This window comes from Erysipelothrix anatis, assembly GCF_009828745.1.
Lineage (GTDB): Bacteria > Bacillota_I > Bacilli_A > Erysipelotrichales > Erysipelotrichaceae > Erysipelothrix > Erysipelothrix anatis.
Genome location: NZ_WTSX01000003.1, coordinates 1 through 57331 on the forward strand (window position 1 = coordinate 1; position 57331 = coordinate 57331).

At 38.9% G+C, this 57331-nt stretch carries 62 protein-coding genes and 4 tRNA genes (1 of these 66 cut by a window edge); 17 read left to right on the forward strand and 49 right to left on the reverse strand.

All coding sequences use genetic code 11. The annotated features are described in order from the left end of the window. Window positions 1-151: 151 nt before the first annotated feature. The 16 genes from GVV19_RS02520 to GVV19_RS02595 all read right to left on the reverse strand — a co-directional run bounded on the left by GVV19_RS02520 (window position 152) and on the right by GVV19_RS02595 (window position 14663). Complete coding sequence (locus GVV19_RS02520) at window positions 152-655, reverse strand: hypothetical protein (protein WP_159645269.1); 504 nt, start codon at window positions 653-655, stop codon at window positions 152-154. Between the two features lie 133 nt (window positions 656-788). Next, a complete protein-coding gene (locus tag GVV19_RS02525) occupies window positions 789-1136 on the reverse strand; it encodes a hypothetical protein (RefSeq protein WP_159645272.1) in 348 nt (115 codons plus the stop codon). A gap of 2 nt (window positions 1137-1138) precedes the next feature. After that, a complete protein-coding gene (locus GVV19_RS02530; RefSeq protein WP_159640862.1) occupies window positions 1139-1537 on the reverse strand; it encodes a helix-turn-helix domain-containing protein in 399 nt (132 codons plus the stop codon). Window positions 1538-1654: 117 nt separating this feature from the next. Continuing rightward, window positions 1655-3454, reverse strand: coding sequence for an oligoendopeptidase F (gene pepF / locus GVV19_RS02535; protein WP_159645275.1), 1800 nt, complete (start codon window positions 3452-3454; stop codon window positions 1655-1657). A 136-nt stretch (window positions 3455-3590) separates the two neighbouring features. Then, a tRNA-Glu gene (locus tag GVV19_RS02540) sits at window positions 3591-3666 on the reverse strand. A 116-nt stretch (window positions 3667-3782) separates the two neighbouring features. Continuing rightward, a tRNA-Asn gene (locus GVV19_RS02545) sits at window positions 3783-3858 on the reverse strand. A gap of 268 nt (window positions 3859-4126) precedes the next feature. Continuing rightward, window positions 4127-4202, reverse strand: a tRNA-Glu gene (locus tag GVV19_RS02550). Window positions 4203-4208: 6 nt separating this feature from the next. After that, window positions 4209-4284 (reverse strand) — tRNA-Asn (locus GVV19_RS02555). A gap of 114 nt (window positions 4285-4398) precedes the next feature. Next, window positions 4399-5577 (reverse strand): O-antigen ligase family protein, encoded by a 1179-nt coding sequence (locus GVV19_RS02560; protein WP_159645278.1) that lies wholly within the window; start codon window positions 5575-5577, stop codon window positions 4399-4401. Window positions 5578-5638: 61 nt separating this feature from the next. After that, window positions 5639-6316: a hypothetical protein gene (locus GVV19_RS02565; protein ID WP_159645281.1), complete on the reverse strand. Its 678-nt coding sequence runs from the start codon at window positions 6314-6316 to the stop codon at window positions 5639-5641. 39 nt (window positions 6317-6355) lie between these two features. Then, window positions 6356-7774 carry an Asp-tRNA(Asn)/Glu-tRNA(Gln) amidotransferase subunit GatB gene (gene gatB, locus GVV19_RS02570; protein ID WP_159645284.1) on the reverse strand — a complete coding sequence of 473 codons (1419 nt, stop codon included), beginning with the start codon at window positions 7772-7774 and terminating at the stop codon, window positions 6356-6358. Continuing rightward, window positions 7774-9108, reverse strand: a complete 1335-nt coding sequence (locus GVV19_RS02575; protein ID WP_159645287.1) for an amidase family protein — start codon at window positions 9106-9108, stop codon at window positions 7774-7776. The genes gatB and GVV19_RS02575 overlap by 1 nt, the downstream gene beginning before the upstream one ends. Beyond that, window positions 9108-9404: an Asp-tRNA(Asn)/Glu-tRNA(Gln) amidotransferase subunit GatC gene (locus GVV19_RS02580; RefSeq protein WP_159635647.1), complete on the reverse strand. Its 297-nt coding sequence runs from the start codon at window positions 9402-9404 to the stop codon at window positions 9108-9110. Before GVV19_RS02580 ends, GVV19_RS02575 begins: the two co-directional genes overlap by 1 nt. Before the next feature lie 8 nt (window positions 9405-9412). Beyond that, window positions 9413-10552, reverse strand: coding sequence for a CamS family sex pheromone protein (locus tag GVV19_RS02585; RefSeq protein WP_159645290.1), 1140 nt, complete (start codon window positions 10550-10552; stop codon window positions 9413-9415). Further along, a complete protein-coding gene (gene ligA, locus GVV19_RS02590; RefSeq protein WP_159645293.1) occupies window positions 10549-12531 on the reverse strand; it encodes an NAD-dependent DNA ligase LigA in 1983 nt (660 codons plus the stop codon). The genes GVV19_RS02585 and ligA overlap by 4 nt, the downstream gene beginning before the upstream one ends. After that, a complete protein-coding gene (locus tag GVV19_RS02595; protein WP_159645296.1) occupies window positions 12528-14663 on the reverse strand; it encodes an ATP-dependent helicase in 2136 nt (711 codons plus the stop codon). Before GVV19_RS02595 ends, ligA begins: the two co-directional genes overlap by 4 nt. Before the next feature lie 126 nt (window positions 14664-14789). On the opposite strand from GVV19_RS02595, the gene GVV19_RS02600 reads away from it, so the two are divergent. From GVV19_RS02600 to GVV19_RS02610, 3 genes are read left to right on the forward strand one after another with little or no spacing between them, the layout of a single operon-like run. Next, window positions 14790-15170 (forward strand): hypothetical protein, encoded by a 381-nt coding sequence (locus GVV19_RS02600; RefSeq protein ID WP_159645299.1) that lies wholly within the window; start codon window positions 14790-14792, stop codon window positions 15168-15170. Beyond that, window positions 15157-16017, forward strand: coding sequence for a class I SAM-dependent methyltransferase (locus GVV19_RS02605; protein WP_159645302.1), 861 nt, complete (start codon window positions 15157-15159; stop codon window positions 16015-16017). Before GVV19_RS02600 ends, GVV19_RS02605 begins: the two co-directional genes overlap by 14 nt. After that, a complete protein-coding gene (locus tag GVV19_RS02610; RefSeq protein ID WP_236262314.1) occupies window positions 15998-16657 on the forward strand; it encodes an RluA family pseudouridine synthase in 660 nt (219 codons plus the stop codon). The genes GVV19_RS02605 and GVV19_RS02610 overlap by 20 nt, the downstream gene beginning before the upstream one ends. On the opposite strand, the gene GVV19_RS02615 is transcribed toward GVV19_RS02610, so the two are convergent. Both GVV19_RS02615 and cls read right to left on the reverse strand, forming a co-directional pair. Further along, on the reverse strand, window positions 16639-17505 hold the full coding sequence (locus GVV19_RS02615) for a patatin-like phospholipase family protein (RefSeq protein WP_159635664.1): 867 nt from the start codon (window positions 17503-17505) through the stop codon (window positions 16639-16641). The genes GVV19_RS02610 and GVV19_RS02615 overlap by 19 nt on opposite strands. Before the next feature lie 17 nt (window positions 17506-17522). Then, entirely contained in the window at window positions 17523-19049 is a 1527-nt protein-coding gene (gene cls / locus GVV19_RS02620; protein WP_159645305.1) for a cardiolipin synthase, read from the reverse strand. A 113-nt stretch (window positions 19050-19162) separates the two neighbouring features. Here cls and GVV19_RS02625 point away from each other — a divergent pair, with 113 nt between their 5' ends. After that, window positions 19163-19867: a coenzyme F420-0:L-glutamate ligase gene (locus GVV19_RS02625; protein ID WP_159635670.1), complete on the forward strand. Its 705-nt coding sequence runs from the start codon at window positions 19163-19165 to the stop codon at window positions 19865-19867. Here the strand turns inward: GVV19_RS02625 and GVV19_RS02630 are convergent. From GVV19_RS02630 to GVV19_RS02640, 3 genes are all read right to left on the reverse strand, one after another. Beyond that, complete coding sequence (locus GVV19_RS02630; protein ID WP_159635673.1) at window positions 19857-20267, reverse strand: GNAT family N-acetyltransferase; 411 nt, start codon at window positions 20265-20267, stop codon at window positions 19857-19859. The genes GVV19_RS02625 and GVV19_RS02630 overlap by 11 nt on opposite strands. After that, complete coding sequence (locus GVV19_RS02635) at window positions 20267-21022, reverse strand: hypothetical protein (RefSeq protein ID WP_159645310.1); 756 nt, start codon at window positions 21020-21022, stop codon at window positions 20267-20269. The genes GVV19_RS02630 and GVV19_RS02635 overlap by 1 nt, the downstream gene beginning before the upstream one ends. A gap of 109 nt (window positions 21023-21131) precedes the next feature. Beyond that, complete coding sequence (locus GVV19_RS02640) at window positions 21132-21332, reverse strand: cold-shock protein (protein ID WP_159635679.1); 201 nt, start codon at window positions 21330-21332, stop codon at window positions 21132-21134. A 543-nt stretch (window positions 21333-21875) separates the two neighbouring features. Between GVV19_RS02640 and GVV19_RS02645 the strand changes: the two genes are divergently transcribed. Then, the gene (locus tag GVV19_RS02645; protein WP_159640895.1) at window positions 21876-22751 is read left to right on the forward strand and encodes an RluA family pseudouridine synthase; all 876 of its coding nucleotides are present in this window, start codon (window positions 21876-21878) and stop codon (window positions 22749-22751) included. A 38-nt stretch (window positions 22752-22789) separates the two neighbouring features. Here the strand turns inward: GVV19_RS02645 and GVV19_RS02650 are convergent, their stop codons facing one another. The 5 genes from GVV19_RS02650 to GVV19_RS02670 form a co-directional block, all read right to left on the reverse strand. Beyond that, window positions 22790-23548 (reverse strand): hypothetical protein, encoded by a 759-nt coding sequence (locus tag GVV19_RS02650; protein WP_159645314.1) that lies wholly within the window; start codon window positions 23546-23548, stop codon window positions 22790-22792. 12 nt (window positions 23549-23560) lie between these two features. Next, entirely contained in the window at window positions 23561-24199 is a 639-nt protein-coding gene (locus tag GVV19_RS02655) for a hypothetical protein (RefSeq protein WP_159645317.1), read from the reverse strand. A gap of 62 nt (window positions 24200-24261) precedes the next feature. After that, window positions 24262-24819 (reverse strand): signal peptidase I, encoded by a 558-nt coding sequence (locus GVV19_RS02660; RefSeq protein WP_159645320.1) that lies wholly within the window; start codon window positions 24817-24819, stop codon window positions 24262-24264. Then, the gene (locus tag GVV19_RS02665) at window positions 24797-25663 is read right to left on the reverse strand and encodes a hypothetical protein (RefSeq protein ID WP_159640907.1); all 867 of its coding nucleotides are present in this window, start codon (window positions 25661-25663) and stop codon (window positions 24797-24799) included. The genes GVV19_RS02660 and GVV19_RS02665 overlap by 23 nt, the downstream gene beginning before the upstream one ends. A gap of 10 nt (window positions 25664-25673) precedes the next feature. Continuing rightward, complete coding sequence (locus GVV19_RS02670; RefSeq protein ID WP_159645323.1) at window positions 25674-26264, reverse strand: hypothetical protein; 591 nt, start codon at window positions 26262-26264, stop codon at window positions 25674-25676. Between the two features lie 357 nt (window positions 26265-26621). Between GVV19_RS02670 and GVV19_RS02675 the strand changes: the two genes are divergently transcribed. Beyond that, window positions 26622-27443 carry a purine-nucleoside phosphorylase gene (locus tag GVV19_RS02675; protein ID WP_159640913.1) on the forward strand — a complete coding sequence of 274 codons (822 nt, stop codon included), beginning with the start codon at window positions 26622-26624 and terminating at the stop codon, window positions 27441-27443. Between the two features lie 72 nt (window positions 27444-27515). On the opposite strand, the gene GVV19_RS02680 is transcribed toward GVV19_RS02675, so the two are convergent. Beyond that, window positions 27516-27953: a Dps family protein gene (locus GVV19_RS02680; RefSeq protein ID WP_159635703.1), complete on the reverse strand. Its 438-nt coding sequence runs from the start codon at window positions 27951-27953 to the stop codon at window positions 27516-27518. A gap of 111 nt (window positions 27954-28064) precedes the next feature. On the opposite strand from GVV19_RS02680, the gene GVV19_RS02685 reads away from it, so the two are divergent. The 3 genes from GVV19_RS02685 to GVV19_RS02695 all read left to right on the forward strand — a co-directional run bounded on the left by GVV19_RS02685 (window position 28065) and on the right by GVV19_RS02695 (window position 30048). After that, on the forward strand, window positions 28065-28556 hold the full coding sequence (locus GVV19_RS02685) for a methylated-DNA--[protein]-cysteine S-methyltransferase (RefSeq protein ID WP_159640916.1): 492 nt from the start codon (window positions 28065-28067) through the stop codon (window positions 28554-28556). Next, window positions 28540-28950 (forward strand): peptide-methionine (R)-S-oxide reductase MsrB, encoded by a 411-nt coding sequence (gene msrB, locus GVV19_RS02690; protein ID WP_159635709.1) that lies wholly within the window; start codon window positions 28540-28542, stop codon window positions 28948-28950. Before GVV19_RS02685 ends, msrB begins: the two co-directional genes overlap by 17 nt. 75 nt (window positions 28951-29025) lie before the next feature. Beyond that, entirely contained in the window at window positions 29026-30048 is a 1023-nt protein-coding gene (locus GVV19_RS02695; RefSeq protein WP_159640919.1) for a M42 family metallopeptidase, read from the forward strand. A gap of 22 nt (window positions 30049-30070) precedes the next feature. Here the strand turns inward: GVV19_RS02695 and GVV19_RS02700 are convergent, their stop codons facing one another. The 4 genes from GVV19_RS02700 to GVV19_RS02715 all read right to left on the reverse strand — a co-directional run bounded on the left by GVV19_RS02700 (window position 30071) and on the right by GVV19_RS02715 (window position 32521). Beyond that, window positions 30071-30322 carry a hypothetical protein gene (locus tag GVV19_RS02700; protein ID WP_159640922.1) on the reverse strand — a complete coding sequence of 84 codons (252 nt, stop codon included), beginning with the start codon at window positions 30320-30322 and terminating at the stop codon, window positions 30071-30073. Window positions 30323-30374: 52 nt separating this feature from the next. Continuing rightward, window positions 30375-30728 carry a DUF2752 domain-containing protein gene (locus tag GVV19_RS02705; protein ID WP_159640925.1) on the reverse strand — a complete coding sequence of 118 codons (354 nt, stop codon included), beginning with the start codon at window positions 30726-30728 and terminating at the stop codon, window positions 30375-30377. Window position 30729: 1 nt separating this feature from the next. Next, window positions 30730-31086, reverse strand: a complete 357-nt coding sequence (locus tag GVV19_RS02710) for a TM2 domain-containing protein (RefSeq protein ID WP_159635721.1) — start codon at window positions 31084-31086, stop codon at window positions 30730-30732. Window positions 31087-31159: 73 nt separating this feature from the next. After that, complete coding sequence (locus GVV19_RS02715; RefSeq protein WP_159645326.1) at window positions 31160-32521, reverse strand: FAD-binding oxidoreductase; 1362 nt, start codon at window positions 32519-32521, stop codon at window positions 31160-31162. A gap of 170 nt (window positions 32522-32691) precedes the next feature. Here GVV19_RS02715 and GVV19_RS02720 point away from each other — a divergent pair, with 170 nt between their 5' ends. The 3 genes from GVV19_RS02720 to GVV19_RS02730 all read left to right on the forward strand — a co-directional run bounded on the left by GVV19_RS02720 (window position 32692) and on the right by GVV19_RS02730 (window position 35180). Then, window positions 32692-32934 (forward strand): (4Fe-4S)-binding protein, encoded by a 243-nt coding sequence (locus tag GVV19_RS02720; RefSeq protein ID WP_236262211.1) that lies wholly within the window; start codon window positions 32692-32694, stop codon window positions 32932-32934. Window position 32935: 1 nt separating this feature from the next. Continuing rightward, a complete protein-coding gene (locus GVV19_RS02725; protein WP_159635727.1) occupies window positions 32936-33211 on the forward strand; it encodes a GNAT family N-acetyltransferase in 276 nt (91 codons plus the stop codon). A gap of 79 nt (window positions 33212-33290) precedes the next feature. Further along, window positions 33291-35180, forward strand: a complete 1890-nt coding sequence (locus GVV19_RS02730; RefSeq protein ID WP_159645329.1) for a glycoside hydrolase family 13 protein — start codon at window positions 33291-33293, stop codon at window positions 35178-35180. Window positions 35181-35189: 9 nt separating this feature from the next. On the opposite strand, the gene GVV19_RS02735 is transcribed toward GVV19_RS02730, so the two are convergent. Together GVV19_RS02735 and GVV19_RS02740 are read right to left on the reverse strand one after the other, a co-directional pair. Beyond that, the gene (locus GVV19_RS02735) at window positions 35190-35633 is read right to left on the reverse strand and encodes a GNAT family N-acetyltransferase (RefSeq protein ID WP_159645331.1); all 444 of its coding nucleotides are present in this window, start codon (window positions 35631-35633) and stop codon (window positions 35190-35192) included. A gap of 9 nt (window positions 35634-35642) precedes the next feature. Further along, the gene (locus GVV19_RS02740) at window positions 35643-36338 is read right to left on the reverse strand and encodes an MgtC/SapB family protein (protein ID WP_159639549.1); all 696 of its coding nucleotides are present in this window, start codon (window positions 36336-36338) and stop codon (window positions 35643-35645) included. A gap of 91 nt (window positions 36339-36429) precedes the next feature. Here GVV19_RS02740 and GVV19_RS02745 point away from each other — a divergent pair, with 91 nt between their 5' ends. Together GVV19_RS02745 and GVV19_RS02750 are read left to right on the forward strand one after the other, a co-directional pair. Further along, entirely contained in the window at window positions 36430-37377 is a 948-nt protein-coding gene (locus GVV19_RS02745) for a TIGR01212 family radical SAM protein (protein WP_159645333.1), read from the forward strand. Window position 37378: 1 nt separating this feature from the next. Further along, a complete protein-coding gene (locus tag GVV19_RS02750) occupies window positions 37379-38164 on the forward strand; it encodes a pseudouridine synthase (protein ID WP_159645335.1) in 786 nt (261 codons plus the stop codon). Window positions 38165-38194: 30 nt separating this feature from the next. Here the strand turns inward: GVV19_RS02750 and hflX are convergent, their stop codons facing one another. The 3 genes from hflX to GVV19_RS02765 are packed head-to-tail and all read right to left on the reverse strand — an operon-like array spanning window position 38195 to window position 41610. Beyond that, window positions 38195-39463 carry a GTPase HflX gene (hflX, locus tag GVV19_RS02755; protein ID WP_236262315.1) on the reverse strand — a complete coding sequence of 423 codons (1269 nt, stop codon included), beginning with the start codon at window positions 39461-39463 and terminating at the stop codon, window positions 38195-38197. Further along, window positions 39453-40931 (reverse strand): sensor histidine kinase, encoded by a 1479-nt coding sequence (locus GVV19_RS02760; protein WP_159645337.1) that lies wholly within the window; start codon window positions 40929-40931, stop codon window positions 39453-39455. Before GVV19_RS02760 ends, hflX begins: the two co-directional genes overlap by 11 nt. Next, the gene (locus tag GVV19_RS02765) at window positions 40921-41610 is read right to left on the reverse strand and encodes a response regulator transcription factor (RefSeq protein WP_159645339.1); all 690 of its coding nucleotides are present in this window, start codon (window positions 41608-41610) and stop codon (window positions 40921-40923) included. The genes GVV19_RS02760 and GVV19_RS02765 overlap by 11 nt, the downstream gene beginning before the upstream one ends. A gap of 132 nt (window positions 41611-41742) precedes the next feature. On the opposite strand from GVV19_RS02765, the gene GVV19_RS02770 reads away from it, so the two are divergent. Then, the gene (locus GVV19_RS02770) at window positions 41743-42069 is read left to right on the forward strand and encodes a hypothetical protein (protein WP_159645341.1); all 327 of its coding nucleotides are present in this window, start codon (window positions 41743-41745) and stop codon (window positions 42067-42069) included. A gap of 12 nt (window positions 42070-42081) precedes the next feature. On the opposite strand, the gene GVV19_RS02775 is transcribed toward GVV19_RS02770, so the two are convergent. After that, the gene (locus GVV19_RS02775; RefSeq protein WP_159645344.1) at window positions 42082-43395 is read right to left on the reverse strand and encodes a uracil-xanthine permease family protein; all 1314 of its coding nucleotides are present in this window, start codon (window positions 43393-43395) and stop codon (window positions 42082-42084) included. A 203-nt stretch (window positions 43396-43598) separates the two neighbouring features. Here GVV19_RS02775 and GVV19_RS02780 point away from each other — a divergent pair, with 203 nt between their 5' ends. Then, a complete protein-coding gene (locus GVV19_RS02780; RefSeq protein ID WP_159645346.1) occupies window positions 43599-44159 on the forward strand; it encodes a CueP family metal-binding protein in 561 nt (186 codons plus the stop codon). 25 nt (window positions 44160-44184) lie between these two features. Here GVV19_RS02780 and GVV19_RS02785 read toward each other — a convergent pair whose 3' ends face one another. The 12 genes from GVV19_RS02785 to GVV19_RS02840 all read right to left on the reverse strand — a co-directional run bounded on the left by GVV19_RS02785 (window position 44185) and on the right by GVV19_RS02840 (window position 55927). Beyond that, the gene (locus GVV19_RS02785; protein WP_159639556.1) at window positions 44185-45018 is read right to left on the reverse strand and encodes an undecaprenyl-diphosphate phosphatase; all 834 of its coding nucleotides are present in this window, start codon (window positions 45016-45018) and stop codon (window positions 44185-44187) included. A 143-nt stretch (window positions 45019-45161) separates the two neighbouring features. After that, entirely contained in the window at window positions 45162-45662 is a 501-nt protein-coding gene (locus GVV19_RS02790; protein ID WP_159645348.1) for an FUSC family protein, read from the reverse strand. A gap of 90 nt (window positions 45663-45752) precedes the next feature. Beyond that, on the reverse strand, window positions 45753-47483 hold the full coding sequence (gene spxB / locus GVV19_RS02795) for a pyruvate oxidase (protein WP_159645350.1): 1731 nt from the start codon (window positions 47481-47483) through the stop codon (window positions 45753-45755). A 147-nt stretch (window positions 47484-47630) separates the two neighbouring features. Beyond that, window positions 47631-48158, reverse strand: coding sequence for a LemA family protein (locus GVV19_RS02800; protein ID WP_159645352.1), 528 nt, complete (start codon window positions 48156-48158; stop codon window positions 47631-47633). 2 nt (window positions 48159-48160) lie between these two features. Next, entirely contained in the window at window positions 48161-49084 is a 924-nt protein-coding gene (locus GVV19_RS02805) for a DUF3137 domain-containing protein (RefSeq protein ID WP_159645354.1), read from the reverse strand. An 18-nt stretch (window positions 49085-49102) separates the two neighbouring features. Beyond that, window positions 49103-49966: an HAD family hydrolase gene (locus GVV19_RS02810; RefSeq protein ID WP_159639561.1), complete on the reverse strand. Its 864-nt coding sequence runs from the start codon at window positions 49964-49966 to the stop codon at window positions 49103-49105. Between the two features lie 81 nt (window positions 49967-50047). Further along, window positions 50048-50806, reverse strand: coding sequence for a hypothetical protein (locus GVV19_RS02815; RefSeq protein ID WP_159645356.1), 759 nt, complete (start codon window positions 50804-50806; stop codon window positions 50048-50050). A gap of 104 nt (window positions 50807-50910) precedes the next feature. Then, entirely contained in the window at window positions 50911-51480 is a 570-nt protein-coding gene (locus GVV19_RS02820) for an Imm64 family immunity protein (protein WP_159645359.1), read from the reverse strand. A 71-nt stretch (window positions 51481-51551) separates the two neighbouring features. Beyond that, window positions 51552-52535, reverse strand: a complete 984-nt coding sequence (locus tag GVV19_RS02825; RefSeq protein WP_159639564.1) for a D-isomer specific 2-hydroxyacid dehydrogenase family protein — start codon at window positions 52533-52535, stop codon at window positions 51552-51554. Between the two features lie 12 nt (window positions 52536-52547). After that, complete coding sequence (locus GVV19_RS02830) at window positions 52548-53576, reverse strand: PTS transporter subunit IIC (RefSeq protein WP_159639565.1); 1029 nt, start codon at window positions 53574-53576, stop codon at window positions 52548-52550. A 76-nt stretch (window positions 53577-53652) separates the two neighbouring features. Further along, window positions 53653-54471 carry a MerR family transcriptional regulator gene (locus GVV19_RS02835; protein WP_159639566.1) on the reverse strand — a complete coding sequence of 273 codons (819 nt, stop codon included), beginning with the start codon at window positions 54469-54471 and terminating at the stop codon, window positions 53653-53655. Between the two features lie 103 nt (window positions 54472-54574). Continuing rightward, the gene (locus tag GVV19_RS02840) at window positions 54575-55927 is read right to left on the reverse strand and encodes an aminotransferase-like domain-containing protein (protein WP_159645361.1); all 1353 of its coding nucleotides are present in this window, start codon (window positions 55925-55927) and stop codon (window positions 54575-54577) included. Window positions 55928-56082: 155 nt separating this feature from the next. On the opposite strand from GVV19_RS02840, the gene GVV19_RS02845 reads away from it, so the two are divergent. After that, on the forward strand, window positions 56083-57331 hold the 5' portion of the coding sequence (locus GVV19_RS02845; protein WP_159635796.1) for a PTS sugar transporter subunit IIC. Its footprint extends 59 nt past the window's final position; the window shows 1249 of its 1308 coding nt (coding positions 1-1249); it begins with the start codon at window positions 56083-56085; its stop codon lies beyond the right edge, outside the window.

Consider the following 57331-nt stretch of genomic DNA (forward strand, 5'->3'; position numbering starts at 1 on the left):
TGGTCTTTTATTTTTCTATTTAATTGCTTATACTTCATATGGGAGCTCCTTTTAGTCGGGTGGGCTCCTTTTATTATACAAAAACAACCGCACCTTGGTGGTGCGGTTGAGATTTGAATTTAGGAAAAGCCAGTTCATCGAACTGGCTTTTTTAACTATAACTGTATGCATTGATGGCATTTTGCATGTCTTGATAATCCATGATGCACAAATTCATGACCACATGGCCAATGACCCCGGCAGCAACCGCCGAAGCACCTGCTTTTAGAAAGAGCCCAATTGCATGGTTAATCTCAAACGCTCCGAGAAGCTGAGGTATCGGCATAAATAATGGATAAATGCATGTTATCACTACAACTGTCAAGAATGCGACGCGTCCAAGGAATGTCTTTGGTAGTTTTCGATATACTGGTCGTACATGATACCCTTCAATGTCATATTTACAATTTTGTAAGTCCCGCTTCGTATTATAAAAACCAAAGCCCGAACATAATACACCCAGCCAAATAAGACCCACCAACAAATCCGATTGGACATTGACCATCGTCAGTGCACCCTTGTGTGTGCTAAATGCTACAAAGTAAAAGAACCCATTTATGAGTATATTCATAAACACAAAATCGAACATTATTTTTCGAAACATATAGAAACGCATGTTTTCCCCCACAACCATTTCTGGAACTTGATTTTAATATAGTGTTAACTCAACATTTCCATTTTAGCATATTTAAATTTATTTTAAAGATACTCTCTTATGATTTCACAAAATATATCATAAGTGGTTATAGTTACATCGATACTTTATGATGAACTTTAAGAATGCGGTCATGTTTGACCAATGCATCACACCATGTGTCATCGTGCATCAAAATTCTCAACGTGACCCACTCATCATCAATATCCATAAATTGTACTACCTGTAAACCACCCTCTACCGTCTTCTTTTTTAGCGCATACAACGCTTCCAATTCAACCGCGAGTGTCTCACCTAAATACTTTCGCAGATGGTTCTCGATATAATCTTTTTCATTTGTGAGTCGCGCAAGCATGGTGCGAACTGCACGATTTTCTTTTAGCAACTCACTTAAGGCATAAGCGATATAAATTAAGATAACTAAATAAATATACTCCATCATCTCTAACGTCCCCCTTTAGAAACAATTGCACCAATACCTTCAAGGTTGATAACTTTTGATTCATTGCCTTTATCTAGTTGAAGCACGATCCATTGTTGATCCATATCTGTGACAGTTCCACTTAAGACAACACCACTCAGATATTCAACATCAACTTGTTTTCCAATCCATTGTGATACAGCACTTTGACTCCTGACAGTCTGTGTATCACCCTCAATCAGGTCGTATAAACTTGTTTGATACAACAACGCCAACGCATGTAATTTATCCAGAGACGGCGCTACATGGCCTGTCTCCCAATTTGAAACAGTCTGCCGTGTTACTTCTATTTCTTGTGCGACATATTCCTGCGTCAGTCCTTTTTCTTTTCGACAATTTGCCAGTCGATCACCGAGTTTCATATTAACTACCTCCCCCTTAACTTTAACGAATTCATCATTATTTATCTATCAAATATCGTTTGCACCCTTCGCAAATGAAAACCCCATGCTCTCAATTGGTGCATGGGGTTACTTTTTTTACTTAATAATGAGAGTACGGAGCTCTTCCATACGTTTTCCAAAAATTGCGAGTGTTGTATCAATTGCTGTTGTTTCATGCATATCAACACCTGCTTTTTTCAAGACATTAATAGGGTAGTCGCTGCTTCCTGATTTCAAGAAGTTTAGATACGGCTCAACGTCCCCTCCATTATAAATGGTTTCTGCAAAGAGCGTTGCTGCACTGAACCCTGTTGCATATTGGTAGACATAATAATTGTAGTAGAAGTGTGGAATTCTCGCCCACTCATACCCAATTTCTTGAGTAGATACTGATTCGCCATAGTAAAATTTATTAAGCGCGTAGTAAGTATCAATTAGGTAATCCGCTGTTAATGCAGTACCTTCTTGATCCGCTACGTGAATCATATGCTCAAACTCTGCGAACTGAGTTTGACGGAAAACCGTACCCTTGACGGTATCAAGGTAATGGTTTAATAAATAAGCACGTACTTTTGGATCTTCGTATTGATCAAGAAGATAGTTAAGTAATAAATTCTCATTCGTTGTCGAAGCAACTTCTGCCACGAATATTGAATAGTCTCCGTAAATATACGGTTGGTATTTACGCGTCATATAAGAGTGGACCGAGTGCCCTAATTCATGAGCCAAGGTAAACATGTTATCAATGTTTTCTTGCCAGTTTAGAAGGATATACGGATCAGTTCCGTATGATCCGGATGAATAGGCACCAGAGCGCTTCCCTTTGTTTTCGACGACATCAATCCATCGGTCATCAAAAGCACGTTTCAAGACCGAACGGTACTCATCACCAAGCACTGATAACGCTTCAAGAATAATTTCCTTCGCCTCTTCATATGTAAACTTCAAATCAACATCGTCAACCATCGGTACATACATATCGTACATTTGGATATCTTCAAGTTGTAATGCATCATTACGTAGCGTTACATAATCATGAAGCATATTAATGTTTTTATGAATTCCATTGATTAGGTTTTCATGAACATTTTCATCAATATCATTCCCGAAAAGGGCTGCTTCACGTGCTGATTTGTATCCTCGAATATTTGCATTAAAGTTATGAATTTTGACATTTCCAGATAAGGTACTTGCAAGAGTATTCTTAAGATTTCCGTATGTTTCTTGCATTGCTTTAAACGCACGTTCACGAACTTCACGATTCGGATTTTCCATAAACAAGGAATAGCGACCATGTGACAGCTGAACCTCATTACCATTCTCATCTTTGATTGATGGGAACTGAATATCCGCGTTATTAATCATTCCAAACGTTGTGGATGGAACATTGAAAATCTCGCCTGCAGAAGCAAGAACACGTTCCTCTTTATCACTTAAAATATGAGCACGTGATTTAAACAATCTCTCAAAGTCGTGCGTATATAGTTTTAATGCGTCGTTTGATTCAATATAACCACGAATGGTGGATTCATCCACCGCAAGAATCTCAGTATTGTAAAAAGAGAAACTCGAGCTGAATTTTGCAGCCAGCGTTTGGACGCGACCATTCATTGCTTGATATGTTGGATTGGTTGTATCAACATCAAAACTTAGATGTGCATAAATATAGAGAACTTCTAAACGAAAACTCAACTCATCTCTAAATTTTAGACCTGCTAAGAGTGCTTCAGCACTTTTACCTAAGGTTCCTTGGTATGACGCAACTTCTTCTAATTGTTTTTCGATAGCACTGTATTCTTCATTCCACGCTGCATCGCTTTCAAACATTGGTTTTAAATTCCATGTATCTTTTTCTGCGACTTCTGAACGAAGTGGTAATTCATAATGATCTGACATATTGCACCTCTATTCTATTGTGGGTAATGACCCATTGCTTATATTTTATCATAAATTTACGAAGATGCTTTATGTAATCATTTTCATTACTCGCATAAAAAAAACTCACTTCATTGAAGTGAGTGTTAATTACAATTGGTGACCCGTACGGGATTCGAACCCGTGAATGCATGCGTGAAAGGCATGTGAGTTAACCGTTTCTCCAACGGGCCAACTGTGCGTTATTGATGTTTATCTTTTTAGCGCTTTTGTATTATAGCAAGATTGGTTATTGATGTAAAGTGTTTTTTACACTTATTTTCAACACCACTTTTTCTAAAAAATAAAATGGCGCTTGTTGCAGGACTCGAACCTGCGACCCACTGGTTAACAGCCAGTTGCTCTACCGACTGAGCTAAACAAGCATCGCTTAACGCTCATAAAATATAACATACATCCCTACTGTAAGCAAGCAAATTTCCACTTTTTAAGGATAATTTTTTTAACGCATTATCATCAGTGGGTATTCTGCACTTTTTTAACAATATAGTCGCTGTTAACTACTGTATTTGTGTGGTTTATATCAAATTTTTTATGACTGATTTTTCCTATGCTGATGTCTTGACCCTCAATTCGAAAGTGTCAAAGTATAAAAAAAAAAGCAACATTCGGAATGTTGCGTTAATCACACTTTGGTGACCCGTACGGGATTCGAACCCGTGAATGCATGCGTGAAAGGCATGTGAGTTAACCGTTTCTCCAACGGGCCAATAAATGGCGCTTGTTGCAGGACTCGAACCTGCGACCCACTGGTTAACAGCCAGTTGCTCTACCGACTGAGCTAAACAAGCACTGCTTAGTGCTTATAAAATATACCATACAAGATATCGGAACGCAAGCCTTTTCTTTAAATAAATATTTATTATCTTTTGGAATAGAAAATACGGCTATTTAAAGCCGTATTATTAGAATTTATTACGATTTGGAATGCAGAAAACAACCGCAAATAGTAAGATTGTTTGAATGTAATATATCGGAATATCGAAGACACCATAAACTAAAAATGCCACGAGTAAAGAGATTGCGAGTGGATAGTCTAAATAGTATGCATTGTTATAGACATCAACTGCTCTTTCTATAATAAACAACGTTAAGATACCCGTTCCGACAATACCAAGACTTAATAAACTTTCGATAAAGATATTATGTGCATGAGTATTGTCAAACAACAAAGCATATGAAAATAGACCGTGACCCCACCATGGTTCTTTAATTATCGCATCCATTGCATTATCCCAAATATGGAAGCGAATGGACGAATGATCAGCAACTTCCATGAACCGTGGAAAAATTGAAGGGTTGTTCATAATAAAGATCCCAACGATGCAGCCAATAAACACCAGAATTTTAAGCTGTGTCCATTTCCTTTGCACCAAGATAACCCCTACAAGCCCCACAGCGAGACCTAAGAGGATGGATCGAGTTCCTGTTAGGAATAATGCGTATGTATTGATTAGGAATGCTCCAGCGTAAAAGAGGAGCAACTTATAGTTTTTAAATGTAAGTTGAAATTGAATTTGGTTAAAGCAAACTAATAGAACAATTAGCAAAATGAATGCGTAGAAGTTGGGATTATCAAATGTTGAATAAGCACGATAGTAACCATCTCCATAAGGAGGAAGTTGCCACGCCGGCATATGTCCAACATTAAACCACGCCATTACCTTCGTCGCAAGGTCCGAAAACCATTGTGGACGGTACTGAATAAATATAAAGAAAAAGTTAAACAGCGAACTCCACACAATATAGTATTGCATCTTCATGTAGTTACGTGGCGTAATGCGCCGTTTAACCGCACCGACATACGCAATTATATAAAGCATAAATATTGCTGCCAGAAGCCCCAAAACGTTGTTGTTAACATATGCTACGGCGATTAGGTAAGCAATCAGCGGCCAAATGAAACTTTTAAAACTGATGTCTTTAAACTTCACCCATTCATATGCAACATATACTCCTAACGCAATGAGACTTGGATACATAACATAGTTCGGCAAAAACAAGACAAAAATCAAGAGGAATAATAAATTCTCTTGAAATTGTTGATTTAATCTTTTACCAATTGTCATTATGTCTGTCATCATAGTTATTTTACCACAAGAAAAAGTGACAACTATAACAATAGTGTCACTTCATGCTATTCAATTATTCTGTTCCTTCTTCTGAAGGTACATCATTGCCAGATTCTGTATCAGTAGCTGCTTCTTTTTGTTCGCCTTCTTTTGATTCAGACTCTCTTAGTTTTTCCACAAATTCTGGTGCTGTTGCTTCACTTACAAGTTTTCCAACAGGTGCTTCTTGTTGGGATGATTTTGAGTAAATATAGTAGATAAAGTTTGGTCTTTGTTCTTCAGTTGGTTTAACCATATTGTAGACATTAATTTCAATATCGTACATTTTTTTCGAATCAGAAGCTGTGAAATACTCTCCCACAGGTAGTGTTGCTACGGTAGTTTCATAAACTTGGTTCGCAATTGATGCAATGGCATTTTTATCAGTACCTTCCGCAACTTTAACGTTGATACGCACTGTTGCAGTCTCGAGTTCATATTTTACACTTTCAGCGACACCTAATGCTTCGACATTTTTTTGTATCGTTTCAAGCGCCGTAGTTTCAATAGCTGGTGTTAAATCACCATCAAAGCGATTTCCAATAATTGGTTCACCACGTACTCCTGTTGCTGATAGGATTGTATATCCGAGGAATACTGTTGGAATTGCAATAAGAACAAGGCACACTATGATTGCATAGAATGACCAGTCATGTTTCTTTTTAGTTTTATTTTTGGGTTGTTTAATTTTTGGATCTTGTTTTTGAGTCATCATGATCCTCCTTATTATTTAATATAAATTGTATACGATTTATATTTTCTGCGCAAGCACACGTAATACAAGTTCATTGGTTAAGCGTGGATTTGCTTGTCCTTTAGAAAGTTTCATGACTTGACCAACGACAAATTTAATTGATTTGTCCAGCCCATTTTTATAGTCTTCAATAACTTGTGGATTTGCTTCCAGTACAGATTCAATCCAAGCTTCAATAGCGCCTTCATCGTTAATTTGAACCATCCCAGATTTCTTGATGACTTCTTTTGGAGATTCCCCTTCAACCATTTTTGCGAAAACGTCTTTTGCTTGTTTTGATGAAATAGTATTGGAATGAATTGCTTCTATAAAGTCATTAAAATATGCAGGCTTAATCCATGATTCTAAGCATTGTTCGCCTTTTTTATCAAAAACGGCAAGGATATCTTGTGTTAACCAGTTAACAATTAATTTTGCTTGTGAATTTAAAGCACTGACTGTATCAAAATAATCTGCAATCTCTTGATTACGGACAAGAACCGTTGCATCATACATGCTTAATCCTAAATCATTGTGGTATCGCATTACACGTGCAACCGGTAGTTCAATGCTTTCTTGATTTAGCATTGCTTCTGGAATACGGATTGGCGCGATATTCGGTTCTGTAAAGTAACGATAATCGACAGCACTTTCTTTGGTACGCATTCCGACTGTTGCTTGTTGTTTTTCATCAAAACGACGTGTCTCAGTCACAACTTTGTCACCACTTTCGATCACATTTCTTTGACGTTCAATTTCAAACTCTATGGATTTTTGAACGTTGCTTATAGAGTTTAAGTTCTTAATTTCAACTTTAGTTCCAAAAGCTTCTTGACCTTCTGGGCGGATTGAAATATTCACATCACAACGAAGTGATCCTTCATCCATACGCCCATCCGAAATTCCTAAATAGATTACCAAAAGACGTAGTGCATCAACATAGGCTGCTGCTTGTTCGCCAGTACGGAAATCGGCTTCAGTAACGATTTCGAGTAGTGGTGTCCCGGCACGGTTAAAGTCAATTAAAGTATTTTCCCCTTCATGGAATTGCTTGGCTGTATCTTCTTCCATATGGAGTCGATTAATTCGTACCGTCATCATCTCTTCGTTTACCAGAATATTAAACAATCCGTTTTGTCCGAGTGGGTAGAATTGTTGTGTAATTTGGAAACCTTTCGGCAAATCTGAGTAAAAATAGTTTTTGCGGTCAAAACGAACTAAATCATCGATTTCGCAATTAAGCGCCTGAGCTAACTTAACGCCATATTCAACTGCCCGTTTATTAACTTGTGGTAACGTTCCAGGCATGCTCAGATCAATTTCATTGATTGCTGTATTTGGTTTTAAACCATAGCCTAAAGGAGCTCCGGAGAACATTTTAGATTGTGTCTTGAGTTCACAGTGAATCTCAATACCGATAACTGCTTCGTAATTCATTAGAATGCCCCTTTCCAGTTAATGAGTGATTCAAATGCATTTGCATAAGCAAACATCGTTGCTTCTTCAAATGGCTTGGTGCTGATGTTAATACCAATTGGCATCGCATCGACGAATGCTAATGGCATTGTCATACTTGGGTAACCACTGAAGTTATTAATAACCATGTGGTTTTCTGAGATAAGTGATTGATCTGATTTTTCATCAAGGAATGGTCCTTCAATTTTCGGCGCAATTTGTGTTGATGCAAGGGCAACAACTACATCCACATCATCAAAGAATTTTGCATAAGCATCCACGATAACACGTCGGACACGTTTAGCTTGATTGAACACTTCTTCTTGATTTTTATCATCGAGTGCATATGCACCAAAAACAAAGCGACGTTTAATGGTCTCACTGAACCCCAATGTACGCGTACGTTTCATAATTTCTTCGAGGGAATCACCTTCTTGTGCGACGCCATAACGAACACCGTCAAGATCAGCATGATTCGCAACTGCTTCAGAGTTTGAAATAATGGAGTAGACTGGAAGTACTGCACGTAGAAGTGTTTCATCCATTTTTTTGTCAACTAAGATAGCACCTTTAGCTTCAAGTTGGTTGGTAAATTCTTGGAAAGACTTTTTAATTTCGCCTTCAGGCATGTAATCCTGGATTGATGAGAAAATACCAATTCGTTTGCCTTCAAGATCCATGTCTAATAATTCTGTATATGCTGGTACTGGTTCAAATGAACTCGTCATATCTTTATTATCACGACCAGCAAGAACTTCAAGCATTAATGCTGCATCTTTTACTGATTGTGTAAAATAACCAACATGATCCAATGAAGATGCATACGGAATGACACCATATCGAGAAATTCGTCCATAAGTCGGTTTGACTCCAACCGCTCCAACGAAAGCCGCTGGTTTACGAATGCTATCTCCTGTATCAGATCCTAATGCAACACGGACTGCTTTCGCGCCAACAAGAGCTGCACTCCCTCCAGATGATCCACCAGAAATGCGTGATGTATCGTATGGGTTACTTACGGGTCCTGTAATGGCACTTAAGTTTGTACCACCCATTCCCAATTCATCCATTGATGTCTTAGCGACAATGTTAGCCCCTGAAGCTAACAAAAGGTCCGTAACATGTGCATTATAAATAGATTTATGATTGCTCAACAGCTGGCAACTTGCAGTTGTCAGAGTTCCTATCATATTGAAGTTGTCTTTGAGAGCAATATCCCATCCTATGAGTTTTCCTTCGGATGCAGGTTGGTGTTCGACATAACTTACAATTGCATTTAGAGATTCATTTGCTTTTTTTAGAGTATCAATTGACATTATTTATTAACCACCTTAACTATTTCAAAATAATCGCCTTCTATTCGTGGCGCATTTTCGAATGCTAATTCTTGCGAAATAACATGTGTTGGCTCGTCTTCACGAAACCAACTTGTTTCTATTTCAAATGGATAAGACATTGCTTCCACACCTGATGTATCGATATTTTGCAATATTGAAATTTGATTCAAGAATGTTTTTGATATTTCTTCGATATGTGTAATTTCTTGGGGTTGGAGCTCAAGCATCAAATCGGATGCTAATTTTTCGATAAGCTCTTTGTTTAGTTTTTCCATGTTACCTCCTATATAACAGTTATGACTGGATTGCTTCCCGGTTGATAGTTAATGACTGCACGTGTATTTTGGAAAAGTTTTATATTAACTACAACGGGAACTTGATTTGAATCAATACTACTAATTAACGTGCTAACATATTGGGTCAGTCCATGAAATTCGAGTTGTGTTTTTGCACCCATCGTTATTTCAATGACATATTTTTTTACTTCATTATCAACTACAAATGCTTGACCAACCACGCCTACAGATTCATCAGCAATAAAATCTTGAACACGGCGTTTGAAGATTTGGAAGTTGCTACTTGATTGAGGAAGTTGCTGGGTTGCAAGTGTTGAACCCATGTACATCCAACGTTCGTTATTCGCGGTCAATGTTGAAATCGTCTTCGCATTATCGTAGTAAGCATGACCAATAAAGTGACCTGGTAAGTACCGTCCATTCAATGTATCATCGACGCTGTCCTGAACGTAAAAACCAATCATCATTGGCATTGTTTCCATACCTGGAATCTTACGCATGTACGATTCCAATCGAGGACTGATAATGTCATTTGCTATTTGAAAGAGCGACTCATCGGTAATTGCTTGAGTAAGTCCTGTTTCACGATTAACTATCTGGTTACGATCTAATACAACACCGAGACTAATACCGTTAAGCTCGGCTTTGTCTTTGTTTTTATAAAAATTCATTTCATAAATACTGTGAACAAACATTGGATTTGGAATAGTTACAGTTTTAGTCACGATTCCTTTTTCATCCTTCACTTTTTCAACATATGGTTCGGAACCATCACTTGGAGAGTTTAGAGAGTATGGATAGTCATCACTACGACGATTAATGAGGTGCTGATAGTGCTCTTGTGTGATGATACTTCCCTCAGCAATATAATAAGTGCTTGGAGAAAAATACTCTTTCGACAATTCTTGCAAACGCGAACCAATCTCAATCGTATCAATTTCACGCATCGCTGTCGCATAGCCTTGACGCAACGGCGAAGATGAGTACGGAGTAATGATTGAGTACTCTCCTTTCCCCGCACTTACGATTTGCGTTGTCTCGGTGGTTTCATTCGTTGGTGTTTTGGAACCTTGAATACAGCCAGTAAGAACTAATAGTGCTAATATTATTGTAAGTATTTTTTTCATGATGTTTCCACCTCCCTTATAAAGCGCGCTTCATCCCATGTCTCCACATTAAGTTGTTGGGCTTTCTCTAGTTTTGACCCTGCACTTTCACCATAGACTACCACGTCGGTTTTCGCACTGACACTGCCACTTACGCTACCACCTTGTGATTCAATGATTTTTTTAGCATCTGTTCGTCCCATTGTTTGGAGCGTTCCGGTTAAGACAAATTTCTTCCCACTAAATTTCGATGATACGACTGTATTTGCAAAGTCTGGTCTTAAGCCGTAAGACAATAGATTGGCTACAAGTTGCTGATTTTCTTCTAATGAAAAGTATGTTGCAACAGATTGTGCAATAACCACACCAATCTCAGGAATACTTTGTAATGTTTCAACGTCTGCTTGGATTATATTTTCAATCGTGTTAAAATGCGCAGCTAGTACTGCTGATGTTTTTGCTCCAACATGACGAATCCCTAATCCAAAGAGCCATTTTTCTAACGAATTTTGTTTGCTTTCTTCAATTGCATTTAGGAGTTTTTCAACACTTTTCTCACCCATTTTATCAAGAGTACCTAATGCTTCTTTATGATTTTTTAATGTATAGATGTCAGGAATTGTTTGGAGTAGTCCTGCATCATGAAGTTGATAGACCCTTTTTTCACCAAGGGTATCAATATTCATTGCTTCACGTGAGGCGAAATGCACCAATGCTTCTGCAATTTTAGCAGGGCACTCCGAATTCACACAGTAATGGTCAGCTTCTCCATCAAATCGAACCAAAACTTCGCCACATACTGGACAATGCTTAGGGAACTCATAAGGGATTGCTGATACACTCCGCTTCGAAACGTCCACACTGACGATCTCAGGAATAATCTCTCCTGCTTTTCGAACACTTACGGTATCGTTTATTCGAATATCTTTATTTTTGATGTAGTCTTCATTGTGTAATGTTGCATAGCTAACGAGTGACCCAGATATTTGTACTGGCGTGAGTTGCGCATTTGGGGTTATTTTCCCTGTCCGACCAACCGTTACAAAAATATCTTCAACGGTGCTTTTTACTTCTTCCGCTTTAAATTTGTAAGCTGTCGCAAAGCGTGGTGTTCTAACTGTAAATCCAAGAGATTCTTGAATTGCGAACTGATTGACTTTAACAACTACGCCATCGATATCATATCCAAAGGTGTCACGATTCTGCTCAATTTCTTGAATTCGGGCATATACTGCTTCGATTGAATCGAATTTCTTCACTTCTGGATTGACCTTGAAACCAATTTTTTTCAAATAGTCTAATGCATCCGATTGGCTCAAAATCCCAAGTTCTTCTGCATTGACTAAGGTATACCAGAATCCATCGAGTCCCCGTTCACGAACTGTTTTCGGATTTAATTGCCGAATGGTTCCTGCAGCCGCGTTACGACAATTGGCAAAGACATCTTCACCATGTTCGAGACGACTTTGATTAACACGGGTAAATGACGATGCAGGCATAAACACCTCGCCACGAACCGTCACATCAACGTCTTCATTAAGTCGAAGTGGAATTGAGTCAATGACACGAATATTAGCAGTCACATCTTCACCAACACGGCCATCACCACGGGTAACTCCTTGAACAAATTGTCCATCTTCATAATCAATAGACATCGCAAGTCCATCAATTTTCAGTTCTACAATGTATTCTACATTTGGGAATTGTGTTCGGATACGTTGATCAAAAACTTCCAAATCTTCAAAAGAAAACGCATTCCCTAATGAATACATAGGAAAGCGATGTGTAATCTTATTAAATCCTTGAGCAATTACACCTCCCACTTTTTGTGTGGGAGAGTTGGGATCAGAGAACTCCGGATGTTCTTGTTCAAGAGTCTGAAGTCTTTGAAACAATTGATCATATTCGACGTCCGAAATTGTTGGGGCATCGAGTGCATGATATTCATAGTTATACTGATGTAATTGTTTACGGAGTGTTTCGATTTCTTCTCTTGTCATGACATACTCTCTTTCCGGCGTATTCCTTTAAATTTACGTGATAAAGTTTTAGTTCCATGTGGGAAATTAAACGCAACACGAATTGTATCGTCTTCCACACGAATCACAATACCTTCGCCAAAATCATCATGAATGACGACATCAGCTTTCTTAAAATTATTCGTGCGCGTTGCACGGACTTCTTCTTCAAATGTTGCAAGAGATGTTTGTGCCTCTTCCCGTATAACACTTGAATTGAACGGATTTGAAGGTGTGTCTAGCAATCCCATTTCTTGAATAAATCGGGAAGGTTTGCCATAACCACCTGATACGAAGCTATAACCAATATTATTGGTTACATAGAGTCGTTCTTTAGCACGCGTAATCGCAACATACATTAAACGTCGCTCTTCTTGAATTCCGCCACTACCTTCTTGAATGCTATTTTTATTGGGGAAAATGTTATCAGCAACGCCCATAATGATGACATTATCAAATTCCAATCCTTTTGCGGCATGAACCGTCATCAAACGAACATAGTCACCTTCGACTACAGTTTCACGATCTCCATAAAGGCTTACCATTTGAATGTAGGCTTCCAATGATCCTTCATCATGGTTTTTTTCGAATGCCATCGCATCCGACACAAGTTCTTTTAGGTTTTCGATACGTTCCATTTCTTGTAATTTTTCAAAATGCGACACAAGTCCACTTTCTTTTAAGACATATTGCAGCACGTATTCAATTGAATTTTCAGATGCAACAAGTTTGAAATCTTGAATCATTGCAACATACTTTCTAATTTTGGGATTTGCAAGACCGTTTTGGACATCATATTCCATACTTTCGTACATCGTCATCCCACGCTCTTGTGCTTGATCAAAAATGCCGTCTAACGTCTTATCTCCAATGCCACGACGCGGAATTGCGATACTACGACGTAATGCGAGATCATCACCATGCGTAATCATTCGTAAATAGCTCATCATATCCTTAACTTCTGCATGGTCATAGAATCGAAGTCCGCCATAAATCACATAGGGGATATGGCGTGCCATTAACGCTTTCTCAAGTGATCTAGATAGGTAATTCGAACGATATAAAACTGCAGTATCTAGGTAATTGCCACTCTCATCGTGAAGTGTTTCTATTTGACGTGCAACCCAGTATGCTTCTGATTCCGGATCATCCATGCTATGATACTCGACATCAAATTCACTTTCTTTGTTCGCAAACAAATCTTTCTTTGGACGATCTTTGTTGTTTTCAATCAACTGATTGGCTTTATTTAAAATATGTTGTGTCGAACGGTAGTTCTGATTTAGAACAATCGTCTCGCTCTCGGTATATTTCTTTTCAAAGTTTACGATAAAATCAACATTTGCACCCCGCCACGTATAAATGGTCTGATCAGGGTCTCCTACAACGTATAATTCATTATCATTACCAACAAGACTGTCAATAATCCCATATTGAATATGATCCACATCTTGAAACTCATCCACAAGAATAACACGGAAACGGCGTTGCCATTTATCACGCACGACTTCATTCTCTTTAAGTAGTTTATTCACAACTAAAAGGAGATCATCAAAATCTAATGCATAGAGTGCTTTAAGACGCTTAACATAGAAATCATAGACATTCGCTTTTTTAGTCTCATGATAATTCGATCCCGCAAGCATCATCGCTTGATGGACGCTAACATTCGCAATTTTATTAGCTGAAATATATGATAATACTTCGCGAGGATTCAGTTCCTTGCGATCATAGTCAAAAAGACGATATGCTTCACGCAAAATCGATTGTTGGTCAGATGTGTCAATAATTGTAAAACTACGAACAAGTTCGACAGCTTCGTAATCTTCTCTTAAAATCCGAACACACAAAGAGTGAATGGTTGATGTATGCACTCGGATTGCATCCGAGTCCATTCGCTCCATTCTTTCTTTCATTTCATTCGCAGCTTTATTCGTAAAAGTAATTGCACAAATCTTCGATGGATAGTATCCAAGGTCTTTGATAAGATGCACGATTCGAGTTGTCAGGACGCGAGTCTTCCCACTTCCTGCTCCAGCTATAACGCGGACGTATTTATTGCGGGTTAAAACCGCTTGTTTTTGTTCATTGTTTAATCCTTGTATGTAATCCATTTTATCACCGTTATTATTATAGCATAGTCACTCCCTTTACTCTGTGAGATTTATTCGAGTTTTCGCGCAATAAATTGCGTCGTTACCACGCATGCCTTATAATGTCATGTATATAAGCGAGGACCTATGACTAATTATACAACCATTACAAATATAGTAACTTTATTGAACGAAACTGAAATGATGATTCCAGGTTTGCTAGTTGATCCCACTACAGCCATTGACTCGGACTTTTTAAATACATTGGACAGCGTAACATTGCTTGTCCCACGCCGTTTTCAAAGCATGATGTTAACGGGATGGATGGAACGTCAGGGTTACATGTTAAACGATATATCGTCGTATACTTTTAATGTTGATGGCACAAAAATATCTTTTGAGACATTTGAACACTTTGACCCCAACTTTGATACAAACGAATTAAATCACGAAATTTTCTTAATGGAAAATGCTGTTTTTTACCCATTTTCAAACAGCACTACGGAGGTTCCAAATGCGCATCAGTAACCGATGGCAAGATTTCGAAGTAATCGATGCCGGAAACGGTATGAAAACAGAACGTTATAAAGACATCGTTGTCCGTCGGCCTGACCCGGTTGCAACATGGAAACCAATTGCTCCATCTATGGGTGTAGATGCCTTTTTCGACACTGAGTGGCGTTTCAACAAAACACTCCCTGAGTCATGGATCCTTTCATACGGTGACATGCTGCTAAAAGTAAGACCCACTTCATTTAAACACACCGGTGTTTTTCCAGAACAGGCTGTTAATTGGGATTGGATGCGCAACGTTATTCAATCCAGTTCTCAAGAAGTTCGTATCTTAAATTTATTTGGCTACACTGGTGCAGCAACCATTGCATGTGCAATGGAACCAAACGTCACTGAAGTCGTCCATATTGACGCCCTCAAATCGTTGAATGAATGGACACGTGAAAACATTAGTTTGAATCAGCTAGATGATAAAATGATTCGTACAATTACTGAAGATGTCATGAAATTTTTAAACCGAGAAAAACGCCGCGGTCGTACCTATCATGGAATTATCATGGATCCGCCAAGCTTTGGACGTGGACCCAAAGGCGAACGTTGGAAAATCAAAGATCAATTAGCGCCCTTACTTCAGGCTGCTGTTGAACTTTTAGACAAAGACGCGTTGTTTCTAAGTGTTAATACCTATACAACTGATTTAAAACCAGAAACAGTGCGACATCTTCTCGATGCTGTCTTACAAAGTGCTGGATTCCCAACGACAACACATAGCGATGACATTGGATTACCTATCACAACAATGGATCAAACGCTATTTGCAGGTGTAACGACAAGGTGGTGTTATGATGAAAATCTTTTATGAGGATAATCACATTATTGTTGTTGAGAAAAAACCAAATCAACCAACTCAGGAAGATGCATCCAACGACTATGACCTTCTTTCTGAAGTACGCGACTATATCAAAGTTACCTACAATAAACCTGGAAACGTTTTTGTAGGCCTTGTTCACCGATTGGATCGCCCTGTTGGTGGCGTCATGGTTTTTGCCAAAACCTCCAAGGCCGCAAGCCGATTAAGTGACCAAGTTCGCACACATAAACTTGATAAAATCTATACCGCCGTCATTCAAGGGGCTCTTGAGCCACAAACATTACGCGATTATATGCTTAAAAACCGTAAAACAAATATGTCTCGTGTCGTATCCAAAAATACACCCGAAGCAAAATACGCAGAGTTAATTATCCTAAATAGTTTTTACAATGCTGAACACAATTTATCAACCGTCACTGTTTCATTAATTACGGGGCGATCACATCAAATTCGCGTGCAATTTTCATCACGCAACCACCCATTGTGGGGTGATGCTCGCTACAATCCGCGAGCAAAGGCTGGACAACAAATTGCCTTATGGGCAACAACGTTAACGTTTGAACATCCGACAACAAAAGAACGTATGACTTTTGAAAGTCATACGCCCGACCGTTATCCTTTTACACTTTGATAAAAACTGATTATTTCATCACGTCGTGCGTCACAGTCACGATGTGCAATTTCAAATAGATTCTCAAATTGATCTTTTGATCCCTTAAAGCGCCCTATTCCTAACTCTTCTGTTGGGTACATATAGAGTGCTTTTTCTTCGTCTACAAGTGAATCAATAAGCTTACGTTCTCGATAATATACATCAACACGATCTGAGAAGTCATTCACTAATTTCGGATATTTACGGTAGATGATTTTTAACATACTACTTGATACAAAACCCTGCGGCTTACGGACATAGTCTTTCGACTTCGTCGTTACAATCATATGCTTCACACAACCTGCATCGATACTTCGTTGAACAGGAATCATCGTTGTGATACCTCCGTCCATATAGTCTCGACCCTCAATAGATACACGACGACCAACAATTGGTAATGTACACGCAGCTTGGATATAACGAGGATGTTTCGCAATCTCATATTTGTCTTTCCAAACAGTTTGCTCACCTTCAATATCATAGACACCAATTTCAATATCACCAGGAATTGTGTCAATACTTTCCAGTGGATAATCAAGCTTTCGCGTAACTGCATCATACAAGAACTCATAACCAACGATTGTGCGTTCTTTCATCAAGGGTTTTACCCCCACATTTCGTGTATCTGCAGCAACATCAATAGCAGCTTGCTTAAGGGTTTCCGGTTTATCCAAAACATACATCCCAGCATACAACGCTCCAGATGATATCCCCACCACATAATCAAAATGCAAATCATTTTTTAACAGCCAGTTTAAAACCCCAGCGGTATACGCACCACGCATGCCGCCTCCTTCAAGAACTAAGCCAATTTTATCCTTTGTCATACTTCCAACCTTTTCTTTTACATGAGTCCGCTGAAGACGCGAACAACCGATCTAAAAACACGTACAATGAATGGTGTTTCTAGTGCTTCTTCTAGTGTAATTTCAATACAGTGATTATTGATTGTATCAATTGAGTCTTCATAACATTTTGTCACTGTTTCACTATCCATAAATAGAATACTACATTCGTAGTGCAAATAGTAACTGCGATAATCCATATTCGTTGTTCCAATCATTGCAATCTCATCATCAACAACCACTGTTTTTGAGTGAACAAACCCTGGTTCATATTCAAAAATACGAACCCCATGCTCAAGTAAATCTTGATAATTTGATTTCGTCACTTGGTTAACGACAACTTTATCAGGAATATGTGGTACAACGATCCGTACATCAACACCCGATCGAGCAGCCATTTTCAATGCCATAACCATTTCGTATCCAATAATAAGATATGGTGTCTGAATATATATGTAACGACGGGCATTATTGATCATATACATATGAGCATCCAACCCCATATCCACATCATCTGTCGGTGCATCACCAAACGGTAGCACATACCCTACATTCTCCTCGAGTTGAGGGAAGGTATATTGAAAATCCAACGGGTCTTCAATGCGCTCTGAATAGTATCGCCAAAATTGGAGGAACATCATCGTCAAAGAGTGAACCGCATCACCTTCAATCATAACTGCAGTATCTTTCCAATGTCCAAATTTACTGCCAATATTTATGTATTCATCCGCAAGGTTCATACCTCCAACAATTCCCACACGTCCGTCAACCACGCATATTTTACGGTGATTTCGGTTGTTCATTTGAATTGCCTGTTGGGCAATTAGCGGGTTAAATGCAATTGCTTGAATCCCTGCGTCATCACATTGTTGTTGTAAATCTTTAAAAAGTGCACAACCCCAATCATCATACATCAACCGTACATCAACGCCTTCCGCGACCTTTTCTCGCAGAATTTCATAGATTGATTGCCACATCAAACCATCTTTAATAATAAAATACTCTAAAAAGATGTACGATTTAGCACTTCTTAACGCTTCTTTCATTGCTTCAAATTTCACTTCACCTGATTCCAAATACACGGACTTTGTATTCGTATAAAGTGGGTAGTTTGTCGTATTCACAATGTATCGAAGCATTCGATTCCAGTGCGGATTTTTTGTTTCTGCATTATCCATGATGACGTTATAATCCAAATCTAAAAAAGAATTTTCAGAATAGGCATCTGTGATCTTTTCTCGTAGTTTGCGCGGTACTTTCTTTCCGCCAAACGACAAGTAAAGAACCGCCCCAATAGGTGGAAAGACGAGAATCACAATCGTCCATGCCAAACGATATACTGGATTATCATTCCGATTAATAACATAAATAACCAATAGGACCGCCAAGAACATTAAGATTGAGTAAATCGTTGCATAGTTTAGCGATAAATTCCATACTAAATACAGGAGTAACCATAGTTCCGCAACAACGATGATCCCCACGACAAATATTTTATTTGTAATTATACGTAATAGTGTCTTCATATCCACCTCACTTGAGGAAATTATACTTGATTGCACTTGATTATTGCAAGTTATCACTTGCTTATGACCCTTTGAGTCGCTATGATTATAAAGTACAGAAGGGAAGCATTTGTATGACTATAAAAGCGAATGAAAATAAAGCATTAACCGTATGCGTTAATGGACAAGAATATGAGCGTTTACCAATTAAAACTAAGTTGGTAATGCCAAATGATAAGATTGATGCTGTTGTGGGTGAGTTCGCAACACCATTCCTTCAAGATGGCGATATTTTATTTGTAACTGAGAAAATTGTTGCTATTACGCAAGGCCGCGCCTATCCTATTAAGGATGTGAAGCCGCGTAAACTTGCATACACTCTTTCAAACTATGTAACAAAAACACCGCACGGAATTGGTTTGGGTATGCCTGAAACCATGGAGATGGCATTGCGTGAATGTGGAACACCTCGCATCATTTTTGCCGCTGGTGTTGCTGCAATTACAAAAGTTTTTGGACGTAAAGGTGACTTCTACCGCGTTGCTGGTTACAAAGCGCGATCAATTGATGGTCCCACATCACATACAATTCCACCATACAATGAATATGTTGTCCTAGGACCTGAACGTCCAAACGAAGTTGCCAAAGAACTAAAAGCACTTTTCGATAAGGACATTGATGTCATTGTTGTTGATATTAATGATTTAGGCGGAAATATTCTTGGATCAAGCAATTCCGCAATTGACTTGGACCAAATGGTAAAAATATTAAAAGATAATCCCCTTGGGCAACAGTCACAATCGACACCCTTAGGAATTATCCGTAAAGTTAAAGCTTAACAGTATATATTTCTTTTTGAGTTTCACCCATGTGGTATAACTCGTGGTCTGTATCCACATCCACCGTTTCCACATAAGCACCACTCAAACGTTTAATAATTTTCTGTGACGCTATATTATCCGGATTGCATGTAAGAATAACTTCATGTACATCCGGTTTTTTTATTGCCAAAATATCAAAGAGAGCAAGCGTAGCTTGATAGGCAAGATTCTTTCCACGGTAAGGAGGATAAATCACATATCCAATATTACCGTAGAAACGAAGATCACGCCCTGTTTCATTTCGAAATTCGCATCGTCCAACGAAGCGTGACATTTCGGGAACGAAAATATCATACAAGAACGTTTCGACGCCTTGATGATCATATTCATCCGTGATATCAATTAACTCGATTTTCATCATGCCTTCTTGGTGAACAACTCTTGGTATAGTTTGAATCCAACGAAAGCCGCAAACGCAAATCTTAAAATTTCGGTTAAGATTGGCATGTTTAAATTAAACAACAATCCTGTAATAGCAACATTAATAAAGACGAGTACAAGGGCAATTGCTGCATTAGGCAAGAGTTTATCTTCGCGGACTCCACGAATAATTAATGCAAATCCTGCTGTATAAATGATGTACTCATAAATTCGAGACAGTAATATATTTGCGTAATAGAAGTTAGGATTATTAACAACTTCGTTCACCAGATTTGCAACTTGTTCTGGTGTAAATGATGGGTTTAGAACAGTCGCTGCGGTTCCTTTATTAATCGCAAAACCAAACATAAAGATATTTGTAAGTGTACTTAAAGTAGATGCAACAAAGAAAATCATTAACCCAAAAGAGAGATGTGTTGTTGTCCACTTGGTAAATTTAAATTTCTTATATGCAATTGGGACAACAATAATGGAAGCAAGCGTGAATGCAACTGCACTCATTATTCCCCAGATCATGCCGTATTGCGGACCAAATGTCATTTTTGTGATGTCCCCAAATGGTATTTGAGCAACCGCAAAAATAATGTTCATAAGGAAGTAACTCAACACTCCCCACATAACGCCTTTAACTATTGTTTCTTCTTTTCTCATTTTAATGTAGTATCCCAGTAACCAGCCTAATAATGCAAGAATACTGAAACCTAGAATTACAAATTTTAGTGGTGATACCATAATTTCCTCCAATATTTACTAATAGATATTATAATCTAAATTCTGATAGAATGCGACTTTCTGTCCATTAAAAAACAGTAACCGAAGTTACTGTTTTTGGCTAAACTAATTAGATAGCTCTAACGTTTGCTGCTTGCTCTCCGCGTGGACCTTCAACGACATCAAAGCTAACTTCTTGACCTTCTTCTAAAGATTTGTATCCGTCTGCTTCGATTGCTGAATAATGAACGAAAACGTCTTGCCCACCTTCGATAGTAATGAATCCGTAACCCTTCTCAGCGTTAAAGAATTTCACTTTCCCTGTACTCATGCTAGTACCTCCTATCAGAAATAAGTTGTACTCAAACGTAAATTTCAAACTATGGTAAACAGTTTTTAACACACATTGAGTTCCTACGATATAATTCTTACAAATTACAATCATATTCTTATTACAATTTGATATTATCATCATTATAGAAGTGTGTCAATCCATTTTCAGATTTGTGAAGCGTTTTCAAGGCTATTCCATTAAACATCAAAATACATACTATTTATTTGGGTGTATTTTTCATGGATATGCACTGTTAAAGCCCTTGATACCACTTACCGCTATTCTGAAAACCTGTTTCATCATTGGGGATTTTTACCATGTTTTTCACAAGCAAACGGCTAAATTATGACCACCCCAGTCCGTGTATCTTGAAAAGTCAAGAAAAATAATTTTAAAAAAATTATACCGTTCAAACCCTATCGAATTTATAGAGGTAGTTAATCATCCTTTGCAAAAGAATATTTCGTACTTTATATATAATAAGGATACTATCTATTTAAGGTGTTTTCTGTCATAATGAAATACGAAATGAGGTAATTTATGAAACATACAATTAAAGTAGTCCGCGATGGTGAAGTTTTAGATACAGTTTTGAGCGCTGATCTAGCATACAGCCGGTCAAAAATTAAATCATTACTGAAACATGAATGTATATCTATCGATAATGAGGTCACAACACAGTTTGATGACCCTGTTTATGTAGGGCAAACAATCACAATTGTCTCACATAATCAACAACGCGATACGCCACTACAGATCTTGTATGAAGATAATGAAATTCTTGTCATCGACAAACCTTATAAACTCTTAACAGTTGCAACAAATAAGAATGAAGAGCTAACTGCTTATCGGCTTGCAAGTGATTATGTCAAAACGCAAAACTCTAAGAACAGAATCTTTGTTGTCCACCGCCTCGATCAGGATACATCTGGTGTTCTAATGTTTGCAAAAAACGAGCGTGTCAAGAAAATGTATCAAGATGATTGGAACGCAGCGGTTCTTGACCGCACTTATATCGCGATTGTCGAAGGTCGTGTACAAAAAGAAAATGATACGATCAAATCTTTCCTACGTGAAAACAAAACAACGCATATGTATTCAACGACTACTGGTCAAGAGGCTATCACACACTACAGCGTTATCCGTAGAAGCGAAAAATTTTCACTCCTTAAAGTCCAACTCGATACAGGCCGTAAAAATCAAATTCGCGTGCATATGTTAGATATTGGTCACCCAATTATTGGCGACCGTAAGTACGATGCGAAAACCAATCCTATCAAGCGAATGGGATTGCATGCTTATCGAATGATTGTGAAGCATCCAAAATCTGGTAAAGTCATGGAATTTATTTCACCTTTACCACCGAAATTTAAACGTCTTACTCGTGTCACGGAACAACAAATCGAATCCATTTAATAAAAAAGTGTTGACCGCTAAATATGGTCAACACTTTTTTACGCCATTTTTTTCCAGACACGATCATCATCACCTGGTGCTACAACACCCTTGTTTTTAGAGTTATCTGCCGTAAGTAGTGAATATGTAGCATCACCATAACGCACGGAAACTACTTCACCCTGCAAGGATTTCGTATACAAGGCATTTTCCACATACTCAACATGATTCATCGGTGTCCAACCAACATCCGTTCCAGGGACATGACCCTGTTTATATTTCTGATTCGCAATGTACACAACGTTCTCGAAATACACTACAGATTGTCCATCAAATGGGTTCTTAGGAATCCCTTGCGTCTTAGTATACTTTCGATTCGAAAATGTAAGGTACGATGCAACCTGTTGCGCATTAAACGATCCATTTTTGTAGAAATACGCTATATCACCAGATACTGTATATCCTTCGTTTGGATGATTTTGTGGATTAAACGCGCCCAAATTATTGTTATAAATGGACATGATTTTGTGATTATACCAGGCTAGGTCATACGATTTCGTTTCATCTATGTCTTGCTTAATGAGATAGTAAAAACCCTGGTCGTCTTGTACGATGGTACCTGCGGCATATCTATTTCCCGGGACATATTTGGGAACGGAATTTCCAAAAGGTGATGAAAAATCACCAATGCGCATTGAAATTTTCGATTCTTTTTGGGTTCGGGCAACATCAAATGTGTCCCACATAGCTTTGATACTCACCGTCATTGTGATCAAAATGATGATCATGAGCAATGGCGTATATTTTTTTACATTCATAGTTAGGACTCCTTATTGTGGCGTTACCGTGATGTTAATATCAAACGCTATCGTAGATTCCTTTACAAAGTCATAATGCTCTTTCGTTGGTGGCATCCCCAGCTGAAAAGCATGCTTAAATGCTTGGAGATTGCCATCACCCAAGAAAATGTCACGAGTTGCACCAAATGAAATTTCGTTTACCCAATTTGGGTTTGATGTATCGCGATTTGCTGTGATAGGTGTTCCTGAAAAGAGAATGAGATTGAGATAAGACTCATCATCTCGCCTTTCTGTGATTCCATCGATATTTTTTTGAAATCGAAAATTACTATAAACAACCTGTAGCGTTCCTGGATGTCCTGTCGCAAAATCAGTTCCATCTTCTTCCCAGGATACTGAGTATCCTGTTTCCAATGTATCAACCGACTTTCCCTCAACGGCTTTTCCTTTTGGAACGAGAGGTAGTTCTGTATTTTTAAATATATTTAAATCACCAATTTGTGTCGATACGGTTACCGTATCTCCGCTTCCAATTTTCATTGTATTTGTCTTTGTTACTTCTGATGGTGGAGATACGGTTCCATCAAACCAGTAACTCCACGTAAAACCTGTTAATAATAACGCTAAAACAGATAGTGAAATTAAAGCAATTAACTTATCGCGTTTCATTACTTCCCCTCAATGATTCTTCTATTTGTTAATTAGTCTTGACTCAGATACCAAAAAACGACTCAAACACGCAATGTGTCTAAATCATCTTTTGGGGAATCTTCATCTTTTTCATAGTAGACATGCACTATGGTCAATACAATTGCAGTTAATGCGACCAAGAGAATTGGCACCGCATTGTTGTAAAGTGGGATAAGCAGATGACCTACTTTAGGTATGGTCATAACAACTTTTCCACGAATTTGATTACCGTGAATTGTCCAGGTATCCATCGTTTCACTTACATTTGGTTTTGTTCTGTAGTTATTTCCATCAATTTCCGCAATATAATGTGTAACCAGCTCGAGTGTTCCGTCTCCATCAATATCGACATCAAAAGTAATAATATCATCTACCTTTAAGGTCTCAGGAGTTACTCTTTTGACAACAATTAAATCATTTACATTGATCACAGGTGTCATACTGTCGCTGATAACCACATAAGAACTATGCTTAACGACGTGCGACATTACGTTTGGAAAAAAGCGTATTGCACCAATTACCAACGCTAAAATAGCGATGATAAGGTAGAATGCGATAGATCCAACCTCACGTCGTTTAGTGGTTTCTTTTTTGTTCATACGTTTCTCCACTTCGTAACGCCCAAACTGTTTCATTTTCACCTGGTTTGATGTATTCGCCAGTTTGAGGGTCTTTGTTGCTTTTCGTTCGCAGTTGATAAACAATATTTTTTCCGTTTTCATTCATTACAACAGATACGGGATATCCTTTGTATTTTACATACAGATAGTTTTCATTAAAAACTGGATCATTTAATGAAGTCCATCCTTTTGATTCACCAGGAACTGGTCGACTCGAGCCATCATAGTCTTGATTCGTGATGTAAAGCTTATCTTTGTGCCACACAACTTGATTCTTCCCTTTAAATTTGGGATTTATATATGCTTGGGGATTGTTGCGATTCAATGCAACAGCTGCATATCCAGTTTTATAGCGTTTGGTAGCATCAAAGAGATAGGTTGTAATATCTTCATGCATGATACGTTTTCCATCTTCAAACCGACTGATATGGTAGTCATCGAAGGTGTAAAAACCATGTAAATATCTGTTCGACACGTTATCAGGCACCGAGTCAGATAATATTCTGAAGGGGGATACGTCGTCAGGGTATCGTGATGGTTCACGGTGAATTCCTGATTCGACTGGATTAACAACCACATAAATATCGCCTCGTGATTCGAATAATTCACCGATACGGTATTTACGATTTAAATCGTAATCTTTTAAGAGATCATAATCCTTCGTTAGTGTCATGATACCGAGGTAATCATGAATTGTAACAGAGCATTCGACAGTATTACTTGCTGAGTTAACGCCATATGATTGCCAATAACTGTACGTTTTAGTAGATACAATCAAGCAGCCTAAGATGCTTAGAATCCCTATCAACACTCGTGCAATCATTCAATAGCACCTATAACGGAGTTACTGATAAGCGCACTTTAACTTTAATAGTTTTGTTTGCAATTGCTTCGTATTCTGATTTATTTTTAGGTTCATTCATGGTTACTGATAAACCAATTGGAGTAGCTGTTGAATCATTCAAAGTAATTGTCGGCATCGTTTCGTCAAATGTTGGTTTGATGAGTGATGTTGCAATCTTGTTGTCAGTATGGTTAACGTCAATTCCATCAATAGAAACACCGAGAATTTCAGCTTTGATTGTTCCCTGTGCACCTGATGCAATTTCTTTACCGATTTGGTTTTCAGTCCATGTTGCATTAATTGTTAGTGCAGCATTAGAACTAAAAGTTGAGCGTTCGCCTTCGGATAGTTTGTTATAAATATCTGCAGGAATCAATGGTTTCGTTGTTGATCCGGGAGCAATCGTTAACGTTGTTTCGACTTCTTGGTTCTTGGCCGCTCCTAATACAACTGTATTTTCGCCATTTTCAGTTAGGTGGGGTTTGATAGTACCAGCATTCCAGTATGACCATGTGTATCCTGTTAATAACAGTGCCAGTAAGATTAAGACGCTAATACTTACTTTCTTTGAATTCTTCATTAAAATAATGTCTCCTTTTTTTCATACCTACCAATACTACCACCGTAAGTTGTTTATTTCAACTTATTTTCACAATTTCACTAACATTAGCTATAAATTTAATATTTTCTTCATGTTTATGCATAAAATGAAAGGTTATATTGTTTAAAGTGAAATCAAGATGAATAAACCTTACCCCTTTTCAGTTATGATACTTTGTATTATATCTTTCGATTTCCTCCATTGCAATCAATTTGTCTTATTTGGAGTATATTGGAGCGTGAAATTATCTCGCTATTTCGTTAATTTCACTACCTTTTTTCACAAAAATAGTCTTTTCTTTGTGATATGGTTATAATAGATAAAAAGGAGACACTTATGTTCTATAATCAAATCAATGAATCTACTGCATTTATTCAACAGATTACTGCGACTAAACCCCGAATTGGAATTATTCTTGGAAGTGGTTTAGGAAGTCTAGTCGATGAAATGGAAGTTCACCATACCATTTCATACGCTGATATCCCCCATTTCCCACAGTCTCACCTAGTTGGTCATGCCGGCAACCTCGTTTTCGGAACCATTGGTTCTCAAGAACTTGTTGTCATGCAAGGACGTTTCCATGCGTATGAAGGTTTCCCAATGAAAGAAGTAACCTATCCAATTTATGTTATGAAAGCACTTGGAATCGAGAGTCTCATTGTCACCAATGCATGTGGTGGTATTAATCCAACATTTAAGCCTGGTGATTTGATGATTATTGATGATTTCATCAATGGTGTATCAACAAACCCTCTCGTCGGCCCCAATGATGATCGTCTGGGACCACGCTTCCCTGACATGTCTGAACCTTACAGTTCAAAACTCCGTGATCACGCACGTCATACCGCACACGGTCTGAATATAGAGTACAAAGAAGGTATCTACACATTCTTCCAAGGCCCTTACTATGAGACTCGAGCTGAAATCCGCATGTACGGTAAACTTGGTAGTGATGCAATTGGTATGTCTACCGTTCCTGAGACCATTGTTGCAAACTATCTTGGTTTAGATGTATTAGGCATCTCTGTTATTACGAATATGGCCACTGGCCTTCGAACTGGAAAACACTCTCACGATGAGGTTGTTGCCATTGCCAACAAAGCAAGTCTTGATTTATGCAAATGGGTCACACAGATGCTTAACACTTGGGACTTTTAATTTCATTCACTAAAAAGGGCAATACCATCATCGGTATTGCCCTTTTATCACCATTTATAATTATTTGTGATCTTACTTAATGTAAGATTTCATCATCCACAATGATTTTCCTAAATCTTGGGAAATCGCTGTAAAATGATCTGCAGTCCCTGGATCTTCATTTTCTTCTGCAAGTTTAATGACACGAAGCGCTTGATTATTTAATGTTTCAAAATCAACAATCAAATGTTTTATTCCTTCAATTGCAGTAATATCATGATCTCCAAGTTCTTTGATGCTTGTGCGATCAAGGATTGCTTTATAGCTACCTAGTGGACGTGATCCAATAACAAGTAAACGCTCAGCTACAGTATCAATTCTTTCTTCTGCTTCATCATAGAATTCGTCCATTTGTTTATGCATTGGGAAAAATCCTTCACCAACCATAAACCAGTGGATATTGTGAATCTTCATGCCGACCACAATTTGGTCTGCCAAAAATGTGCTAACTGCTTCATATAAATTATTCATATCAAATCCTCCTATACCTAAAGTATACGCCTTTCTTTGTGATAAGAAAATGAAAGTAACTTTAAACGTTTCAGTTTCGACTTATGCTATAATTTCTTTAGAGGTGAGACCATGAAATATACATCATTTGAATGTCTAGGTACTACATTTTATATTGTTAAAGATGATCTAGGTGTGCGCTATTTCGGAAATAGTTATGCAGATTTCCAAAAATATGCACCAACAGCTGTCGAGGACTCTCAAGCATTCGAACTTGAAGTGGATGAATTATCCCGTTATCAAGCAGGTACTTTAGATACTTTCTCGTGGAAACTTGCGCCACAAGGTACGGATTTTCAAAAATCGGTGTGGCAGGTTTTAAATACCATCCCCTATGGCGTGACATGGTCCTATTCCGATGTTGCCATTGCATTGGGGGATGTTAAAAAAGTTCGTGCTGTCGGAAGTGCTATTGGTAAGAACCCAATCATGATTGTTACCCCATGCCATCGCGTCATTGGAAAAGATGGAGGATTACATGGATTTACAGGAGGGCTCGATCTAAAAGTCAAATTATTGGATATTGAATCCAAGGAGGAACATGACTATGGATCTCAAAGATAAACTAACTCCCATTCAGTTTGAAGTAACACAAAACAGCGCTACAGAACGTCCATTTACTGGAGAGTACGATGATTTTTATGAACGTGGAATTTACGTTGATATCGTGAGTGGTGAAGCACTCTTTTCATCAAAAGATAAATACGATGCTGGATGTGGATGGCCATCATTCACAAAACCAATTGAGAAGGTTCATGAAATAGAGGACTTTACGCACAACATGCATCGTATTGAAGTGCGTTCTCTCAATGCTGATTCGCATTTAGGTCACGTTTTCAACGATGGACCACGTGAACAGGGTGGTTTGCGATATTGTATTAACTCTGCAGCATTACGATTCATCCCTAAAGATGATATGGAAGCCGAAGGATATGGCGACTACTTAAAATTTATTTAGGAGGGAAACCTCCTTTTTTTGTGGCTTGCTACTGCATCAATTCAAGCCTATAATAAGTTGTAAAGGAGATTATATATGAACACAATTATCGAAGATTTAGTAACTTTATTAAACATTAAAAGTCCTACTGGGCATACAGAAGCTGCAATTCAATTTGTTGCATCAAAATTTGAATCAATGGGTTTAAAAACACGACGCACAAATAAAGGCGCTTTAATCGCTACATTACCTGGAATAGATGATAATGCGCATATCACGCTATCCGCTCACGTTGACACGTTGGGTGCTCAAGTAAAAGAAATTACTGCGGATGGAAGTCTAAAATTAACACAAATTGGTGGTTATGCCTGGACGACAATTGAAGGAGAACATGTTACAGTTGAGACTTTAGATGCAGCTTTTTATACCGGTAGTATTATCACAACTGTTGCTTCATCACATGTTCATGGTGCCAAAACAAATGCAACAGAACGAAACGAAAATACACTTATCGTACGCGTTGACGAAAAAGTCTTTAACAAACAAGATGTCTTAGATTTAGGTATTCGTGTCGGTGATTTTGTTCACCTTGACCCACGAACAGTCGTAAGCCCTTCAGGGTTTATTAAATCACGTCACTTGGATGACAAGGCATGTGTCGTTTCCCTATTTGGAATGGCTGCTTATTTCGTTGAAAATAATATCAAACCTGCTCACACAACCCATTTCTTTATCTCGAACTATGAGGAAGTCGGCCATGGTGCATCTGCAGCAATTCCTGAAAAAACTGTAGAGTTTATAGCTGTTGATATGGCAGCTCCTGGCTCTGGACAAACATCTGATGAGTATTCAGTCACCATTTGCGCCAAAGATAGCTCTGGCCCATACGATTACGAATTGAAGAAACGTCTTGTTACGTTAGCTCAAGAAAATAAAATTCCGTTCAATATTGATATTTATCCATTTTACGGGTCGGACGGTTCAGCAGCATTACGGGCTGGTCATGATATCCGCGTTGGGTTAATTGGTCCTGGCGTCGATGCTTCGCATAGCTTTGAACGCACCCATGAAGATGCAATTCAAGCAACTATTGATTTAGGAATTGCCTACCTAAAATAATAAAAAAAAACCACATTTCGCGTCATTGCTGCGATGTGGTTTTTTTCTGTTCATGCACAACCATTGCAAGGATTGCTAGACCCTCGACGACCAATATTATGCCGATATGTTGTACATTCCATACTTTATAGGTATTTCCATCCCGTACAACACCAAGGGGTGGTGTCGCACCAGCCGCAACATCTGTTGGACTTTGAGTCGTAACATAAGGTGGAAAATAGGTGATTAACCCCACAAGTAATGCCACAGCAATTACTGGGTAAATTTTTTTCATAGGACCTCCGGACGTAACTAGAACACAAAAGGAGCTTGTATACACATGCTCCTTAAGGTATGACAAATAATGTTAGTCGTATGAGATAGATGATCAAAAAGGCTGAGACACCTACCACACTTAAAAATAGATACCGTTCTTTATGTGTCGACATGTATAGAATGATGACCAGCAACAGTAATGGTGCCCAAAGAAAGAGCGGATGATACCAAAATGCATCACCAAAATTTCCTTGAAGTGCGGCTAACCATGCCCGTGTCGTCCCACAAAAGGGATCAGGGACACCCGTTATCGCACGGATTGGACAGGTAAAGGGCGTTAGCATAAAGAATAAAGCATACGCAATCGCCGTTACCCCTAAACCTACATATAATCGTTGCGGAATTTTTTTTAAATCGTTAAACATGCTAGTAACGAAGGAATTCGTTCATTTTTTGATAGTTGATTTCACGTGTACGTTCTTGTATCAAGAATAGATCAATCAACCATAACACGCCACAGCCACCTGCAGTGAATAGTTTTAATAACCCCATGCCAATATCACCAATAAAGAATCGGTCGATACCAAGAGTTCCCCCAACTGCTGAAATAATTAAGGATACAGTTGGATCCTTAAAATCTAGTGTACTGACGTAACGCACGCGATCTTCTGGCATGAGTCGTAGTCGTTGTGCAATCTCATGACGTTGTGAACTAGGAAAGTATTTTCCATTGTTCAACATAAAGATGTCAATATATTCATTTGTTTGTGTATGTGTTTCCATAGTTTACACCTCGTTTCTAATACCATTATATCTGTATTAGTCGATTAATACAACGTACATTTTTGTAAGTTAGTTAGATTACTTTTGTTGGATTCAGTCTGTTCTCTGGGTCAAATGCTGTTTTAATTTTTCGCATCATATCCAAATACAGCGGTTGCGTCATCTTATGGAAATAAGGTTTCTTAATTAATCCAATGCCATGTTCTGCTGAAGGAAGTCCACCTAATTCCGCAATTCGATCATAAAGCTTTTCAAGTACGATAGCTTTCTTTTCTTCCCACGCTGCTTGATCTAAATCACCTCGCATTACACAGGTATGAAGGTTTCCATCCCCTGCATGGCCAAAACTCATGAGTTGAACTCCGTATTCAGCTTCTAAATCTTTCGTATATTCATATAATGTTGCGACATGGTTAATAGGAACTGTTTCATCCATCGTCACTTGCTCGGTATAGTTTACGACTGCTGCGAGTAAATTGTCACGGAGTTTCCAGACATTGTGCTCAAGTTCATCAGAATTGAGGGGCAAAAAGGCCATTGCTTGATGTTCAGTTACGACGCGTTGCAATTCAGTTTCGCGGCTCGCAATCGATGTCTCGGTATCACCATCAAGTGTTAAAAGTAAGTAAGATTTCCCAACTGCGACAGGGAATGTGATGCCTGTTTGCGCAACACTTAAATCCATCATATCGCGTTCAAAAAATTCTAATGCTGTTGGGTCAATACCTTCTTGAAGAATTGCAGCAACTGCACGTGTCGCCAACGTCAAATCTTCAAAGGCAACGACATATGATTTCTTATATTTTGGTAATGGAATTACTTTTAAATCAATGCGTGTAGTAATTCCCAATGTTCCTTCGGAACCGATGAATAAATCTTTTAAATCATATCCCGAACTGGATTTTACATTGATACTTCCAAGTTCAAGTGTCTCACCAGTTGCTAGAACGGTCCGTAGTGCTTTAACGTAATCACGTGTGACGCCATATTTAACTGCACGCATCCCACCAGCGTTGGTTGCGACATTCCCTCCAATTGATGAGTTCTTTGATCCTGGATCGGGGGGATAAAAGTATCCTTTGGATTCTACATATTCTTGGATTTCATGAAGCTGAACACCCGGTTCGACTGTGAGTGTCATGGTGCTTTCATCTAAGCCATGAATGCGATTCATGCGCGATAAATCAAGGACAAGTTCCTGAGCTACAGGAGCGGTTGCACCTGAAAGTCCGGTTCCAGAACCGCGGGCAATTATTTTTAAATCATGGTGAATTGCATACTTTACTGCGGCGACTACTTCCTCATGGGTAATCGGATAAAGTACTGCGTGAACACCGTCACTTTTGCCAACGTAATCATCATTAAGGATTTCAAATGGAACTGCTTCATTTACCTTAATGCGTGATGGGTCGTTGATGATTGTTTCTAATTTCATAGTTTACCTCCACTATACCCTTATTGTACTGATAATTTCTTTGCATTCCCACGGTTTTGACTGAAAATTTTAACATTCGTCGTGCAATAATGAAATTTGATTTCAAATGGTTTTTCACAAATTTGTAGATTGCCAAGGAAGCCCCTATAATTAATGAAAAGGAGGCTCTTATGATGACAGAAAAAGAATTGATTGATCAGGGATATCGCAAATATTCCGGTGAGGCTATTGATATTTTCTTTAACGGCAGTGTTTGTATTCATTCTGGAGTCTGTGTTCGCGGATTACATGACGTTTTCGACACCAACCGTCGACCATGGATTCTTGCAGATAATGCGCCAGCCGATGAGGTTGCTGCACTTATTGATTCATGCCCAAGTGGTGCCTTAAAATACATTAGAAAGGATAAATAAGATGGAAATTATAAAAGGAAACGATCGATTTTACATTATGGATCAAGAGCACGAAGTTGGTGCTGTAGAATTGTCCAGTGCTGGTGATTCACTCATCATCATTGCTTCAACCCACGTTGATGACGCATATAAAGGACAAGGTCTTGCTACCCAACTTATTGAACGTGTTGTTGAAGAAGCCCGTGCTACTGGCAAAAAAATTATTCCCCTTTGCTCGTTCGCTGTCAGTGAGTTTGAACGGAAACCCGATTACCGTGACACATTAAATAATGCTTAACATTCTCAATGAGAATGTTTTTTTGATTCACCGCGTTATCATGACACTTATGCTATAATTTTATAAAGGACGGTGTCTTATGGAAACATTCACAATGCAATCAACAATCCACGATATTTTAGACCATCCAATTGGAAAAGATATTGTATACAAGGTCTTACTCCAATTGGGTATTTCTCGTAAACTCATTGAAAATCCAGTGATTGGTAAACTCACACTCGGATCTATCCAACGCTTAGCGAAAGACCGCTTGGATCAAGCATTTTTTGACAACGCACTGCAGCTCTTGAACACTGAGACAGAATTGCCACGTAATGATGCCGTGGATGCTGAAGCGAAATGGTGGAAAGAGGCCGTTTTCTACCAAATTTACCCGCGCTCGTTTAAAGATAGTAATGGTGATGGCATCGGTGACTTACAGGGAATTATTGAAAAACTGGATTATCTAAAAGCACTTGGTGTTGATGCCCTTTGGCTCTCACCAATTTATGATTCGCCAAATGATGATAATGGCTATGATATTCGCGATTATCATAAAATCATGCAAGATTTTGGTACAATGGCAGACTTCGATGCCTTGTTAGAGGGGGTTCATGAACGTGGTATGCGTATCATTATGGATCTGGTTGTGAATCATACATCGGACGAACATGCTTGGTTCCAAGAAGCACTTCGTGATCCCAACTCCCCAAAACGTGATTATTATTTTATCAGACCAAATCGTGATGGCACCCCACCGAATAATTGGACTTCCTTCTTTAGTGGACCTGCGTGGAATTACTATCCCGAACAGGATGTCTGGGCGCTCCACCTTTTTTCTAAGAAGCAAATGGATTTGAATTGGACTAATGGCGCAATGCGTCAAGAAATCACCGAAATGGTCAAATGGTGGTTGGATAAAGGTATCGATGGCTTCCGCTTGGACGTAATAAATTATATTTCTAAACGAGACGGCCTCCCAGACGGAAGTGAAATTATTGGTGACATGATGGGCTTCACTGGCATTGAGCACTATTTCTTTGGTCCCGATCTTTATCGCTACTTGAACCAACTCAACCGAGATGCCTTCGCACCTTATCAATCATTTTCGGTTGGAGAAACGCCTGGTATTGGAATGGAAATGGCTAAGCTTTTGAGCGGCGACTACCGCCAAGCATTGGATATGGTATTCAACTTTGACCATCTCGAAACACCGGGACATGTTCGTTTTGATAAATATAAGTACGACCTCAATTACTACAAAGCCTACATTATGGACTATATGAAACACTATGGAAATCATTACTGGATGGCACTCTTCTTCGAAAACCATGATAATCCGCGGATGATTTCTAAGGTGAATAAAAACCCTATTTTCCGCGAAGCTTTAGGAAAATTGATTGCGACTTTATTGTTAACTCTTAAAGGTACTCCGTTCATCTTCCAAGGGCAAGAAATCGGAATGGTTAACCAACAATTCCGCTCTCTTGAAGATTTCAGAGACGTGGAGTCGATTCAGAAATACCATGAACTCGTTCAAGAGGGCATGGCGACCTATGAGGCTTTCAGTCATATCGTTGCAGGTTCACGAGATCACGCGCGAGTTCCTGTAGCGTGGACCATAGATGGTAGCTTCAGTACGGGTGAGCCGTGGATTCATAATGACAATCGCAATGCTCACATCAACGTTGATGATGCGATGCGTGACCCGCATTCGATTTATCATTTCTACAAAACTTTAATTGCGTTACGAAAAAACCACCCAGCATTTATTTATGGTGATGTTGAATTTGTGTACGAAGCAACAAAAAATTATTTCGCATATTTCAGAGTCTACGAAGGACGTCGATATTTTGTTCAAATGAATTTATCGGAAACTACGATTCCACGACATCAAAGAACCGGAAACTACAGTCCGCTTCTATCAAATTATGTTCATCACCTCGATGTAATGCAACCTTATGAAATCAACATATTTCAAGTAAAATAAAAATTGAGCTTAGCGCTCAATTTTTTTTGTTAGTACGTATTTAAGAGGCTCATAGCCCTCTTTCTCATAAAAGTTAATTGCTGCTGTATTTTTCGTCCATACATTTAAGCGAACTTCAGTAAACGGTGCCGTTTCTGTTTGAGTTTCGAGATGGGTCATAAGTTGATGTCCAATCTTTAAACCACGTGCTGCTTCATTGACACAAATATCATCGACAAAGAAAACGTCACCATCCATCCAACCAATCAAATATCCTTCTACGTGTTCATTATGTTCGTAGACCCATACGGTCATCTGTGGATTTTGGATCAAATCTTGTACTTCCGTGACTGAATATTTCGGTATGTCTTTGGGAAAGCGTTCAGGGTATAGATCATGATGATGATTCACAATTTGAATCAACAGTTCATGTATATGGGGTGCATCTTTATTTTCTGCAATACGAATTGTCATTTTATCCCTCTATTCTAAATTTGTTGCATGAACACTAATAACCGTACTCTTGAGGGCCATCGTACTTACGAATTCACTGAATGAAAAACGGCGGCTACCTTGCACTTCAAAAATACTTGTATAAACACGTTCATTACCAAACATATCAACACGATAATTGACTTGTTGGAATTGAACATCCATCGATTCAAAAACACGCTCTATATCGTCTAATGTTTCTTGTCCACCAATATATTTGACATGCACGCGTTCTGAAAACGAAAGGTTTTGAAAGCGACGTGTTACAAATAAAATTAAGAACAGGAAACCAAAGCCCAATACAGCAATTTCATAATACCCCATCCCCACAGCAAGCCCTAAACAGGCGACCGACCAAATTGATGCTGCGGTCGTTAATCCCGAAATATTGCGTTTGGTGACGATGATGGTTCCTGCTCCTAGAAAACCAATACCACTTACGACCTGCGCAATAAGACGAGCAGGGTCCGATCGTAAAACTCCAGTTAATTCTGGATAGGCAAGTGCTTCAGCAAGTGCTGTTGCTGCAATTTCTTGTTGAATTAAAGCTACGATTGTTGCTCCAACACCAACAATCATATGTGTTTTCAAGCCGGCATGTGCATTATTTACCTCACGCTCATAACCGATAATACCTGAAAATAATGTAACCATTGCAAGTCGTAATAAGACTTGTTCTACTGCCATAGTAATCTCCCTCCAAGATATTTCGAGTGTACTCTTATTATACCAAATATTGACGCTTTGTAGTTTACAATATACGTGATAAAATACATACATGAAAACTCTTAATCCATTCAAATATTCAAACGACAACAAGCGTTACTATACTTATAATTATTTCACTCAGAAAACTTACGGCTCCAAAGCATTTAAAGTTAGTATCGACGCGGGCTTTACATGTCCTAATCGAGACGGAACATGTGGCAGTGGCGGATGTAATTTTTGTTCTGCTCGGGGTTCTGGCGATATGATTCTCAAAGATCCAGATCTTGAAGCACAAATCGATCACTCCGAAGCAATCATGCTTCGTAAATGGCCCAACGCGAAGCGAATCGCTTATTTCCAAGCATACTCCAATACCCACGACAGCCTTGATGCTTTAAAAACATTGTATGATCCTTTTTTTGAGGATGATCGTTTTGTTGGTATTGATATCGCCACACGATCAGACTGTCTCGACGATGACAAAATTGCTTATTTTGCCTCCAAAGCGAAACGTAAAGATCTCACAATTGAGATTGGTTTGCAAAGTATGCATCCAACAACGGGTGTATGGATGAATCGTGGCCATGACTTAGACTCCGTGGCATCATGCATTACCAAATTGAAAGCTGCAGGGATTCGGACCTGTATCCACATAATCAATGGTTTTCCAGTTGAAACAACAGATATGATGCTCGAAACCTGCGACTATGTTGCCCAGTTAAATCCAGATATGCTAAAAATTCATATGCTTCATATTATCAAAGACACCAAGCTTGGTTATCAGTATACAAAGAATCCTTTTGAAATTATGTCGATGGAAACCTATGTTGATTTAGTCGTTCAACAACTCGAGCGTCTTCCTGAGACGATGGTCATTGCCCGCCTAACTGGTGACGGCATTGGATCTGACTTATTAGCACCAGAATGGACGCGACGAAAAACAATCGTATTAAATGAAATCGATAAACTCATGCTTGCTAGCAATACGTGGCAAGGTAAATATTATAAGGAGCATTAACATGAAACACGCAGTACAAAAGGATACCACCCTCAAACAAAAACAAGGTATTATTCGTCACGAAACCAGTGCCTCGCTTCGTCTCAATAAATTTATTAGCGAATCTGGGTATGCATCACGAAGAGGTGCCGACCGCTTAATTCAAGACGGTCTTGTCATGATAAATGGACAGGTTGCTGAAGTAGGATCACAAGTTTTTCCTCAGGATACAGTGAGTGTTCGTGGTGAAACAATAAAAAAAGCGGATGATCTTGTCTACATTGCACTCAACAAACCCGTTGGAATAACCAGTACAACAGACTCCAAAGACCCAAGCAACATAGTTGATTTCATGAACTATGAATCAACCATCTTCCCAATTGGTCGTCTTGACAAAGATTCGTATGGTTTAATTTTGATGACAAACGATGGTGACATTGTGAATAAAATTTTACGAGAAGAGTACGGACACGATAAAGAATATATAGTGTCTGTTCATAAGACTTTCGATCAAGAATTTATCAATCAAATGCAATCGGGCGTCGAAATTTATAATCAGGCAGCACATATCCATGAAATAACTCAAGCTTGTGACGTTGAACGCATTGGTCCCAAAACTTTTAAAATTATTCTGAAACAAGGTTTAAACCGCCAGATCCGTCGTATGACAAAAGCCCTCGGATATCGTGTTACATCTCTAAAACGCGTTCGGATTATGCACGTTTCTTTGGATAACTTAAAACCAGGAGAATGGCGTTATCTTACTGAGTCTGAACTCATCGAAATGAACCACCGTATTTCCCAATAAAGTCAAAACACCGCTTACGCGGTGTTCTTTTTATTTAACGATGTATTCTGCGAAGCGTTCATAGTCCTCTTGGGTCAGTACCACTTTGAAATGAGCACCCTTCTCATCATACTCAATGTCTCCAATATCATATGTGGATGCAAAGTAATCTAAGATACCCAGGTCTTCAAATTTCAAAAATACTGATGCTTTCTTAAACTTGTCTGCAAGTGCATCTTCAATCAAGTCAATCAACAAATCGATATCTTCAGGATTATGAGCACTCATATATACACGATTTGACATCGTGTACCCTACAGGATAATCTACCTCGGTAGCAAGATCCACCTTATTATAAACAGTGATTATGGGCTTGTTGAGAACTTCCAAGTCGCGCATGATTGCTTCGGTGGTATCCATCTGAATATCTAAATCTGGATTGGATGCGTCTACGACGTGGAGAATGACATCCGCAAAACGAATTTCTTCAAGTGTACTCTTAAAGGCTGCGACTAACGCATGGGGTAAGTTGGAGACAAATCCAACCGTATCTGTTAGAAGAATGGATTGGTTGTTGTTTAAGCGTGCACGTCGTAGCGTCGTATCCAAAGTAGCGAAGAGCATGTCTTTGGCTTCAACTGTTTTAGTTTCTCCACTGTGAGTGAGTATGCCATTCATGATTGTTGATTTACCCGCGTTGGTATACCCAACTAAAGCAATAATTGGAAGACTTGATTTTAGTCGTTGTTTTCGAGTTGTTTCGCGATGTCCTACAACCTTCTCTAGTTCGTTTTGGATGTGGGTAATATTGCGTTGAATATGGCGTTTGTCAGTTTCTAATTTTTGTTCTCCAGGTCCTCGTGTTCCAATTCCTCCACCTTGTCGTGATAGATAATCACTGTAGCCAACAAGACGTGGTAAACGATACTTTAATTGTGCCAATTGGACTTGTAGCATGCCTTCCTTCGTATTGGCACGGCCAGCAAAAATATCGAGAATGAGATTAGTACGGTCGACAATTTTAACGCCAATCAATGCTTCGAGATTACGTGTCTGCGATCCCGAGAGTTCACCATTAAAAACAACCATGTCGGCTTCATACGCTTCCACTAACGCCGCTACTTCCGCAACTTTACCACTTCCAATATATGTGGCGCTGTCACGACGTTCACGTGCTTGTGTTGTCATGGCCATGACCTCTGCACCCGCAGCATCAACAAGATTAGCAAGTTCTTGCATCGATGCTTCAATGCGATAATCCGATTTCGCAAAGTCAATCCCTACAAGGATTGCCCGTTCTTTTCTTTCTTTAGTTTCCATAATCAATGTCCTGTCTATTGTGTGTCAACACAAATGCAAATGTGGTTTCCTGGTGTGGAACACTTTCCACTATTATATCAATCATATGACGTTTCGCAATCTGTTGTGCGATTGCAAGGCCAATTCCATTACCTAACTCATTCTGTGTTCCTTGGTCTTTATAGAAACGATTAAAAATATGCGGAATTTCTTCCGAAGCAATGCCTTTACCAGTATCCGTGATACTTAACGAATCCCCTTTCTGTTGAAGGATAACGGTCGCATGCGGATCTGAAAACTTTATGGCATTATCAAGAATTATGGTGATCATCTGCCGTAATCGTGCATAATCACCATAAATGGCAAATGGTACTGTTTCTTTTTCATAGCGTATTTCTATCGCTTTTTGTATTGCAACAGGACGCAGTGATCGTATTGCATCACCCACAATATCATGCAGATTTACAACGTCTTTCTCTAACACAAAGTCGGTCGTATTCAGCTTTGAAAAATCGAGCAAATCATTAATCAATTTTTGTAAGTGTATCACTTCTTGAAGCATGTTTTCTTCATACTCTTCACGCTTTTCAGGGGTTTCCACTTGACCATCACGCATCGCTTCGAGGGACCCTCGTAAAATCGTGACGGGCGTTTTTAATTCATGGGAGATGTCTGCAAAAAATTCGTGGCGCATGTGGTCGAGACGATCTCGGGCTTGTGATGCTTCGTTTAAACGTACGGCTAATGTATCAATGGATGCCGCAAGTTCGCCAATCTCATCATGTTGATGCACATCGGTTTGCACAGTGTAGTCTTCCATGGCTAATGCTTTTGATGTTTCACTCATCCGTTTCAATGGTTTCACAAACCGAATGGATAGAAAGTAAGCAACGACAACCGACAGTACCAATGCAACCGCAATGTTAATGCTTAAAACATGATACCCATGTTGAATAACCGCATCAATACCAGCTATTGGAGAGTGGACAAGCACTGCACCTACAATTTGACCATCACCATTTTGTACTGGAACACCGACAGTCACTGACTCCGAATTTAGCATTTCACTAAAGCCATCACTATAAACGGTAAATCCAGATAAAGCTTGCTTAATCATACGTTCACTATCTTCAGGCAAATCCGAAAGTTGGGTTGTTGCATTATTGTGCCCTTGACCCCTACTGATTGATTTCATTTCCTTATCAACGACCCAGACTTCACCAACCGTCGATGCTTCAAGCGATTCCAAATAAGTGCTTAGGTCACGGTTTCGCATCATTGAGCCATGTTTGTTATTTGAACTGGAATTTTCAAGGTAGGGCGATACCGAATTCGCAATTGTCTTTGCGCGAAACTCCAAGTCTGTACGGGATTGATCAAGGGTTGATTGTCGAAACATCATGGAGAAGGTCACCCCAATAATAATTGCAAAGACAAGTAACGTAATTGCAAAATATCCCACTAATTTTTGTGTCATTTTATAGCGCATGGTGGTTAACCTCAAATTTGTAGCCAACACCCCAAACCGTCGCAATTGACCATGTTTCTGATTCATACGGGGAAAGTTTGGCACGAAGTCGTTTAATATGGGCATCCACTGTGCGGAAATCGCCATAATAATCAATTCCCCACACACTATCTAACAATTGATCACGCGAAAAAACTTGATTCGGATGCTGCATCATGGTCCACAAAATCTCAATTTCTTTTTTGGTTAGTGACACCGGCTGGTTCGAAACAGTCACCTCAAAATCATCCAAGTTTACGCGCAAGGTATCGTAGGTAATTCGGTTGTGCGTATCGCTTGGTCCAATACGGCGTAAAATTGCTCGGATGCGAGCCATAACTTCAGCTGGTACAAAAGGCTTCACAACATAGTCATCTGCCCCCATATCCAAGCCCATGATACGATCATAGTCATCCCCGCGAGCGGTAATCATGATGATGGGAACATTGGATGTTTCACGAATCGTTTTGCATACTTCAAATCCATCTTTAAAAGGCATCATCACATCAAGTAAAATCATCACAAAACTGTTCTGGGCAAAGGCATCAAGAGCCTCACTCCCATCACGAGCTTGAATCACTTCATAACCTTCTTTGACGAGATATTCATTGAGTATGTGTCTAATTTTATCGGAATCATCCGCAATCAATATTTTTTTCATGTTTATCACCTTATGACTATCGTATCATATTGTATTTCGAACTCTGTGACTTTTAGCCTTATTTTCGTCATATTTGTCATGGTTTCGTCATAATTACTTGTTAGGATGGTGGTGTAAGGAGGAATGAAGCACATGAAACATTCAAAACTGAAAGTTATTGCTGGAGTGGGGGCACTCTTTATTGGTAGTGCATTGTCCATGAACGCTATTTTTGCTGCCGATTCGACAACAACCCCAGATTCAACGACACCAACCCAAGACGTTCGTGATGGATCATGGGGACACCATAATGAGGATCATCCTATGAATCATGATGGACATCGCGGTATGCACCGCAATGGAAACGATGATTCCATGAGAACATCCGAAGAAGCACAACAGTGGCGCGAATCCCGTGGTGAACGATGCCATGATAACGGACGTAACTCGAATGGGACACATCGCGGTTGGAATCAATAAAAAAAATCTTGGTTAATCCAAGATTACTTTTTTCGATTCAAGTGTGCTGAGCACAAGGTTTAACACGATACCACAAATGGCTGCTAAGCTCATACCACTTAAAGTTGTCTGCGGTGTTATTTTTAAAGTTGCACCACCCAAGCCAATTACCAGCATGGTTGAGACAATCACTAAGTTTTTCATATTTCCGAGATCAGTTCGATCTTTGATGAGTACTTTGACGCCATTGGATGCAATCAATCCATAAAGAATGATTGTCATACCACCAATTACTGCCCAAGGAATACTTGAGATAAATGCTTGTACATAACCAAGGAAGCCCAGACAAATCGCAATGATAGCCGCTAGACCGATAACCCAAACCGAACCGACACGTGTCATCGCAATAACACCTGTGTTTTCACCGTAAGTTGTATTTGCCGGTCCACCTATTGCAGCGGATACAAATGTTGCGATACCATCACCCAGAATTGTTTTACTGAGACCTGGTGTTTCAAGGAAATCTTCATCAACGATTTCCCCTAACACGATGTGATCACCAATGTGTTCCGCAATCGTTACGAGTGCAAGTGGCGCAAAGGCAACGACTGATGAGAAATCGAGTTGATACGAACCCACAAATTTAAAGTTTGGAATTTGGAAGAACGAATATCCAGTAAAGACCTGTGATAGATCGACCAAACCTAAGACCACGGCTGAAATGTATCCAACAACAATAGCGATTAAGAATGGGACAATTTGCAAGAAGCCTTTTCCACGCATCGAGATTACCACAACTGTTGCGAAGGTGATGAAAGCCACTAACGGCACTTTCCACGCCGCACCTGCAACACCAACATATTTCCCTTGTTCAAGCAAGATATCGATACCCATAAGTCCTGTTTCTTGAACTGCGGTTGGTGCAAGTGACAATCCAATGATCATGATCATTGGACCAATAACTACTGGTGGCAATAATTTACGAATCCATGCTGAACCTGTAAATGAAATGATAAATGCAATTAATACATAAATAAGACCGACGGTCATTAAGCCTACATACGCGCTTTCTGGACCACCGGTTACGGCGATTGCAGTTGCGATACTTGAAATGTATGCAAAGCTACTTCCTAAATAAACTGGAACTTTAGCTCCTGTACAAACAATGTAGATTAAGGTTCCTATACCACTTGCAACAAGCGACACCCCGACATCTAATCCCGTTAGAATTGGGACTAAAATTGTCGCTCCAAACATTGCAAAGACGTGTTGAACACTTAATACAAACCACTCGAGTTTTGTTTTTGGTTTCTCCGAGATTCCAATTAACAATGACTGCTTCTCCATAAAAATCTTCCTCTTTCCTTTGTAGTGTACGGTTCCATATAAAAAGACACCCTAGAGTGCCTTTAAGTTATCGGTAGCCAGCCTCACAAAAAGATTGTAAGCGAAGATTTGCGTACCTTATCAAGCTCTCTGTCTTGACTTAAAGGACCTATACTATGGTCAGTATACCATACACTTAACTAAATTGAAACGAGGAATTAGATATGAAATATAAAAAAACACTTATTGCAATCACAACATTTACTTTTGTATTTGTCGGTGCGTGGTTCTTATGGGGATCAAACAAACCAACTCAAGCTGAATTCTTAGCGAACTATCAACTGGAGTCTATGGATACTCAATCATTAGTGAATTACCTAGAATCCAACCCCAATAAACCAGCTGATTTACAAGCACAAATCTCCCCTTCAACTTTAAGCCTCCAGAATGATAAAGATAGTATCAATATTGATCTTGATAACGAAGACTTTTACCTCTCATTTGCACCCTATATGGAGCAAACACATCCCTGCTTTAATCATGTTCCAACAGGTTGCCAAGGTGAACTACCCAAACGTGAATTCGAAGTTCTAGTAACCCAAGATAATGGCACGGTACTTTTCGAGGATACGGTGGAAACAGCGGCAAACGGTTTTGCAGGTATTTGGTTACCTCGTGATATTGAGGCAACCATCACAGTTACTTACTTTGACCAAAGTGCTACAACCACATTCACAACACAAGATACAGACGGCACATGCCTCACCACACTTAAGTTAGTATAAAAAAAAGACTCCGTCAGGAGCTTTTTTATTTGATTAATAGGAAATACGCGAGTACGATGAGTCCCAAGACAATGCGGTAGTATCCAAAGACTTTGAAATCGTTCTTTTTGATATATCCAAGTAAAAGTTTAATGACAATCACTGAGACGATAAATGCTGTTGCCATACCTGTAAAGAGGATAATATACTCCATTAATGTAAAGTTGAATCCTATTTTTACAATCTTGAGTAAACTTGCACCAAACATGACAGGAATTGACATGAAGAAAGTAAACTCCGCTGCGACAACACGTGACACGCCAATGAGCAATGCCCCAACGATCGTTGCCCCTGAACGTGATGTTCCTGGGAAGACGGCTGCGATTAATTGGAAAAGTCCAATAATCATTGCTGTTTGGTACGTAATCTGTGAGATCTTCGTAACTTTAGGTTTACGACCTACATTGCGATTTTCCACCACAATGAAGAAAATTCCGAATAGAATGAGCATGATAGCAACCGTTACGGGATTGTAGAAGAGTGCTTCAAACACATCATCAAATAAAATTCCAATAATTGCTGCAGGTAAACATGCAAAGACAATTTTCATCCACATTGACATAATTTCTGGTTCAACGTGTAGTTTTCCATTTTTAGATTTAAACGGATTCAGCTTATGCCAGTAGATTAATACAACGGCCAATACTGCCCCCAACTGAATTACCACCAAGAATAAACTCATAAACTCAGGTGATACGTTTAATTTTAAAAATTCATCAACGAGAATCATATGACCTGTACTACTGATTGGCAACCATTCAGTAACACCTTCCACAATTCCCAAGAAGATGGCTTTTAAAATTTCGATAATATATTCCATATTGCCTCCTGGTAATTTCCATACTTCGTTATTTTACCATATATTTAGAATCAGTTCCTTGCTTCACTTGAAATTTCGTGGAAACTTAAAACATGACGCCCTATCAGCGTCATGTTTTTATTGTAATGTGAATATTCTGAGTTTTATTTGTGTGTCACTTGCTTAGGCTGAATCTGGCTATTAACAATTAAGGAAACAATAATTCCAATCACCGTTTCCACAACACGCGATACCATGTAAATCAACATACCATCAAGACTTTGGTTGTGTGACATGAGGACTGAAAGCACCAAAATCGCTGACATTGAGGTTGCATATTCGCTAAAATTCAACACTTTCGCCATTGTCATGTCTCCAAAAAGCACCAATGTTACAAGTAAAATATACGGCATTGTATTGGGACGTATGCCAAAGTAAAATGTTGTTACCAGAAAAACACCACCCAAAGTCCCTCCAAAAACAGTTCCTTTCACACGGTTTATTCCATGCGTAACGGAATGCTCTGGTGTTGTTTTCATTATCAATACAGCCGCAATCGCTGCATAAAAGGGCGTATCATAACCAACCATATAAGCAATGATTAAACAAATAAAAACTGCAATGGTTGTTTTCACAATCCGGAGTCCGGGAATATACTTTTTCATAGATGCACCTCGTTAATACTAGTATACCACAACCTTTTTTTGACTTAGTGCCATTTGGACAAAAAAGGCAGGTTTCCCTGCTTTCCTTTTTTAATTCAAATCTTTTAGTATTTCACGTAACACTGGCATCCCAAAGACTTCATATTTTTCTTTAAATGTCGCCACTTCTTCTTTCGAATACAAAGACTCATCCAGAACAATAGCATGAGCCGGAAGGTGACGTACATTTGCAACCTTTACGTCAATTATCACCGGAACTTGAGTACCTTTCGACTTCGTGAGTGCATCCATAAGTTCATCGTATGTTTCGACATGATAACCCACACCACCGCATGCTTCCGCAAATTTGGCATAATCCATTGGTGTTAAATCAACACCAAGGGTATCGTTGTTTTCCATTTCTTGGGCAACTTGTATGAAGCCATACGATTCATTACAAATAACAATATTTACCATTGGCAAGTTATATTTTAACTGAGTCATGTATTCTTGCATCATCATTGCAAATGCACCATCACCACTTAGGGTGTAAACTTCACGTTCGGGATAACTAAGACGCGCTGCAATCCCGCCTGGTGTTCCTATCCCCATCGTTGCAAAGATACCTGAAGTCGTAAGTTTTTGTTTTCCTGTAAACATGAGTTCACGGGATGACAAGATAACATTATTCCCAACATCAACAATAAATATCGCATCATCATCCGCAGTTTCATTCAACGCTTTCATTATCGGTTCTGGACGCATCGGAACCGATAGATCATTTTCAAAATGATGAATCCAGTCTAACCAATTCTTTCGGTTAATTTGATTTGCTTTCAACCATTGAGTTGGTGCTATTGCCTGTCCTTTTTCAATAATCTCGCGCATCACTGCCTTAGAGTCTCCAAGTATCCCCACCGTAGCAGGTAAACGTTTCCCAATTGTTTTGGGATCAATATTGATTTGAATGGATTTGATATCTTGGGGGAACATTTCACGCCCAAAAGGATACTCTGCCCCTACCATCACAATTAAATCGGTATCTTGAATCGCTTCATTGGATGACTTTGAACCCAATCGCCCTAATTGTCCCATCATGTTAGGATGCGCATCAGGCATTGCACCTTTACCTAAAAATGTGAGGACAACGGGCATCGCAAATTTTTCAGAGAGTTCACGTAACTCATCTTGAGCGTGATGCGTTCCCCGTCCTGCAAATATAACAGGACGCTTCGCTTCTTGAATTAAGTGCACTGCTTTATCAATATCAACCGCACGATGTTGGGGATATGCTTTTTCAAATGCATTGGCACTAGAAATATAGTTATCGTCAATTTCTGTGTAACCTACATCGACGGGAACATGGACGATGGCTACACCGTTTTCGCGATATGCAGTCCGAATCGCATTATCAATTACAAAGGGCAATTGTTCTGCCTCCGTAACAAATCGATTAAATACAGACACATCGGAATAGAGCGGTACGGGATCCATCTCTTGGAAATAATCCGTTCCTAAATTACGAGTATGCGTCGAACCCGTGATGACCAACATCGCAACACGATCAAATTTGGCATCGTACATACCATTAATTAAGTGTGTATGACCTGGACCACCTGATCCAAAACATACACCAATTTTCCCTGTTAGTTTCGCATCAACACTTGCGGCAAGGGCACCCGCTTCTTCATGTCGAACTTGAATATATTGTAATTTGTCTTCGTAAATTTTTAAGGCACGCATTAATGAATTCGTTGAACTTCCGGGAATACCGTAAATGTGATCAACGCCCCATTCTGTTAATATCCGTACCATTGCTTCTGCTGCTTGAATTTTTTTCATAAATTTGTTCCTCCTGATAAAAGTATGGTATCAAAATATAGTGTTTTTAAATGACACATGTCCTTAACACCTTCATATAAGGCACAAACGTCATGTTTTCGTATAAGAACTCCCCCTTTCGGTAACAAAAAAAGACGCAATCGCGTCTTACCAGTTTATGTGTGGATTATTTCGGCTTTGTGATTCTGCTTCAAAGAATGCGGCACGTTCACGCTTCGCAAGAAGATTAACAAGATTACCTGGAAACGTATCTATTGTTGAATTGAGCGCTTCAACTTTATGATTATATAAACGGCGAGCCGCTTGAATATGCTCCTCCGCATCCGTCAATCCACGTTGAAGATTAAGGAATTGTTGGTCCGCTTTAAGCTCAGGATAACTTTCAGCAAGGGCTAGCAATTGCGACTGGACCGCAACAACATCTTGATCATATGCGGCACGATTGGTTACAGGAATCGTTCTTAAGGCAGCAACATCCTCAAAAATAGCACGCTCGTGGGAAGCATAGCCTTTTACCGTTTCCACAAGATTGGGAATTAAATTATAGCGTTTGGATAACGCAACATCCACACCCGAAGATGCTTCTAATACTTGGTTTGAGGATGAAACGATTGCATTAAAAATATAGATCATCCAAGCACCAATCATTAATAAGATTACGCCTATAATTTCCATCACTACCCCCTAAAGTATTCTTTGTTTTCCGTCAGTGTGTCGATAATGTACTGAATGGTCGCAATTTCTTGAGCAATTTCTTTAACGTACCCTTCATCAACATCAGTATACACACTCGGTTCCATCACATCGTGTGATGAATAAATTCCTAAATAAACAACGCCATCTTTTACAACCATACTTAATTCATAGCCCAAACGGGCACGAAACTCATTGATTTTTTCCATAAAATGGGGCGTAAACACACGATACGCTTCTTGTTCATTATTGGTAAACGTTGCCCATTGTTTGTTGAAACGATCATCTTCAAATTTTATTTTGCGAGAATCGTCCGTACGTGGTCCATCTGTAAATTTATTGAACCAACCAGCATCGCGTATCCGAATATAACCTGTCGTATCTTTATGAAAATCAAACATAATAACTTGTCCATGGAAATATGTTTCCGTCGTTGACGTTTTTCCATTATTTGTAACATTTTCCGACAACACATCGGCACGCTCAAACGTAATGCCGTTATACTCACCCCGCACAAAGTCATTGGTTCTGTAGCGATTGCCCGTTTCCATAATTCCTAACTGTTGCATCGCATCCTGATCAAATCCTTGTGTTGGAACATAATCAACATTCGTAAAGGCTGTCTCAAATAAGGTTTTATTGACCAGAATTTTTGCTTTTTCTTTATAGACCCGAATCTTGGGTTGTACAAGAAAATTGGTGATTGCTAGAAGTATTAGCATCCAGATGATAAATGCAAACATTGCAAACGATGATGAACTCGGACTAAACGGATCTTTGGACCGTGTGTTTGATGCCAAAAGCATAAAAATCGTAACACCAAGCATCAAACCACCCGTCACAAAAAGTGTTCGAGTAACTTCATCTCGAAGCGGTTTTAGCTTTTTGTTGATCTCATCGATATTCATAGTTGGACCTCGTCTTCGTTATTTTGCTTCTTCTTGGTCTTCATAATGCAACACATTGAGGACCGCATCCATACTTATTTTATTGATAATGCTTTTGACCAAAAGGTCTAACTCTTGACCCCCACGGTAATCCGCTGCTGTAAAGTAACGAATACGGTGCTCGTTAATCATTCGGAAGACCTTTTCTTTATCTTTCGTCATTGGATTATAGACACCGACGGAGTGACCACCATTCATATTAACAAGACGCATGCATGGAATATCCGTATCGCTATCTCCAATATAAATCATATTCGTAAATGGAATACGATGCTCTCCTGGTTTGTAATAACTGTTTACTTCAGCATCGTTAACATCCAGAACGCCTTTTTCAATTCGAAATAAAAACTGTGTTTTATTCGTATAATTTATTGCTTGAGCTGGCCATACTGCGAGTCCATTCTCATCGTAAAAAAACGAACTTGCATAGATACGTTTGAACACACCTCTTTCGCCCAATACTGTACCTTCAATCATTTCTTTTAATCCAGAAGAAATAATGTAATGCTCAATGTCGATACCCATAAGATCACCATATTGATCAATGCGATCAAACCATTGTTCTACGCCCGGAAACAATTCAATTTTCGACCCATAATCGAGCAAACTCTCACGATTAAAGATATGTTTTCCTCGTGAAGCCTCCATCATTTTGTACATGTAGGACAAGTTGGTATCCATTTCAAAAGTTTTGGCCATCTCATTGACTTCGGTCCAGAAGTCCTTAACATCATACCCAATCGACTGGATGAAGCCTTGGGCTTGCATATCATCAGGGGTTAACGTCTTATCAAAGTCATAGCAAATGGCTACAACTGGTCTATCTTCAGGTTTTCGTTTCATAGTTCACCTCTCTAGGTTTATTTTATCACTTTTTCACATTTTTCGATACTCTCGAAAAAGACTCGCTTTCGCGAGTCTACTTTATGCTACTGGTTTAAATTTTCCGAAGTCCGGGAAATCTAATTTGACAGCGTCATCATAACCGTTATAAACAACCTTGACGTTTGTGGTCACTGTTTCGCCTTCAGACTCGACGGTCACCGCAACATCCAATGTTTTAAATTCAAATGTGTCAGAAATTGTCATATCAAATTTAACATCTTTGATCTTAACCGCTTCTGCTTCCGGAACATTCATAGCTTCTTCCATCGCTTTCACAACTTCGGTTTCCATACCTGTTACTGTAAAGGTATAGCCATCCGCTGTCTTAGTTGCAATCATTCCATTGAGCGACTCTTCAGTGAACTTAAACTCATTTAAATCTGTTAGGTTCATTAAGTTAGATAATTGGCTAAACTCATTATTTGATGCAACCTCATTAATTTTAAACTTCACCGGTTCTGACATTGGGTTTTCAATATATCCAACACCATCTTTGGCGTACATTTTTGATTCCATATTAATGTCGTTTTTACCGATTTTAAAGGTTGCAATGAATTGTAAATCTTGGGCACCTTCAAAATTTTTATTTCCTGCATACGTTGCGGATCCTGTTAAGGTTTCTTTAACATCACCAAGATTTATTTGAAAATCTGTAGATGCTGTTACGTCAATTAATTCGTGGGAGCGATGATTTTCGAGAGCTTTGTTGAAGACTTCGACTTTATTGAAGTCTGCGGGTTTTGCGCTGCATCCTGCAAGTGCAAGTCCGACTAATAATAATGCCATTATTTTTTTCATATTGAGCATTACCTCCTGTATGACTAGTATACGCTTCTTGGCGTTGGCGTACGCGAACAAAAATGTCACTTAACGACATAAAAAAACCCTTGATAACTCAAGGGTTAATGTATCGATTGATTGCGTTCTGTGAAGCCATCGAGATACCATGCTGCATAAGCAACATCTCGATCTCCCATTTTTATGATTGCATATGGATTGTATCCAACTTCGATTAGGCGTTCTTTTTTGTACAAAAAGTCAGCCTCGTTGTCACAGAAAATATAACTGTGATGAACATTGCGATCAATTGTACGGATAAACTCTGTAAAGATTTGCGTTACGCGTTCTAAGTCTTCAAATGTTCGATCATGAAACACATCACGATCGCTTATTTCAAATTTCAAGACTGTCACGGTACCTTCGTTAGACATTGATAACCGTGCCTCATAGACCTCATTTCCCAAAATTAGTTCCATATCTGCATAAGCGGTACGGTACGATAAGCCTTCAATCATCTCATTCAGTTTTCCTTCAAAAGAATCTGTACGCCAATCATCTGTATTGCCCTCGTGCGGGTAGGTTAGCATAATATTATCTGCATACTCATTTAATAGGTCCAACGTATTTTCCACTTCAATCATGAGGTTATCATCATTCTCAATTACAATTCCTAATCCAATAAATGTATCCATCATCAATCCTCATTTCTACTCAAAGCATTATATCACGCTTTAAGTTTATCCCCAATTAAAATACTTGGAGTTTAACGAATTTCGTTTGGACTTTCATTTGTTGTGTTGAATGATTTTAAAGATGCAAGTGCCACTTCGACCATATCAGACACCGCTTGATCTGTATAGAATGCTGAATGTGGAGTTACGATGACATTCTTGTGACTGTTAAGAATCGCAAGGTGGTGGTTTGCATATGTTTTATTTCGTAAGTCTGTATGGACTATTCCAATTTCATTGGGGAAGACATCCAATCCACAAGCACCAACATGACCCGATTCAATACTTTCAATTAAAGCATCCGTATCAATGAGTTCAGCACGTGCACAGTTAATAATTGCGACACCTGGTTTTGTCATTGCTAATGTTTCTTTGTTGATAAGGTGGTATGTACTATCAAGTAATGGTGTATGAAGTGTAATAACATCTGCTTCTTGAAGTAATGTTTCTAATGGTACATAGCTTACTTTATCTTTAATTGATGCATTTTCATAAACATCATATGCTAAAATTCGACCATTGAATCCGCTTAAGTTTTCAACAACTGCTGCACCAATGCGTCCTGTTCCAACAACACCAAATGTTAAGTTGTGCATCTCTTTTCCTTGAAGTCCTGCTAATGAATGGTCATGTGCAGCACCACGTAGCATCATTGTTTTCATGTTGCGAATCGACATCAAGATAAGCATTACGGTAAAGTCCGCAACACAGTATGGTGAATAGGTTGCATTTGAAAAGCGAAGTCCAAGTTCTTTGAGTGCTTCCATATCGACATTGTTGAAGCCTGCACTTCGTGATGCTAAGAATTTAACGCCGTTTGCTTTTAAGGCTTCAAGCACAGGGCGGCTTGCATCACAGTTTCCTAAAAATGTGACTGCTTCAAAGCCTTCACTTTGTGCGACATTACTCATGCCTAATTGTTCATTAATATATGTTATTTCGAGTCCCATCGATGCCTCAAATTGGTGAAATGCAGCGATCTCATCGGGACGGACTGCGTATGCTAAAATTTTCATGTTTTTATCTCCTTATTTGAAATCTACAAAGTAATCTTGTGGTTCAACCATTTTTAGTTTCTTTTCAAAAATATAGGTTGATACATAGCTCATGGCAACTGGTACAACAACGAATGCAACAACTGCAATCAATAATTGATCTATACCATAGCCAACTATATTTAAGTGATTAATTGGTCCAATTAATCCACTAATACCAAATCCAGCACTTGCAGGTGTACCTTGAATCATCAGTAAGCCTGCGACGGCACCGGTAACGGCTGCATTTAGAATAATAGGTAACATCATTTTTGGTTTTTTAATCATGTTTGCCATTTGCATTTTAGGTGATCCTAAGAAGTGTGCAATGCTGGTTCCAAATCCATTAACACTAAATCCTGCAACAGCAAGGCCAAATCCAGCAGCACAAATTCCTAAGTTTGCAGCGCCTGAGGCAACACCTGTTAGTGAAATTGCCATTGCAACACCTGCTGTTGAGAGTGGTGACACGATCATAACAGCGAATGTAATTGAAATAAGAATTCCTGCAACGATTGGTGTAAAGCTTGTAAAGCTATTAACCATTGCTCCTACAAATCCTGTAACAGATGCTACATAAGGCAACATAACTAAACCAAGTCCACCAACACCAACAGTGACGATTGTTGGAATTAAGAGAATTGAGTATGCCTTGAAACGACTTCCAATTAATTGCATAACGTAAACTGCAATTCCTGCAACAATTCCAGCGTTAATGACATCCCCGATTCCTACTAATGCGAGCATGCCGTCTTTGAATACAAAGGCACCTGATCCGATGGCCGTTGTAATCGCAAGTGTTGCTGATTGAATTGGTGTTAATTTGAATTGCATTGCAATTGTGAGTCCCATAATGACTGCAAGTAAGCGTGTTGCGATAGTTGTTATATTAACAACTTCAGTCCAGTTTAGTGCTTTTGCTACTTCCCCTAATAGCGCACCAGGAATTAATGCAACGACGATACCGACGCTCATTCCTGTCAATACTTTATTGATAAACGATTTAAAACTTTCCTTTTCCATATGCCCTCCTGGCGACAATTGTTATTGTCTTCACAAACAATGTTAAGGCATTCCCTTAGGGCATGGACAATCGTTCTTAAACAATTCGAACTTGAATTTCTTGAATCATTTCTGCATCAGCATTCACAAATGTGTAATCGATGAGGCTAAAATCATAGAAATTGCCGATCGGTTGATACCCGTTTTCGAGACACCAATCGGATAGCATTTGAACTGATTTTTCGTCAAAGTAACCGCCTTTTTTGTACATACACGCATATTTACCGCCCTTTGCGTATATTTTATCAATATTCTCGATGCTTTCGGGTAGTTCAATAAACGCTCCTATTTTAGCGTACGTTTCGGATTTATTATCATCATCCTGTACTGAAACGGTACCATATGGCATTTGTGAAAATTTGTTCAAAGTATTCAAAGTTTTCAAAATTCGTCGGTATGCAAGCATGACTCCCAGTGATTTTTCTTCGGGGTTGGCATACTCCACCGCAAACTCACGGTCTTTGAAAAACTTAATATTGGGACGGTACAAGTCTCTTTCATCTACTAAATCGGCTTGTTTGTAGAAATCAAGGAGGTACCTTAGGTCATCCTTTTTACGACGCAACGCATCCATTTCTAGCGTAACCTCTTGTAATCGCCGTTCTAGTTCTGTGATCAGCATTGTCATGTTTCGATTTTCAAGGAGCTCACCAATCTCTACCAGCGTAAATCCTAAATCTTTTAAGTATATAATTTGTTTAAGATACGGAAACTGTTCGCGGACATAGTAGCGATATCCTGTATCCTCATCAATTTGTTTGGGGACAAACAAACCGATACGATCATAATAAAGCAATGTTTTTTTACTGATGCTGTGAAGTTGAGCAACTTCGGTAATCATAAAGAGTCGTTCCATAGTTGATACCTCATCGAACTCACACCTTAATTTTAACAGGTCATGCCGTTAGGCAGTGGAAATCACTGATTGAATTTTTTTATAGGTATGGCTTCGTTTCTTTCTATTTGGGGGTGGGCATGCTTTCGCATAAAGTCTTATAGATTGCATTGAGTGCATGATCGAGTTGGGCATTCGTAATACGTGTGATCGTTATGCGAATGCCTTTTTTATTTTCATGGGGATGGTAATACGATTTTTCAATTGAAGAGACACTAATAGTTTGTTGTTTTAGTTTCGCAATTACCACATCAACATCAATCAATTCGTTAACAAAAATAGTGGAATAATATCCCGATTGGGCTGGGAGGTGCCTTGCTATCGTCGAATCCCATTTTCGGGTAATCATATTTAAGGTCTTGATTTTTTCATGCAAGCGATCGGATAATGTCCCAGCGTTGTTTTGGAGAATATCACTTCGAATAGCGGCTTCAAGTGTTGCTTGTGAGACTAAAGATGGCATTTGGTAGGATGTAAAATAAGAGTGCTCGATAGCTTCTTTAAATGTCTCAAGCAAAGCATCGCAAACAACCGCATAACCAATTCTTATAAAAGGAAAGAGTTTTGAGTAACTTTTGAGATAAACACATTTATCAAAATTAGCATAATAATAAAGAGGTTCGTATTTGGGAATATGAAAGGAGTCATTAAAATAGTCATCTTCAATAATATAAACATCATAACGGTGGGCTAATTCCATAATACGGCGGCGTTGGCTTGCAGGGAGTATTGTCCCCAATGGGTTATGATTGCGGGGTACGACATAAAAAAATTTTATAGGCTCCGTTTTGAAAAGTAGTTCCAAGTAGTCCATATCCAGACCATTTTCGTCGCGGGCGATTGTCAAGACGGTTGCACCATGACTATGTAAAAGCTTATTCGCAAATGAAAAAGTTGGTGATTCAACCAAAATTTTAGTTTTGTGATTGGGAAAGGTCATTTGCGTAAACAACGTCAACATTTGAATTACACCTTGCGTGAGAAAAATATTGCGGGGTTTGGTATAAATATGAAAATCATTGAGATAATCTGCCAACAAACGGGTTAGTGAGAGGACGCCTCGAATCTCTTGTTCAAGCGAACTCTTCCGATACGATTCTAACGCAACATTTAAAACATGTTTTGCTTCGGTGATTGAAAATGCATCAACTACTGGATTCCCCGAACTTAGATCGTACGCAATGTTCTCATCATGCTGGTACTGTTGCAGATCATTTGCGACATAATAACCACTTTGTGCTTTTGCATAAATGATGTGTTCATTCCGAAGGGTATCATAAGCTTTGAGAACTGTTCCCTTGCTACAGGCATACCGTTTCATCATTTCATGAAGCGAGGGCAATTTATCTCCATACAATAAATAACCATCCCCAATTTCCTGTTTTATATCAAATACTATTTGTTCATATCGTTTCATAGTTATCTCCATTTGCCTTATCATACCACATTTTTGTACCAGTACAGTTGCATATTCCTATTCTTGATGTGGTAATTTCACTCGGCTATAGTATGTGGTGTAAGGGCTAACAACGGCCGAGTTAGTCAGTGCTACATCGATAAGGAGAAAATTAGATGGGATTAATCATGAAATGGTTGGAAGATAAATTTCTTCCAATAGCAGTGAAATTAAGTAACCTTCGTTATTTAGTTGCACTTCGTGATGGTTTTATTGCTATTATGCCTATTAGCATGTTTGGAGCGCTTAACATTATGGTTAAGGAAATCCTCCTCACACCAACATCACTATTCGGTGCATCATTGAATAAATGGTCTTTCTATGCAGAAAATATACAGCCGTTTTTCGACAGTGTATTATTACCGATTTCAAACCAAATTTGGTGGGGATCGCTCGCATTAGGAATTGTATTTACAGTATTTACGATTTCGTATAAACTTGCGGAATTTGACAAACAAGACTCACTCACTGCAGGTGTTCTCGCAGTTGTTTCATACTTTATGCTACTACCACAACAAGCAGGACCTGATGCTGCATGGGGAACAGTATCATGGACATCGTTCAACTCAGAAGCGATTTTCACAGGTATTATTGTTGCGATTGTATCAACTGAAGTCTTTATGTTTATGAATCGTAAGGGTTGGGTTATTAAAATGCCAGAACAAGTTCCACCCGCAGTATCACGTGCATTTAGTGCCGTTATCCCAGCTGGTGTTGTCATGTTTATGTTTGGAATCTTCTCATATCTTACGTTAACAGTTCTTGGAACAACGTTAAAAGATATTATTAACACTTCCATTCAAATTCCACTTACAAGTCTTGGACAATCACCATTTACCTTGATTTTAATTACACTTATTTCACAGGTTTTATGGTTCTTTGGATTACATGGTTCCTTAATAGTTGGACCGGTTCTTGATACGATGTACTCTGCATCACTATCACAGAATGCTGAAGCAGTCTTAGTACACGGTGTGCAAGCACCCAATGCAATCACACGAAATATTATTGATCTCTATGGAATGGCAGGAGGATCTGGAGCAACGTTAGCGTTAATTATCGCAATCTTCATCGTTTCAAAACGTGCAGATTACCGAGAGTTGGCGAAATTGTCATTAATGCCAGGTGTCTTCCAAATTAACGAACCTGTTATTTATGGATTACCGATTGTCTTGAATCCTGTACTTGCAATACCATTTATTATTATTCCACCGATTATGGTTACGATAGGTTGGTTCTTTACCGCAGTGATTCCATTTGCGGGACGCGTCTACATTGCCCCACCGTGGGTCGTACCACCAATTCTGAATACATTCTTAGCTACAGGAGGAAGTCTCAGTGCCACCTTCCTATCCATCTGTACAT

Bases quoted from the DNA above. Each gene is read 5' to 3' on its own strand.
- GVV19_RS02780 (WP_159645346.1), top strand. From the start codon at position 43,599: ATGAAATATAAAAAAACACTTATTGCAATCACAACATTTACTTTTGTA.
- GVV19_RS02790 (WP_159645348.1), bottom strand. From the start codon at position 45,662: ATGAAAAAGTATATTCCCGGACTCCGGATTGTGAAAACAACCATTGCA.
- GVV19_RS02810 (WP_159639561.1), bottom strand. From the start codon at position 49,966: ATGAAACGAAAACCTGAAGATAGACCAGTTGTAGCCATTTGCTATGAC.
- GVV19_RS02655 (WP_159645317.1), bottom strand. From the start codon at position 24,199: ATGAAACGCGATAAGTTAATTGCTTTAATTTCACTATCTGTTTTAGCG.
- GVV19_RS02650 (WP_159645314.1), bottom strand. From the start codon at position 23,548: ATGAATGTAAAAAAATATACGCCATTGCTCATGATCATCATTTTGATC.
- GVV19_RS02770 (WP_159645341.1), top strand. From the start codon at position 41,743: ATGAAACATTCAAAACTGAAAGTTATTGCTGGAGTGGGGGCACTCTTT.
- GVV19_RS02665 (WP_159640907.1), bottom strand. From the start codon at position 25,663: ATGATTGCACGAGTGTTGATAGGGATTCTAAGCATCTTAGGCTGCTTG.
- GVV19_RS02635 (WP_159645310.1), bottom strand. From the start codon at position 21,022: ATGGTATCACCACTAAAATTTGTAATTCTAGGTTTCAGTATTCTTGCA.
- GVV19_RS02585 (WP_159645290.1), bottom strand. From the start codon at position 10,552: ATGAAAAAAATACTTACAATAATATTAGCACTATTAGTTCTTACTGGC.
- GVV19_RS02820 (WP_159645359.1), bottom strand. From the start codon at position 51,480: ATGGATACATTTATTGGATTAGGAATTGTAATTGAGAATGATGATAAC.
- GVV19_RS02530 (WP_159640862.1), bottom strand. From the start codon at position 1,537: ATGAAACTCGGTGATCGACTGGCAAATTGTCGAAAAGAAAAAGGACTG.
- GVV19_RS02835 (WP_159639566.1), bottom strand. From the start codon at position 54,471: ATGGAACGACTCTTTATGATTACCGAAGTTGCTCAACTTCACAGCATC.
- GVV19_RS02760 (WP_159645337.1), bottom strand. From the start codon at position 40,931: ATGCGCTATAAAATGACACAAAAATTAGTGGGATATTTTGCAATTACG.
- GVV19_RS02765 (WP_159645339.1), bottom strand. From the start codon at position 41,610: ATGAAAAAAATATTGATTGCGGATGATTCCGATAAAATTAGACACATA.
- GVV19_RS02645 (WP_159640895.1), top strand. From the start codon at position 21,876: ATGAAACATACAATTAAAGTAGTCCGCGATGGTGAAGTTTTAGATACA.
- GVV19_RS02840 (WP_159645361.1), bottom strand. From the start codon at position 55,927: ATGAAACGATATGAACAAATAGTATTTGATATAAAACAGGAAATTGGG.
- GVV19_RS02600 (WP_159645299.1), top strand. From the start codon at position 14,790: ATGACTAATTATACAACCATTACAAATATAGTAACTTTATTGAACGAA.
- GVV19_RS02745 (WP_159645333.1), top strand. From the start codon at position 36,430: ATGAAAACTCTTAATCCATTCAAATATTCAAACGACAACAAGCGTTAC.
- GVV19_RS02520 (WP_159645269.1), bottom strand. From the start codon at position 655: ATGCGTTTCTATATGTTTCGAAAAATAATGTTCGATTTTGTGTTTATG.
- GVV19_RS02525 (WP_159645272.1), bottom strand. From the start codon at position 1,136: ATGATGGAGTATATTTATTTAGTTATCTTAATTTATATCGCTTATGCC.
- GVV19_RS02610 (WP_236262314.1), top strand. From the start codon at position 15,998: ATGATGAAAATCTTTTATGAGGATAATCACATTATTGTTGTTGAGAAA.
- gatB (WP_159645284.1), bottom strand. From the start codon at position 7,774: ATGAATTACGAAGCAGTTATCGGTATTGAGATTCACTGTGAACTCAAG.
- GVV19_RS02700 (WP_159640922.1), bottom strand. From the start codon at position 30,322: ATGAAAAAAATTTACCCAGTAATTGCTGTGGCATTACTTGTGGGGTTA.
- GVV19_RS02565 (WP_159645281.1), bottom strand. From the start codon at position 6,316: ATGACTCAAAAACAAGATCCAAAAATTAAACAACCCAAAAATAAAACT.
- GVV19_RS02615 (WP_159635664.1), bottom strand. From the start codon at position 17,505: ATGACAAAGGATAAAATTGGCTTAGTTCTTGAAGGAGGCGGCATGCGT.
- GVV19_RS02575 (WP_159645287.1), bottom strand. From the start codon at position 9,108: ATGTCAATTGATACTCTAAAAAAAGCAAATGAATCTCTAAATGCAATT.
- GVV19_RS02800 (WP_159645352.1), bottom strand. From the start codon at position 48,158: ATGGAAATTATAGGCGTAATCTTATTAATGATTGGTGCTTGGATGATC.
- GVV19_RS02580 (WP_159635647.1), bottom strand. From the start codon at position 9,404: ATGGAAAAACTAAACAAAGAGCTTATCGAAAAATTAGCATCCGATTTG.
- GVV19_RS02675 (WP_159640913.1), top strand. From the start codon at position 26,622: ATGTTCTATAATCAAATCAATGAATCTACTGCATTTATTCAACAGATT.
- GVV19_RS02830 (WP_159639565.1), bottom strand. From the start codon at position 53,576: ATGGAAAAGGAAAGTTTTAAATCGTTTATCAATAAAGTATTGACAGGA.
- GVV19_RS02750 (WP_159645335.1), top strand. From the start codon at position 37,379: ATGAAACACGCAGTACAAAAGGATACCACCCTCAAACAAAAACAAGGT.
- spxB (WP_159645350.1), bottom strand. From the start codon at position 47,483: ATGAAAAAAATTCAAGCAGCAGAAGCAATGGTACGGATATTAACAGAA.
- msrB (WP_159635709.1), top strand. From the start codon at position 28,540: ATGGATCTCAAAGATAAACTAACTCCCATTCAGTTTGAAGTAACACAA.
- GVV19_RS02670 (WP_159645323.1), bottom strand. From the start codon at position 26,264: ATGAAGAATTCAAAGAAAGTAAGTATTAGCGTCTTAATCTTACTGGCA.
- GVV19_RS02805 (WP_159645354.1), bottom strand. From the start codon at position 49,084: ATGAATATCGATGAGATCAACAAAAAGCTAAAACCGCTTCGAGATGAA.
- GVV19_RS02630 (WP_159635673.1), bottom strand. From the start codon at position 20,267: ATGAAAATCGAGTTAATTGATATCACGGATGAATATGATCATCAAGGC.
- GVV19_RS02740 (WP_159639549.1), bottom strand. From the start codon at position 36,338: ATGGCAGTAGAACAAGTCTTATTACGACTTGCAATGGTTACATTATTT.
- pepF (WP_159645275.1), bottom strand. From the start codon at position 3,454: ATGTCAGATCATTATGAATTACCACTTCGTTCAGAAGTCGCAGAAAAA.
- GVV19_RS02785 (WP_159639556.1), bottom strand. From the start codon at position 45,018: ATGGAATATATTATCGAAATTTTAAAAGCCATCTTCTTGGGAATTGTG.
- cls (WP_159645305.1), bottom strand. From the start codon at position 19,049: ATGAAGACACTATTACGTATAATTACAAATAAAATATTTGTCGTGGGG.
- GVV19_RS02735 (WP_159645331.1), bottom strand. From the start codon at position 35,633: ATGACAATTCGTATTGCAGAAAATAAAGATGCACCCCATATACATGAA.
- GVV19_RS02715 (WP_159645326.1), bottom strand. From the start codon at position 32,521: ATGAAATTAGAAACAATCATCAACGACCCATCACGCATTAAGGTAAAT.
- GVV19_RS02720 (WP_236262211.1), top strand. From the start codon at position 32,692: ATGATGACAGAAAAAGAATTGATTGATCAGGGATATCGCAAATATTCC.
- GVV19_RS02730 (WP_159645329.1), top strand. From the start codon at position 33,291: ATGGAAACATTCACAATGCAATCAACAATCCACGATATTTTAGACCAT.
- GVV19_RS02815 (WP_159645356.1), bottom strand. From the start codon at position 50,806: ATGAAAAAAATAATGGCATTATTATTAGTCGGACTTGCACTTGCAGGA.
- GVV19_RS02605 (WP_159645302.1), top strand. From the start codon at position 15,157: ATGCGCATCAGTAACCGATGGCAAGATTTCGAAGTAATCGATGCCGGA.
- GVV19_RS02595 (WP_159645296.1), bottom strand. From the start codon at position 14,663: ATGGATTACATACAAGGATTAAACAATGAACAAAAACAAGCGGTTTTA.
- GVV19_RS02695 (WP_159640919.1), top strand. From the start codon at position 29,026: ATGAACACAATTATCGAAGATTTAGTAACTTTATTAAACATTAAAAGT.
- GVV19_RS02825 (WP_159639564.1), bottom strand. From the start codon at position 52,535: ATGAAAATTTTAGCATACGCAGTCCGTCCCGATGAGATCGCTGCATTT.
- GVV19_RS02660 (WP_159645320.1), bottom strand. From the start codon at position 24,819: ATGAACAAAAAAGAAACCACTAAACGACGTGAGGTTGGATCTATCGCA.
- ligA (WP_159645293.1), bottom strand. From the start codon at position 12,531: ATGACAAGAGAAGAAATCGAAACACTCCGTAAACAATTACATCAGTAT.
- GVV19_RS02705 (WP_159640925.1), bottom strand. From the start codon at position 30,728: ATGTTTAACGATTTAAAAAAAATTCCGCAACGATTATATGTAGGTTTA.
- GVV19_RS02640 (WP_159635679.1), bottom strand. From the start codon at position 21,332: ATGAGTACAGGGAAAGTGAAATTCTTTAACGCTGAGAAGGGTTACGGA.
- GVV19_RS02775 (WP_159645344.1), bottom strand. From the start codon at position 43,395: ATGGAGAAGCAGTCATTGTTAATTGGAATCTCGGAGAAACCAAAAACA.
- GVV19_RS02680 (WP_159635703.1), bottom strand. From the start codon at position 27,953: ATGAATAATTTATATGAAGCAGTTAGCACATTTTTGGCAGACCAAATT.
- GVV19_RS02625 (WP_159635670.1), top strand. From the start codon at position 19,163: ATGACTATAAAAGCGAATGAAAATAAAGCATTAACCGTATGCGTTAAT.
- GVV19_RS02710 (WP_159635721.1), bottom strand. From the start codon at position 31,086: ATGGAAACACATACACAAACAAATGAATATATTGACATCTTTATGTTG.
- hflX (WP_236262315.1), bottom strand. From the start codon at position 39,463: ATGGAAACTAAAGAAAGAAAAGAACGGGCAATCCTTGTAGGGATTGAC.
- GVV19_RS02560 (WP_159645278.1), bottom strand. From the start codon at position 5,577: ATGATGACAGACATAATGACAATTGGTAAAAGATTAAATCAACAATTT.
- GVV19_RS02725 (WP_159635727.1), top strand. From the start codon at position 32,936: ATGGAAATTATAAAAGGAAACGATCGATTTTACATTATGGATCAAGAG.
- GVV19_RS02685 (WP_159640916.1), top strand. From the start codon at position 28,065: ATGAAATATACATCATTTGAATGTCTAGGTACTACATTTTATATTGTT.